The sequence below is a fragment of the Campylobacter sp. BCW_6873 genome, assembly GCF_001762365.1.
Classification (GTDB): domain Bacteria; phylum Campylobacterota; class Campylobacteria; order Campylobacterales; family Campylobacteraceae; genus Campylobacter_D; species Campylobacter_D jejuni.
Genome location: NZ_MJWS01000075.1, coordinates 57672 through 111381 on the forward strand (window position 1 = coordinate 57672; position 53710 = coordinate 111381).

At 30.2% G+C, this 53710-nt stretch carries 75 protein-coding genes, 1 tRNA gene and 3 pseudogenes (2 of these 79 only partly in view); 31 read left to right on the plus strand and 48 right to left on the minus strand.

The genetic code is table 11. The annotated features are described in order from the left end of the window. Positions 1 to 964, plus strand: partial view of an ATP-binding protein gene (locus tag AJ932_RS06020; RefSeq protein ID WP_070278935.1) — the final stretch only. 1067 nt of this gene lie to the left of the window's left edge; only the last 964 of its 2031 coding nucleotides appear in the window; its start codon lies off the left edge, out of view; its stop codon occupies positions 962 to 964. 65 nt (positions 965 to 1029) lie between these two features. Here the strand turns inward: AJ932_RS06020 and AJ932_RS06025 are convergent, their stop codons facing one another. From AJ932_RS06025 to AJ932_RS06040, 4 genes are read right to left on the minus strand one after another with little or no spacing between them, the layout of a single operon-like run. Then, a complete protein-coding gene (locus tag AJ932_RS06025; RefSeq protein WP_002870152.1) occupies positions 1030 to 1998 on the minus strand; it encodes a phage late control D family protein in 969 nt (322 codons plus the stop codon). Then, complete coding sequence (locus tag AJ932_RS06030; protein ID WP_002789964.1) at positions 1992 to 2183, minus strand: tail protein X; 192 nt, start codon at positions 2181 to 2183, stop codon at positions 1992 to 1994. The genes AJ932_RS06025 and AJ932_RS06030 overlap by 7 nt, the downstream gene beginning before the upstream one ends. Further along, complete coding sequence (locus AJ932_RS06035) at positions 2176 to 2550, minus strand: phage tail protein (RefSeq protein WP_002870151.1); 375 nt, start codon at positions 2548 to 2550, stop codon at positions 2176 to 2178. The genes AJ932_RS06030 and AJ932_RS06035 overlap by 8 nt, the downstream gene beginning before the upstream one ends. 1 nt (position 2551) lies before the next feature. Further along, positions 2552 to 4516, minus strand: a complete 1965-nt coding sequence (locus AJ932_RS06040; protein ID WP_070278932.1) for a phage tail tape measure protein — start codon at positions 4514 to 4516, stop codon at positions 2552 to 2554. 29 nt (positions 4517 to 4545) lie between these two features. Here AJ932_RS06040 and AJ932_RS06045 point away from each other — a divergent pair, with 29 nt between their 5' ends. Next, positions 4546 to 4776, plus strand: coding sequence for a hypothetical protein (locus AJ932_RS06045; protein ID WP_002870149.1), 231 nt, complete (start codon positions 4546 to 4548; stop codon positions 4774 to 4776). Between the two features lie 107 nt (positions 4777 to 4883). Here AJ932_RS06045 and AJ932_RS06050 read toward each other — a convergent pair whose 3' ends face one another. From AJ932_RS06050 to AJ932_RS06110, 13 genes are all read right to left on the minus strand, one after another. Next, complete coding sequence (locus AJ932_RS06050; protein ID WP_002789979.1) at positions 4884 to 5120, minus strand: phage tail assembly protein; 237 nt, start codon at positions 5118 to 5120, stop codon at positions 4884 to 4886. 10 nt (positions 5121 to 5130) lie between these two features. Further along, positions 5131 to 5646 (minus strand): phage major tail tube protein, encoded by a 516-nt coding sequence (locus AJ932_RS06055; RefSeq protein WP_002865794.1) that lies wholly within the window; start codon positions 5644 to 5646, stop codon positions 5131 to 5133. Between the two features lie 122 nt (positions 5647 to 5768). After that, positions 5769 to 6959: a phage tail sheath family protein gene (locus AJ932_RS06060; protein ID WP_070278930.1), complete on the minus strand. Its 1191-nt coding sequence runs from the start codon at positions 6957 to 6959 to the stop codon at positions 5769 to 5771. A 10-nt stretch (positions 6960 to 6969) separates the two neighbouring features. Then, complete coding sequence (locus tag AJ932_RS06065) at positions 6970 to 7983, minus strand: hypothetical protein (protein WP_070278928.1); 1014 nt, start codon at positions 7981 to 7983, stop codon at positions 6970 to 6972. A 99-nt stretch (positions 7984 to 8082) separates the two neighbouring features. Continuing rightward, a complete protein-coding gene (locus AJ932_RS06070; RefSeq protein ID WP_002922150.1) occupies positions 8083 to 8454 on the minus strand; it encodes a DUF1353 domain-containing protein in 372 nt (123 codons plus the stop codon). After that, positions 8451 to 8957: a DUF4376 domain-containing protein gene (locus AJ932_RS06075; RefSeq protein ID WP_070278926.1), complete on the minus strand. Its 507-nt coding sequence runs from the start codon at positions 8955 to 8957 to the stop codon at positions 8451 to 8453. Before AJ932_RS06075 ends, AJ932_RS06070 begins: the two co-directional genes overlap by 4 nt. Then, on the minus strand, positions 8954 to 10018 hold the full coding sequence (locus AJ932_RS06080) for a phage tail protein (RefSeq protein ID WP_070276114.1): 1065 nt from the start codon (positions 10016 to 10018) through the stop codon (positions 8954 to 8956). Before AJ932_RS06080 ends, AJ932_RS06075 begins: the two co-directional genes overlap by 4 nt. A gap of 131 nt (positions 10019 to 10149) precedes the next feature. Beyond that, a complete protein-coding gene (locus tag AJ932_RS06085; RefSeq protein ID WP_070276115.1) occupies positions 10150 to 10770 on the minus strand; it encodes a phage tail protein I in 621 nt (206 codons plus the stop codon). Between the two features lie 97 nt (positions 10771 to 10867). Continuing rightward, a complete protein-coding gene (locus AJ932_RS06090) occupies positions 10868 to 12034 on the minus strand; it encodes a baseplate J/gp47 family protein (RefSeq protein ID WP_070278924.1) in 1167 nt (388 codons plus the stop codon). After that, a complete protein-coding gene (locus tag AJ932_RS06095) occupies positions 12031 to 12321 on the minus strand; it encodes a GPW/gp25 family protein (RefSeq protein ID WP_070276117.1) in 291 nt (96 codons plus the stop codon). The genes AJ932_RS06090 and AJ932_RS06095 overlap by 4 nt, the downstream gene beginning before the upstream one ends. After that, positions 12318 to 12509 carry a hypothetical protein gene (locus AJ932_RS06100; RefSeq protein ID WP_070276118.1) on the minus strand — a complete coding sequence of 64 codons (192 nt, stop codon included), beginning with the start codon at positions 12507 to 12509 and terminating at the stop codon, positions 12318 to 12320. The genes AJ932_RS06095 and AJ932_RS06100 overlap by 4 nt, the downstream gene beginning before the upstream one ends. Positions 12510 to 12517: 8 nt before the next feature. Next, entirely contained in the window at positions 12518 to 13150 is a 633-nt protein-coding gene (locus AJ932_RS06105) for a phage baseplate assembly protein V (protein ID WP_070278922.1), read from the minus strand. Then, positions 13147 to 13611 (minus strand): DUF1804 family protein, encoded by a 465-nt coding sequence (locus AJ932_RS06110; RefSeq protein ID WP_002865847.1) that lies wholly within the window; start codon positions 13609 to 13611, stop codon positions 13147 to 13149. Before AJ932_RS06110 ends, AJ932_RS06105 begins: the two co-directional genes overlap by 4 nt. Before the next feature lie 130 nt (positions 13612 to 13741). Between AJ932_RS06110 and AJ932_RS06115 the strand changes: the two genes are divergently transcribed. From AJ932_RS06115 to AJ932_RS06170, 12 genes are all read left to right on the plus strand, one after another. Then, positions 13742 to 14773: a phage protease gene (locus tag AJ932_RS06115; protein ID WP_070278920.1), complete on the plus strand. Its 1032-nt coding sequence runs from the start codon at positions 13742 to 13744 to the stop codon at positions 14771 to 14773. Then, a complete protein-coding gene (locus tag AJ932_RS06120; protein WP_070276121.1) occupies positions 14773 to 15660 on the plus strand; it encodes a Mu-like prophage major head subunit gpT family protein in 888 nt (295 codons plus the stop codon). Before AJ932_RS06115 ends, AJ932_RS06120 begins: the two co-directional genes overlap by 1 nt. Continuing rightward, positions 15660 to 15929: a hypothetical protein gene (locus tag AJ932_RS06125; protein ID WP_019108985.1), complete on the plus strand. Its 270-nt coding sequence runs from the start codon at positions 15660 to 15662 to the stop codon at positions 15927 to 15929. The genes AJ932_RS06120 and AJ932_RS06125 overlap by 1 nt, the downstream gene beginning before the upstream one ends. Further along, entirely contained in the window at positions 15926 to 16279 is a 354-nt protein-coding gene (locus AJ932_RS06130) for a hypothetical protein (RefSeq protein WP_002790896.1), read from the plus strand. The genes AJ932_RS06125 and AJ932_RS06130 overlap by 4 nt, the downstream gene beginning before the upstream one ends. Continuing rightward, positions 16276 to 16641 carry a hypothetical protein gene (locus AJ932_RS06135; protein ID WP_002790266.1) on the plus strand — a complete coding sequence of 122 codons (366 nt, stop codon included), beginning with the start codon at positions 16276 to 16278 and terminating at the stop codon, positions 16639 to 16641. The genes AJ932_RS06130 and AJ932_RS06135 overlap by 4 nt, the downstream gene beginning before the upstream one ends. Then, positions 16631 to 17020 (plus strand): YcbK family protein, encoded by a 390-nt coding sequence (locus AJ932_RS06140; RefSeq protein ID WP_002870185.1) that lies wholly within the window; start codon positions 16631 to 16633, stop codon positions 17018 to 17020. Before AJ932_RS06135 ends, AJ932_RS06140 begins: the two co-directional genes overlap by 11 nt. 10 nt (positions 17021 to 17030) lie before the next feature. After that, positions 17031 to 17372, plus strand: a complete 342-nt coding sequence (locus tag AJ932_RS06145; RefSeq protein ID WP_002854893.1) for a hypothetical protein — start codon at positions 17031 to 17033, stop codon at positions 17370 to 17372. Further along, positions 17369 to 17617: a hypothetical protein gene (locus tag AJ932_RS06150; RefSeq protein WP_002784496.1), complete on the plus strand. Its 249-nt coding sequence runs from the start codon at positions 17369 to 17371 to the stop codon at positions 17615 to 17617. The genes AJ932_RS06145 and AJ932_RS06150 overlap by 4 nt, the downstream gene beginning before the upstream one ends. A gap of 111 nt (positions 17618 to 17728) precedes the next feature. Continuing rightward, positions 17729 to 18043: a phage holin family protein gene (locus AJ932_RS06155; protein ID WP_002790261.1), complete on the plus strand. Its 315-nt coding sequence runs from the start codon at positions 17729 to 17731 to the stop codon at positions 18041 to 18043. An 89-nt stretch (positions 18044 to 18132) separates the two neighbouring features. Then, complete coding sequence (gene terL, locus AJ932_RS06160; RefSeq protein ID WP_002865465.1) at positions 18133 to 19659, plus strand: phage terminase large subunit; 1527 nt, start codon at positions 18133 to 18135, stop codon at positions 19657 to 19659. After that, positions 19656 to 21038 carry a DUF935 family protein gene (locus tag AJ932_RS06165; RefSeq protein ID WP_002913010.1) on the plus strand — a complete coding sequence of 461 codons (1383 nt, stop codon included), beginning with the start codon at positions 19656 to 19658 and terminating at the stop codon, positions 21036 to 21038. Before terL ends, AJ932_RS06165 begins: the two co-directional genes overlap by 4 nt. Positions 21039 to 21154: 116 nt before the next feature. Continuing rightward, positions 21155 to 22285: a phage minor head protein gene (locus AJ932_RS06170; RefSeq protein ID WP_070278918.1), complete on the plus strand. Its 1131-nt coding sequence runs from the start codon at positions 21155 to 21157 to the stop codon at positions 22283 to 22285. Between the two features lie 132 nt (positions 22286 to 22417). Here AJ932_RS06170 and AJ932_RS06175 read toward each other — a convergent pair whose 3' ends face one another. From AJ932_RS06175 to AJ932_RS06250, 15 genes are all read right to left on the minus strand, one after another. After that, positions 22418 to 22939 (minus strand): PH domain-containing protein, encoded by a 522-nt coding sequence (locus AJ932_RS06175; protein WP_052780838.1) that lies wholly within the window; start codon positions 22937 to 22939, stop codon positions 22418 to 22420. A gap of 38 nt (positions 22940 to 22977) precedes the next feature. Further along, entirely contained in the window at positions 22978 to 23457 is a 480-nt protein-coding gene (locus tag AJ932_RS06180) for a phage virion morphogenesis protein (RefSeq protein ID WP_029588834.1), read from the minus strand. Then, positions 23444 to 23635, minus strand: a complete 192-nt coding sequence (locus AJ932_RS06185; protein ID WP_002790256.1) for a hypothetical protein — start codon at positions 23633 to 23635, stop codon at positions 23444 to 23446. Before AJ932_RS06185 ends, AJ932_RS06180 begins: the two co-directional genes overlap by 14 nt. 42 nt (positions 23636 to 23677) lie before the next feature. Then, positions 23678 to 24115 carry a hypothetical protein gene (locus AJ932_RS06190; RefSeq protein WP_070276125.1) on the minus strand — a complete coding sequence of 146 codons (438 nt, stop codon included), beginning with the start codon at positions 24113 to 24115 and terminating at the stop codon, positions 23678 to 23680. After that, positions 24112 to 24291 (minus strand): hypothetical protein, encoded by a 180-nt coding sequence (locus tag AJ932_RS06195; RefSeq protein ID WP_070278916.1) that lies wholly within the window; start codon positions 24289 to 24291, stop codon positions 24112 to 24114. Before AJ932_RS06195 ends, AJ932_RS06190 begins: the two co-directional genes overlap by 4 nt. 110 nt (positions 24292 to 24401) lie before the next feature. Continuing rightward, positions 24402 to 24854: a YopX family protein gene (locus AJ932_RS06200; protein ID WP_052780837.1), complete on the minus strand. Its 453-nt coding sequence runs from the start codon at positions 24852 to 24854 to the stop codon at positions 24402 to 24404. Continuing rightward, positions 24851 to 25123: a hypothetical protein gene (locus tag AJ932_RS06205; protein WP_070278914.1), complete on the minus strand. Its 273-nt coding sequence runs from the start codon at positions 25121 to 25123 to the stop codon at positions 24851 to 24853. Before AJ932_RS06205 ends, AJ932_RS06200 begins: the two co-directional genes overlap by 4 nt. A gap of 71 nt (positions 25124 to 25194) precedes the next feature. Then, entirely contained in the window at positions 25195 to 25680 is a 486-nt protein-coding gene (locus tag AJ932_RS06210; protein WP_002872701.1) for a host-nuclease inhibitor Gam family protein, read from the minus strand. Between the two features lie 195 nt (positions 25681 to 25875). Beyond that, positions 25876 to 26214 (minus strand): DUF4406 domain-containing protein, encoded by a 339-nt coding sequence (locus AJ932_RS06220; RefSeq protein WP_052777360.1) that lies wholly within the window; start codon positions 26212 to 26214, stop codon positions 25876 to 25878. Between the two features lie 73 nt (positions 26215 to 26287). Continuing rightward, complete coding sequence (locus tag AJ932_RS06225; RefSeq protein ID WP_002865075.1) at positions 26288 to 26719, minus strand: SA1788 family PVL leukocidin-associated protein; 432 nt, start codon at positions 26717 to 26719, stop codon at positions 26288 to 26290. A 95-nt stretch (positions 26720 to 26814) separates the two neighbouring features. Then, positions 26815 to 27000, minus strand: a complete 186-nt coding sequence (locus AJ932_RS06230; protein WP_002824157.1) for a hypothetical protein — start codon at positions 26998 to 27000, stop codon at positions 26815 to 26817. Next, entirely contained in the window at positions 26997 to 27188 is a 192-nt protein-coding gene (locus AJ932_RS06235) for a sigma factor-like helix-turn-helix DNA-binding protein (RefSeq protein WP_002791422.1), read from the minus strand. Before AJ932_RS06235 ends, AJ932_RS06230 begins: the two co-directional genes overlap by 4 nt. Beyond that, entirely contained in the window at positions 27185 to 28042 is an 858-nt protein-coding gene (locus AJ932_RS06240) for an AAA family ATPase (RefSeq protein ID WP_002790751.1), read from the minus strand. Before AJ932_RS06240 ends, AJ932_RS06235 begins: the two co-directional genes overlap by 4 nt. An 88-nt stretch (positions 28043 to 28130) precedes the next feature. After that, positions 28131 to 30248 (minus strand): Mu transposase C-terminal domain-containing protein, encoded by a 2118-nt coding sequence (locus AJ932_RS06245; protein WP_070278912.1) that lies wholly within the window; start codon positions 30246 to 30248, stop codon positions 28131 to 28133. Further along, positions 30249 to 30449: a hypothetical protein gene (locus AJ932_RS06250; protein WP_002790505.1), complete on the minus strand. Its 201-nt coding sequence runs from the start codon at positions 30447 to 30449 to the stop codon at positions 30249 to 30251. It abuts the gene before it with no gap. Positions 30450 to 30728: 279 nt separating this feature from the next. On the opposite strand from AJ932_RS06250, the gene AJ932_RS06255 reads away from it, so the two are divergent. The 16 genes and pseudogenes from AJ932_RS06255 to AJ932_RS06330 all read left to right on the plus strand — a co-directional run bounded on the left by AJ932_RS06255 (position 30729) and on the right by AJ932_RS06330 (position 45137). Further along, entirely contained in the window at positions 30729 to 31418 is a 690-nt protein-coding gene (locus AJ932_RS06255) for an XRE family transcriptional regulator (RefSeq protein WP_070278910.1), read from the plus strand. A 187-nt stretch (positions 31419 to 31605) separates the two neighbouring features. Continuing rightward, positions 31606 to 32019, plus strand: a pseudogene (locus AJ932_RS06260) (dihydrodipicolinate synthase family protein); the annotation flags it as partial. 9 nt (positions 32020 to 32028) lie between these two features. Beyond that, positions 32029 to 32997, plus strand: coding sequence for a 2-keto-3-deoxygluconate permease (locus AJ932_RS06265; RefSeq protein ID WP_044779817.1), 969 nt, complete (start codon positions 32029 to 32031; stop codon positions 32995 to 32997). Continuing rightward, entirely contained in the window at positions 32994 to 33257 is a 264-nt protein-coding gene (locus AJ932_RS06270) for a UxaA family hydrolase (protein WP_002861217.1), read from the plus strand. Before AJ932_RS06265 ends, AJ932_RS06270 begins: the two co-directional genes overlap by 4 nt. A 2-nt stretch (positions 33258 to 33259) precedes the next feature. Next, positions 33260 to 34426 carry a UxaA family hydrolase gene (locus AJ932_RS06275; RefSeq protein ID WP_002861218.1) on the plus strand — a complete coding sequence of 389 codons (1167 nt, stop codon included), beginning with the start codon at positions 33260 to 33262 and terminating at the stop codon, positions 34424 to 34426. A gap of 10 nt (positions 34427 to 34436) precedes the next feature. Further along, positions 34437 to 35723 carry an MFS transporter gene (locus AJ932_RS06280; protein ID WP_044794206.1) on the plus strand — a complete coding sequence of 429 codons (1287 nt, stop codon included), beginning with the start codon at positions 34437 to 34439 and terminating at the stop codon, positions 35721 to 35723. Then, positions 35724 to 36514: pseudogene (locus tag AJ932_RS06285) on the plus strand (SDR family oxidoreductase). 9 nt (positions 36515 to 36523) lie between these two features. Next, a pseudogene (gene fucP, locus AJ932_RS06290) lies at positions 36524 to 37781 on the plus strand (L-fucose:H+ symporter permease). Further along, complete coding sequence (locus AJ932_RS06295; protein WP_002861222.1) at positions 37765 to 38559, plus strand: amidohydrolase family protein; 795 nt, start codon at positions 37765 to 37767, stop codon at positions 38557 to 38559. The pseudogene fucP and the gene AJ932_RS06295 overlap by 17 nt, the downstream one beginning before the upstream one ends. Further along, the gene (locus tag AJ932_RS06300; RefSeq protein WP_002861223.1) at positions 38535 to 38852 is read left to right on the plus strand and encodes an L-rhamnose mutarotase; all 318 of its coding nucleotides are present in this window, start codon (positions 38535 to 38537) and stop codon (positions 38850 to 38852) included. Before AJ932_RS06295 ends, AJ932_RS06300 begins: the two co-directional genes overlap by 25 nt. A gap of 13 nt (positions 38853 to 38865) precedes the next feature. Continuing rightward, complete coding sequence (gene aldA / locus AJ932_RS06305) at positions 38866 to 40305, plus strand: aldehyde dehydrogenase (RefSeq protein ID WP_070278908.1); 1440 nt, start codon at positions 38866 to 38868, stop codon at positions 40303 to 40305. A gap of 327 nt (positions 40306 to 40632) precedes the next feature. Further along, a complete protein-coding gene (gene rpsL, locus AJ932_RS06310) occupies positions 40633 to 41019 on the plus strand; it encodes a 30S ribosomal protein S12 (protein WP_002782934.1) in 387 nt (128 codons plus the stop codon). 69 nt (positions 41020 to 41088) lie between these two features. Next, positions 41089 to 41559, plus strand: coding sequence for a 30S ribosomal protein S7 (gene rpsG / locus AJ932_RS06315; RefSeq protein ID WP_002779471.1), 471 nt, complete (start codon positions 41089 to 41091; stop codon positions 41557 to 41559). Positions 41560 to 41571: 12 nt separating this feature from the next. After that, the gene (fusA, locus tag AJ932_RS06320; RefSeq protein WP_070278906.1) at positions 41572 to 43647 is read left to right on the plus strand and encodes an elongation factor G; all 2076 of its coding nucleotides are present in this window, start codon (positions 41572 to 41574) and stop codon (positions 43645 to 43647) included. Between the two features lie 28 nt (positions 43648 to 43675). Continuing rightward, positions 43676 to 43752: transfer RNA gene (locus tag AJ932_RS06325), tRNA-Arg, on the plus strand. Between the two features lie 182 nt (positions 43753 to 43934). Further along, positions 43935 to 45137, plus strand: coding sequence for a tyrosine-type recombinase/integrase (locus tag AJ932_RS06330; RefSeq protein ID WP_070278904.1), 1203 nt, complete (start codon positions 43935 to 43937; stop codon positions 45135 to 45137). Here the strand turns inward: AJ932_RS06330 and AJ932_RS06335 are convergent. From AJ932_RS06335 to AJ932_RS06400, 14 genes are all read right to left on the minus strand, one after another. Beyond that, complete coding sequence (locus AJ932_RS06335) at positions 45134 to 45304, minus strand: helix-turn-helix transcriptional regulator (RefSeq protein ID WP_002864902.1); 171 nt, start codon at positions 45302 to 45304, stop codon at positions 45134 to 45136. The two genes, AJ932_RS06330 and AJ932_RS06335, sit on opposite strands and share 4 nt — an antisense overlap. Beyond that, complete coding sequence (locus AJ932_RS06340) at positions 45297 to 45839, minus strand: pentapeptide repeat-containing protein (protein ID WP_070278902.1); 543 nt, start codon at positions 45837 to 45839, stop codon at positions 45297 to 45299. Before AJ932_RS06340 ends, AJ932_RS06335 begins: the two co-directional genes overlap by 8 nt. A gap of 1 nt (position 45840) precedes the next feature. Then, positions 45841 to 46509, minus strand: coding sequence for an antA/AntB antirepressor family protein (locus tag AJ932_RS06345; RefSeq protein ID WP_070278899.1), 669 nt, complete (start codon positions 46507 to 46509; stop codon positions 45841 to 45843). 142 nt (positions 46510 to 46651) lie between these two features. Beyond that, positions 46652 to 47281 carry a hypothetical protein gene (locus AJ932_RS10795; protein ID WP_083261790.1) on the minus strand — a complete coding sequence of 210 codons (630 nt, stop codon included), beginning with the start codon at positions 47279 to 47281 and terminating at the stop codon, positions 46652 to 46654. A 10-nt stretch (positions 47282 to 47291) separates the two neighbouring features. Then, positions 47292 to 47585, minus strand: a complete 294-nt coding sequence (locus AJ932_RS06355) for a hypothetical protein (RefSeq protein WP_038401075.1) — start codon at positions 47583 to 47585, stop codon at positions 47292 to 47294. A gap of 79 nt (positions 47586 to 47664) precedes the next feature. Beyond that, the gene (locus AJ932_RS06360; RefSeq protein WP_002873573.1) at positions 47665 to 47877 is read right to left on the minus strand and encodes a hypothetical protein; all 213 of its coding nucleotides are present in this window, start codon (positions 47875 to 47877) and stop codon (positions 47665 to 47667) included. Between the two features lie 12 nt (positions 47878 to 47889). Then, the gene (locus AJ932_RS06365) at positions 47890 to 48174 is read right to left on the minus strand and encodes a hypothetical protein (protein WP_070278897.1); all 285 of its coding nucleotides are present in this window, start codon (positions 48172 to 48174) and stop codon (positions 47890 to 47892) included. Then, entirely contained in the window at positions 48155 to 48850 is a 696-nt protein-coding gene (locus AJ932_RS06370; RefSeq protein ID WP_011049696.1) for a hypothetical protein, read from the minus strand. Before AJ932_RS06370 ends, AJ932_RS06365 begins: the two co-directional genes overlap by 20 nt. Continuing rightward, entirely contained in the window at positions 48850 to 49587 is a 738-nt protein-coding gene (locus AJ932_RS06375; RefSeq protein ID WP_002873576.1) for a hypothetical protein, read from the minus strand. The genes AJ932_RS06370 and AJ932_RS06375 overlap by 1 nt, the downstream gene beginning before the upstream one ends. A 1-nt stretch (position 49588) precedes the next feature. Next, complete coding sequence (locus AJ932_RS06380; protein WP_070278895.1) at positions 49589 to 50443, minus strand: lambda-exonuclease family protein; 855 nt, start codon at positions 50441 to 50443, stop codon at positions 49589 to 49591. A gap of 1 nt (position 50444) precedes the next feature. Then, entirely contained in the window at positions 50445 to 50672 is a 228-nt protein-coding gene (locus AJ932_RS06385) for a helix-turn-helix domain-containing protein (RefSeq protein WP_002874355.1), read from the minus strand. Further along, positions 50663 to 50920, minus strand: coding sequence for a hypothetical protein (locus tag AJ932_RS06390; protein ID WP_002865124.1), 258 nt, complete (start codon positions 50918 to 50920; stop codon positions 50663 to 50665). Before AJ932_RS06390 ends, AJ932_RS06385 begins: the two co-directional genes overlap by 10 nt. After that, complete coding sequence (locus tag AJ932_RS06395) at positions 50911 to 51180, minus strand: hypothetical protein (protein WP_022552238.1); 270 nt, start codon at positions 51178 to 51180, stop codon at positions 50911 to 50913. Before AJ932_RS06395 ends, AJ932_RS06390 begins: the two co-directional genes overlap by 10 nt. A 355-nt stretch (positions 51181 to 51535) precedes the next feature. Then, a complete protein-coding gene (locus AJ932_RS06400) occupies positions 51536 to 51808 on the minus strand; it encodes a hypothetical protein (protein WP_052799618.1) in 273 nt (90 codons plus the stop codon). A 143-nt stretch (positions 51809 to 51951) separates the two neighbouring features. Between AJ932_RS06400 and AJ932_RS06405 the strand changes: the two genes are divergently transcribed. Next, positions 51952 to 52683 carry a hypothetical protein gene (locus AJ932_RS06405; protein WP_002861653.1) on the plus strand — a complete coding sequence of 244 codons (732 nt, stop codon included), beginning with the start codon at positions 51952 to 51954 and terminating at the stop codon, positions 52681 to 52683. A gap of 33 nt (positions 52684 to 52716) precedes the next feature. Here AJ932_RS06405 and AJ932_RS06410 read toward each other — a convergent pair whose 3' ends face one another. Together AJ932_RS06410 and AJ932_RS06415 are read right to left on the minus strand one after the other, a co-directional pair. Next, positions 52717 to 53544 carry a hypothetical protein gene (locus AJ932_RS06410; protein WP_173405595.1) on the minus strand — a complete coding sequence of 276 codons (828 nt, stop codon included), beginning with the start codon at positions 53542 to 53544 and terminating at the stop codon, positions 52717 to 52719. Next, a protein-coding gene (locus AJ932_RS06415) for a DNA/RNA non-specific endonuclease (protein ID WP_070278893.1) crosses the window boundary here: on the minus strand, positions 53534 to 53710 show its 3' end. It continues 474 nt past the right edge of the window; 177 of the gene's 651 nt are visible here — the last part of the coding sequence; the start codon falls outside the window, past its right edge; it ends in the stop codon at positions 53534 to 53536. The genes AJ932_RS06410 and AJ932_RS06415 overlap by 11 nt, the downstream gene beginning before the upstream one ends.

Sequence of the window (53710 nt, forward strand, 5' to 3'; positions counted from 1 at the left end):
TTTTGTAAATAAATGGCAAGAAATTAGAACCAAAGATTCAATTAGTTATATTCCAGAGGACATTAAAAACAATGAAAGTTATCAAAATTGGCTTAAATCTTTAGATGATAGAAAATTAAACATACATAAAAAATTTTTACACATTATGATCCAAGGAATTGATGAACAAGATAAAGAAGATGAAGAAATTTACCATAAAAATATCAAACAAATGATAAGTTCAATTGTTCATACTATCAATAACGTTGATATCCAAGAACTAGAAAATAGCTTAAATAGAAACAATAATTCATTTACAGAATTATTAAATACTCTAATGTCTAAAATTGCAAACTCTGATCACTTAAAGGTTTATGAAATAGCAAAAAATAGAATTTTGGCAATCAAAAAACTTCAAGAATTAATGAATGAGAATAATACTCCAGAGAAATTTTTTGAAGATCACTTGTATGAACATCCTTGGTTAATTAATCCTTATTGGAGTAAAAAATTAAATAATCAAGAATCGTTTAATATAGTACGTCAAAAGTACTATAGGGAAATTGATAAAGAAGGTGAAATACATAGAAATTTTATTGATATTTTAATCAGTATAGCCGAAGAACAATATCCCATTATAGTTGAATTGAAAAAAAATACTGCCACGGGATATGCAAAAGTTAAATATACAGATATTTACAATCAAATTGACAAATATAGAATAGCACTAATACAAAATTTGTCAGACAATATTAAGTCGATAAATAAAGAAGATATTAAAGCATATTTTATTATTTCAGAAGACGCTGGAATAAAGGGAAGTGGAAATTCTATTGAAATATCAGAAAAAGAAATCATTTCTCTTGAAGAAACATTCAATATCAAGATATTAAAATACAATCAAATTATTGACAATGCACTATGTATTTATGAAGAATTTATCAAGATAATAGAAAGTGAAAAAAATATCCCTTGTTTTAATTAATTCAATATAAATAGATTTGATTAGTTTGCTAGTTTTTAGAAAAAGGAAGGCTTTAGTCTTCCTTATTACCCTTCAAAATTAACACTTATAGTATATCCACTCAAAGAAAAGTCATGTTTTACATCTTTAATACTAAAAATAACCTTTTCATCAATGCCTTTTATTTCTAAATTCGCTCCTGCTTTGATATTTTTCCCTATCATGCTAAAACTTCCTTCAAAAGAGCCTTTATTTAAAGCATTAAGCTTAGCATTTGCCAAGTTTAGTGCCTCACTATCATTCTTTACTCCAGCAATCTTTAGCTCATAAACACAACCCTTATCATTGCCACTTAAAACGCTTTTAACAATGCCTTGTTCTATATCTTGGTAAGTTAGTTTAACGCCTGTATAATCATTGCGATTTTTAATGCTGATATTTAAATCACTAAGTTCGCTTATATCTAAAGTATATTTAATGCCACCCTCTTGTTTTCCACCACCCTTTACACCCTCTTGTGCTGCCTCTTTTTGCTCTATGATGATAAGAGTTTGTTCTTTTATGCAAGCTAAAAAGCCATATTTTGCACAAAGAGTATAAATAAACTCAATATCGCTTACATTGTTTTGAAGTTCATGTTTGATATAAGCTTTGTTTGCATTATTTGTTTTTGCTTTTAAATTATTTTCCCCAGCAATTTTTAAAGCAATATCTGCAAGATTGGTATTTTCCCAAGTCCTTGATTTTTTGTTTTTAATATTGCTAGCAAAATTAATCGCAGTAGCTTTAATATCTGTTGTTTTAGAGCTATAATTTTTACTAAAACTATTAATGCTAAAAGTACCACATTTAAAAAGTTTTTCATCAAATCCAAGCCAAAGTTCTAACTTATCGCCAAAAGGAGCTCTTGCATAAAGTCCATTTAAACTGATGCTTATCTCATCACTTTCATCCTTGGCCTTATCATCAAAGCTTAGATTAATAAGATTAAGACTTATCTTTTGTGTAATATCTTTATCATTTGCTTTTATCTTAAAGCTAGGATGATTTACCATAAAGTTTCTTCCTTGTTTTCTTGAATTTCAATATTAGGTAAAATCACTTTATCTCCTGTTTTTAAAAGAGGCTCTAATTTTGGATTGGCTAATAAAACTTGATCAAAATACAAAAGCGTTCCATAATGCCTATAAACCACACTATCAAGCCTTTCATTGTTTTTTGCAATGTAAATCTCACTCATCAAAATCCCTTTGTAAATTAAGTTCAAAATTTTGTGTTAAAAAGCCACTGCCTTCTAAAAAAGCACTTTGTTTTTCGCTGATACTTAAAATCGCAAATTTTCCAAAATAAACTCCACTGGCACTACACATTGCATAGCTTTTATTTTGAGAAGCCATTTGCTTTAAAGTATCTAAATAAGTGTTTTTATCTTTACTAAGCGGTAAAGTTTTGCCACTTATTTTAATACTTTCATTTGCTTTAGCAACGCTGATTAAAGCATTATGATTATTAATACGTTCAATGCTTCTAATGCCGTATTCATAATTTTTTTCAAGCTCATCTACATTTAAAGCTTCAAACTCAAACTCACCTAAACAAAATATCATTTTAACCCCAAATTGTTGTCTGCACTTTTTTATCTGCATTTTTATTTAATGCACTTAAAACACTATTTTCAACTTCTTTTGCGAAAGCTTTTAAATCAAACACTCCATTATTTGAACTTATATTAAAAGTTCCATTAATATTTACATTGATTTCATTTTTTTTAGAAATATCACTTCTTTTGGATAAAGCGGCAATTTCAGCTTGTCTTGCTTCATGCTTTGGAGCGCCTGATCTTACTATACCATGATGGGTTCTAGAATTATCATTTTGTAAATTTTGATATTTTTCTCCATCAACTTTTTTATCATTATCACTAAAACCAAAAAAAGAGGCCACGCTTTTAGCTATATCTTTAATCTTTGCAAATGCTTTGCTTAACCATTCAAACTTAGAAGCAAACCAATTAAATAAACCACCCCATAAAGAGCTAAAAAACTCGCCAAATCCGCTAAAAACGGAACTAATTTTATCTATAAATCCAATGAAAAAGGTTTTAACTTTATCCCAGTTCATGATAACAAGTGTTGCAATGGCGGCAATTGACATTAAAACAAGCCCTATAGGGTTGGTTAAAAAAGCGATTTTTAATATATTAAAAGCAGTTCTTATAGCATTAAGCGTAAAAGCAAATTGCGCTCCTGCAATTTTTGCAACCAAAAATCCTACTTTTAAAGCACTAAGGGCCACACTAGCTATAGTTAAAGAAACTACTAAGGTACCTATAACTTTACTTAAATTTGGAAAAGCATCAATAATCTCTCTAATAAAGTTAATCAAAGATGAGATACTATCCATGACAAAGCTTAAAGCAGGTGCTAAAGTTTCGCCTATGCTTGCACTAAGATTTGCCATACTGGCACTAAGTTTTGCAAAGCTTGTGTTAGTGGAGTCTCCTAACTTTTTAAATTCATTATTTAAAGCACCCATTTTTGTATTTTTTAAAGATTTTAAAGCTTGTTCATACTTATCTGTATTGTCGACTAAATTTTGCATCATGCCTGCAGCACCCGTCCCAAAAACTGAATTTAAAAAATCAGTCATCTCATCTTTTGGTAAGGTTTTTATCTGATTTAAAAGTACTTTAACCGCACCACTTGCATCTTGTTTAAAATAAGCGCTTAGTTGTTCTGTACTAAGCCCCAAGCTTAAAAACTTGGTTTTCATATCATCACTTGCATTATTTAAATTACTCATAACGCTAGTCATTGCTTTAAAAGTTCCAATCGCTTCGCCTTCATCTTTAGTCGCACTTGCAAAAGCAGCACTTAAAGCTGCCGCACCCTCTGCACTCATACCAATAAGCTTTGCATCGCCTCCTACTTCATTCATTATCTTAGCAACACTTGAAGCACTTACATTGCTTGCTTTAGCTACACCAATTATCTTATCTCCAAGATTTTGCATATCTTTGGTATTTAATTTATAAATATTAGAAAGCTTACTCATGAAATTAATACTTTCTTCATTATTTAATTTAAAGACTTTGCTATACTTAGCACCAAGTTCGCTAAATTTTAAAAGCTCACTTTCGCTTTTTATCCCAAGCCTTGCTCCTGCTTCACCCAATTTAGTAAGCTCATTAACATTCATTCCTATATTAGAACTTAGTTTTAAAAAGTTTTTTCGTAAAAGATTTAAACTTTCATTATTTGTATTTAAAAAGGCGTTTATATTATTCATATCATCTTCAAGATTAGCACTGATTTTTACAGGCACACCGATAGCTAAAGCACTTGCACCTTTAGCCATAAGCTCACCTTTTAAAGCACTAAACTCTTCACCTATTGCTTTAATCTTTGCCTTGGATTTTTCTAATGCATCAATACTTTTATTTAAGGCTTTTACACTTTTATTGCTTTGATCCAAATTAGCACTAAACTTTTTTAAAGCTTCAGTGTTTTTAGCAAATTCTTTAAAGCCTTTAAAGGCTAAAGATATACCAAAGCTAAGTCCTAAATCTTGCATATTTTTCCTTTTTATTGTAAAATCTATTTATGAAAAAAATAGACAATGCTTTTAATGCTAAAATCATCTTTTTAAAAAACTTTAAAATCGTTTTTAAAGCCTTTTTAACACTCGGTATTTTTGTCGCTTTTATGCTTTCTTTTTTAAGTGATGATTATTTAGCAGGTTTTGTTAATATCACTTCATTTTTTGTGCTTTTTTCTTTAATACTTTATATTGCAACCTTTATCTATTGTTTTTTTAAGCTTAAACACTCTTAGCGATTTTTAAACTGATATCTAAAAATTCAAGATAATCTTTTATGTTTAAACTCATAATTTCACTATAAGAAAAATGCAAATAATGAGCTATTAACGCAATAGCTTCATTATTCAGTGCTCCCACTGGGAGTTTGGTAATTGTTTAATTCATTGCTTAAAAGAGTAATGTCTTCAAGACTTAAATTATCAAGCTCTTCTAAACTCATATTAGTACATTCTCCTATCATATAAAAAGCTCTCGAACCTTCGCCTTTTTGCATATCCATAGAACGACGCAACATCCCAGCTGTTGGGGGATTAAATTTAACTTCATTTCCATTTGATAATTTGATTATTTTTGACATAATTTTCTCCTTATAGACTTAAATTTGCTTTTACTTTTGCCATTTTATCAATGCCATTAAATTCTAGAATAAGATTTTTTATATCAGCTAAAAATAGTCTTTTGCCATCCATTGTGATTTTTATAAAATGCACATTGATTTTTATTTCACTTGTAAATTCGCCACCTGCTACAATAGAAGGGGGAGTCATAGATGTAAATTCTCCATTTAACTCCACTACAAAAGGCACTTGTTTTCCTGATCCGCTTTGATGAATACTTGCTTTAAAAACAAGTGGGATTTTTGTTTTAGAAAAAGTATTTACTCCAAAAGCTTCAAAAGCTTGTTCTCCCATCTCACTAATTTTAAAAGAGCATTCCATTGCTTTAAATACACCCGTGCCATAATTTGCACTCAGCGCTCCTTTGCTTTCTAATACTTCTTGTTCTATAATAGGCAAAGTAATATCTCTTGCTACCCCAGCATAACCATACCCATCTATAAAACAATTTGCTTGTTCAATTACTTGAGGTACTTTATTAAACATGTTATTCTCCTTCTTTTAACTTCGCGGTGGAAGTAAATTCCACCTTGCAACAAGGGATTTCATCCCCTTGACCCCTCTCTTGTGCTTTACACTCTTTTTAAGAAAGCCCCAAAAGCCACCTTTTACTCTGCACTAATAGTTTTAATCAAATCACTCGCCCATTCATCAGAGTAGATGAACTCTAAAGTGATTTGTTTAACGATTGGATTATTCATCATTTTTATATTTAGATAAAACTTACCAGCACTCACATTGGCATCTGTGTTTCTTTCTTCATCCCAGCTTACCTCATAGCCAATTAAAACCTTAGCTCCTTTTAAATCTCTTAGCAATTCTTCAATGCTGATTTTTATAAAATATAATTCACTTGCTTTTTTATCAATAGCCTTAAAAGCTGCTTTTTGTCCTGCTAGGGCTATACGATCAAAAGTTCTTACACGGGCTAAATCTTGCCAAATCGTATCTTCATGGCTAGTTTCCCCACCCCAAGAGCGATAACCTTCACTTAAAATACAAGTTGAAATGTGAGCGTTTCTTAGTCTTTCTGCATCACAATCAAAGCCATTGATAAACTCTATAAAATACTCTGTGCCAGTAACCCCATTCATCACTCTATTTGAGTAAGAATCACTAAAGCCATATTCTTTATCTCCATCTGTATGAGCTATTAAACCTGCGATGATAGGAGATTGTGGAACATAAGCGTATTTTCCTTGTGTATTTAAGATTTGAACCTGTGGCCAAGTGGCAATTAATCTTTTAGAGCTAAAAGCCTCCATTGTATTAATAGCTTCGCCAACATTTGTAGCGTAAAGATCCACAATAGCTGTGATATTCATAGAACTTGCCACACTTTCAAGCTTAGCCTTTACTCCTGCTTCATGTGAGTAATAAGGAGCAATGATTAAATCAGGGCTAAAACCTGTTTTATGCTTTGCTTTTTTAAAAGCTTCTATGGCATTAACAATATTGATTAAAGTGTTTTCACTTTCCTCGCTTTCTTCAAAAAAGCTGATAATTATGACATTAGAAACATTTTGTAAATTGATACATTCTAAAGTATCTAAAAGTCTAAAATCTTGTAAGTTATTTTCTTTGATTAAATCGTTTACAAATTCTTTTGCTTTACTTACATTTGAAAAGGCAAAGATTGGAAAGCTATCCACGCTTTCATAACCAGCCTTTGTGTAAATCATTTCTTTACTTGCACCTTTTATAGCCCCAGCAATACCAATAGGCGTATCACTTTGCACTTTAATAGGACTTGCTGCACCATTACTGATATTAAAATTAACTCCATAATTTGCTGTCATTATTCACTCCTTATTTCTTTACATTTTTTGTATTTTTTGTTTTTTTAGGATTTAAATTAAGCTCTTTTTTCATAACAATTTGATCTTGTTTAGAAATTTCAAATAAAAAAGCATAATCTCCATAAGTATCAGAACTAGCTTCTAACTTTTCAACATTAAAATCTTCACTTTGAATTTCTTGCTCACCTATAAAAATGGATTTTTTTACTCTTACATTAGTAATTTCTGTTTGACCATAATATCTATTACCTCTAGCAAAAAGCTTATTAGGCATTGGTGTATTTTCAAGTTCTATGCTTACCTCTCTACTTCCTGAACTAGACCATAAGCAACACTCATCAGCGCCACCATTATATTTTTTAAACACATGGGCGATTTTGTGATAGGTTTCTTGATAAATACCACTTGTCTTAATCGTTCCTAAAATTTGGTTTTCTCCTGCAATAGGATTAGAATCTATAGTAAAATCGCTTCTATTAAGACCATTACCATCTTTGGTCATAGTAAATTTTGCGTTTTCATACTCATCTTGAACTTTATTTGGAGTAGCAAAACCATTTTCAAAACCAAGTCTTAAATCACTCATACAACCCCCATATTGTCCACCTGTTGTAGTATTATCAAATGTAATGATGATTTTTTCTTTAGGGATAATATCATTGCTACCATCTCCTAGTAAATCAACCCAGCTTGTAAAATCATTATCATTAGCAGTGCAAATAAATAATTGCTTTTTACTTTCTACAACCGCCCAAATTTCTCCTACTTTAGCTTGTGTATTGTAGTTAGGTGGGGTTTTTGATATTTTTATGTTTGTATTTTGGAAATTTTGATCTTGTAAAATTTCCTCAATGAGACTTTTAAGCTCCTCTTTATTAACAAGCTCTTCTTTAAAAAGCTTTAGTTTTTTATCTATAAGCTCATTAACTTTTTGAGCATTAAGCTTATCACTAACTATAGGTTCACTTGGCTCTTTTGAGCCTTGATTAATATCTGGAATAAAAGAAATTCCATAATCTTTCATTTTAACTCCTTTTTATGCTTTCACTTTGTGCGAATAAAATCCGCCCAAAGTCGCTTTTGCTAAAGCCCCCGTCCCACTGCGTGGGTAGCTCACCTTTTTTTATTTTCCTTTTATCAAGCATTTTATTGCATGATAAAGATTGCAAGAATGATAAAATACAAAGATTTTAAACTTAGAACATCCAAGCAAAGTCATAGCTTCTTTTAATGCTAAATCAGCTGTCCTATAATCAGTTCTTGAATTTGCTTTTTCGCATAAAAAATCATGAACCACACAAGCGCTAAAATACTCACTTTTAAAAGGTGGAAACAAAGACCAAAAAAGGCGTGGGATACTTGCTCCATCCGTTTTAAAGCCTTGTGGTACAATGCCTTTATAATTTGGCAAAGAAAAAGCATAATCACTAATTACTTCAAATCTGTCTTTATCATAGGGCTTTACACAAACCCTTTTTAATTCTGCTTTAGTCATTTTTCACTCTCCCAAACAATTAAATCAAGTTCTTCTTTGCTTTGTGCATTTCTAGCTTTTTCTTTTAAAGCACTTGCTTTAAAAATAGTCTCTTGCACAAAATAAGCCATGCTACTTGCAAAAAGTTTAAACTCATCTACGCTAAATCTTGTAGTTGTATTATCAAGCGCAATCCAATCAATATAAGGAATTAAATTAGGATTAACAAGAGCATTGGTTACTGCTCCATTAATTCTTAACTGATCTTCATTAGAACTTTGATAGATTTTACCTTTAAAAGAAAATCCACCATTTAGAATATTTTCTTTTTTTGTATTAATCTCGTTGATTTTTAACTCTTTTGCCTCGTTTAAAAGCTCTTCTTCGCTTTTAGGAGGACTTGTTAAAGCATTAAGCTCTTCTTCGCTAATAGGCGTTAAACCTGTTTTAATTTGCTCATCGCTCACTTCATCCTCATAAGCATAAATTTGATTATTATCGTTTTTGTCTATAAAATATTTCATATATGGCTCCTATTAAGATTTAAAAGACGTGCTTCTACCAACACATTTGTTGGGTTAGCTAAAGTAAAAATTGAGTAAATATCATTAGGTTTTAATATTAATGTAATTTGAGAATTTGGTCTAAGTGTAGTAATTTTTTTATTGTTTACAATCACATCTACATCTGCTTCCACCCTCAATAGTATAGTATGTATAGTAACAGGAATTGTAAGCCCTGTTGTATTTGTATAATTGACTCTGCTTCTCATATCATGAGCCTTAGTTAAAGGATCTCCATCAAGATAAACACCAAAACCTATCAATGATAATAATTCTATATTATTCAATAAAGCTAGACTAGGAATTTTTTCTTTTAAAGCATCCACTAATTGTTTTGCTACGCCTATGTTTTCTTTTTTATTGATTAAAGCTATTAATTCATCTCTTAATTGTGCATCTAAAGAAGCGGCAGTTCCTGTATTTTCCTTTTTATTGATGAGCTTTGTTAATTCTGTTTTTAAAGCTTTATCCAAATTAGCCGCTACACCCTTGTCTTCCTTGGTGTTAATCAAAGCTTTTAATTCTTCTTTCAAGGTTTCAATTTTGAGTTCAAGCTCAATTTTAATAGCATCCACATAATCACGACTTGCCATGATTACACTAGGATCTAGTTTTAAAATAACTTCCTCTGCATTAGAAAGCTCCATGACAATTTTTATCATAAGCTCTTTAGCACTGCCTTCTTTTAAGATAGGTTTATAAGTGCGTGGGACATTTCCAACTGCAAGCAAATCTCCTGCTTCATCATAAATGCCTACTGCATTAACTTCAAATCCCCCTACATCGCTTGGCACATGACACATTAAATTCACATAGTTTGGATTGCTTTCATCCACACTTTTGCTACTAATATTAGCTTCATATACAATCTCTTCTAAGCTTTGCATTTCTTCACTGGGCAAAATAACTTTTGAACTTAATTTAAAGCTTTTTAAATTGATACCATTTCCACTTGCTCTTGCGGCAATAAATTTAGCAATGCCAATTTTTGTTAGTATGGTATAGTATTCACTTTTTGCCATTAATACACTCCTTTTTGACTTCGCGGTTGAAATGAATTCGCCCTTGCGACAAGGGATTTTATCCCCTTGACCCCTCTAAAGGCTTCCCGACCCAAACACTGCGTGTTTGCCCCAAAAACATTTAAAATCATCTAATACACTCCTTTAAAATCAATATTAGTTCTTGTTATTTCACAAATAAAAACACCCATTGCATTTAAACTTGGTTTCTGATTGTTTTCAATTTGCGTGGTTTGAAAAGGTAAGATTTCTATAGTTTCTCCACTTATTTCTACACTAGCATTAAAACTATCATTTTTACTTTCAATCTCTATTTCAATTGCTTCTAAAACGCTTCTAACATTTTTAAAATCATAAATTAGTCTTTCTAAAGTATTAAGCGTTCTTTCATCAAAGCTAACATTAGTTGTGCTTACTTTAACTTTAAAAAAATAAGGCTTTCCACCATAATTAAACCACTCTTTAACCACTGCAGTAGGAAATACGGCTCTTAAAGCTTCTTTTATAGCCCAAGTTGTGCCGTTGTATCTATCTAAAAGCAAGGCTTTAGATATAAGCTTTCTTGCTTCTTTTTCATTTAAACCATCAATACTTACATCATAAGCATTGGCTAAAATTGGCAATAATCTTTCATCGCAATTTAGAGCTAGATTTGTGATACTAGCTAAATTTAAATCTTCAAATCTTGTTTTAGCACTTAAATCAATGGCTTTGCTTTGTTTTGGATGGTGGTTTAGTATTAGTGTATTCATAGCACCGCCTTTTTTATGCTATCACTTTGTGCAAACGAAGTTCGCCCAAAGTCGCTTTTACTGAAGGCTTCCCGACCCATTGCTACGCAATGCCCCTTCATAGTACTGCCTTTTCATAGCTAAGTAAAAAGCTAAGGGTTGCAAACTCATCATCAGCTATTATTATATTTTCTAAGGGCAAGTCTTTTAATTCTTGCTCTTCTTCATTTATGATTTTTTCTTTAATGCTTAAAATTTCGCTTTTATAAACTCCGTCTTGATGTAAGCATTTGTAAATAAATCCCAGTGCTAAATCCACACTTAAATCAAAGTCCTTTTGCAAAGCATTAATCTTTTCACTTATTTCATTAGCACGGCTTAATTCTAAAAGCAAAAGTTTGGCATCTACGATAAACTCTCTTTTTTTAGCTAACTCAACGCTGACTTCATCAGTTAAAGGTCTTCGCTCATCCGCACTTAAATACTCTTTAACCACATCAACGCTTAATTCATCTTCACTTTTAATGATAACTCTTACTTTTCCTGCTCCATTGTTTAAAGCTTTTATGGAGGCTACTTTTGCACTTGCGCTTAAAGCGTGATAGATATAGCCTTTTTCACTTCCTGCGGTTGAAAAACGATGTACACTCATTACAGCCCTTTCTCTTAAGGCTTCATCGCTTTCTTCACTGGCTCCACCACTAAAATATTCAAGTTGTTTAATCTTAGCTACAAAAGGCAGTGGGGTTTGTAAAAACTCGGTTTTACTTTCTTTGCTTTGAATAAATTCATTAAGTTCCAAAATACCTTGTGCTTTACTTTGCCCTTTTTTAATTACCACTTCTTCTTTTAAAGTGGCAAGGTCTGCTTTTTCATTTGAAAAAATTGCACCTTTTGGGATAATGACATCATAAGTAAGTAAAGTATTTAATTCAAACTCTACTTTAGCTGTGGGCTTAACCCCTTTAAGCCTTTGTATCAAATAGCCATTAGCTACTACATTATCTAAATCACTTCCCTTTGCATAATGAAGATAAGTTGCTTTTATACTCTCATTAATTCTTGCTCTAATTATCATTTCTCTATAAGCTAAAGCTTCTAAAATGGCTTTAAAAGGGTCAGATTCTAAAAGCTCTACATTATCTTTTAAAAAGCTTTTAAAAAGTTCTTCATAGGCTTTTAAAAGCTTTTCATAATCAAGCTCTTCTATGATTTGTGGATAAGGGATATCCTTTAAAAAGCTTTGTTTAAAATAGCTATCATTTGCACTTAAAAGCTCACTCATTTGCCTAGCTCCATTGTTAAATCCCCATAATTTTCAAAAAGCAAGGTAATGCTTAATTTATTGTCTTTACACTCATTAAGTCTCACACCTTTTAGCTTTACTCTTTTTTCCCACTTTGAAATTGCTTCTGCTGTATATCTAGTAAGCTTTATCTTAAAATCATCATCGATTTTTCTATCGATTAATGTAAAAAGCAAAGAACCATATTCAGGTCTCATTACTCTTGAGCCTAAAGGAGTGATTAAAATGTCTTTGATACTTTCTTCGATGCTTACCATGTAATTCATTTTAAACCTTTGTAAAATTCAAAAATGTTTTCTAGCATTTGAGAAAATCCCAAAAATGTAAAAGCTATAAAAAAGCCTATAAAAATGCTTTTAATAAAAAAGTTTAGGTTTAAAAAAGCATAAAATGCCCCCATACAAAAGAGCATAAAAAAGACTAATGAAAATAAAAGCAAAAATAATTCTTTCATAGTTTTTCCTATCTTGGCGAAGCTGTGGCACCACAAGTACAAGAATGGGTATGATTTGTTAAATCACCTTTGCTATCTCTTATATTTCCACTAACTTGTAAATTACCTATTAAGTTTAAATTTCCTTTTATGCTAAAAGTACCACTTGCCCCACCTTCGCCACTTGTAGAAATTGCTCCTGCAATTTGAGTATTACCATTTAAATTAATACTTGGAGCGTTAAGCGTTATGGTATTAGCGTTTGTAGTATGATTTTTAGTATTTAAGGTGTTGTTTTGGTTATGGGTGGTTTTATCTACACAAGTGATATTTATATCTTTAACCACATCAAGTTTTAAAGTGCTACTCTTAGAGTTGTATTCTAAATGTGTTCCATCTTCAAAATCTATATTAAAAGTATTTTCATCTGTGTTTTTTGCTCTATGTTTTTCTTGGTAAAGCCCACGCAAAATAACTCCACTATTTAAATCCCCACGCACAGGTATGACTAATACTTGCTCTCCTATTCTTAAAGGAGAAAAGCTCACTGCATAAGAATTAGCTAGATTTTGAAAAACACTTAAAAAATCCGTTACCATTTCTCCAATAGCAACCTTAGCTTTATTGTCTTTAATGTCGCAAATGATGCCAAGTTCGTTCATTTTAAAACCTTTGAAATAATTAAATCACTATTATCACTAAGCCATTCACAAACTGCTTCATTGGTGCTTGCTAACTCAATAATAGAATCAATAGTTTTTTTACAAGTTTGTAAATTTAAAGCCTTAACATCTACTTTTTGTGGAGCTTTAATAGTCCAATAAGTTTTAGCGTATTTATTTAAAGCTTCTAAAGTATCAATATCAAGCTCATTTTTACTAGCGCTTTCTAAAAACCTCTCAAACTCACCAATCAATGCGTTTAAAAACATAGCTTCTTTATTTTCTAAATCTTTTTCATCTCTTAAAGCGGCTAATTTTAAACTCTCCCAATCAATACCCTTGCTAAAATCATCTTTTTTCATACAGTATATACCCTGTCTGCTAAGACCTGTTAAAACACATATATCTTTGATACTTTTTCCTTGTATGAAAAGACTTTTAGCAAGTTCTTTTTTGCTCATATTTTTCCTTTAGAATTATTGCTTGAAATTATATTTTTTTATTTTTTTAAAATCAGTCTATATATACTTTAAATAGGTGGTTTAAAAGCATTTTTTATCTTATGATTATGCGAAAAAATAAAGGCTTTTGATGCGTGATTTATTATTAGAGCTTAATACAAAACTCACAAATGAAAAAGTAAAAATTTCTCCTATTGGAATAGCCAAAGGACTTGATGGGAGAGTATTTAAGATAGATGGGGAAAAATTAATCAATAATATACAAAAAAATGGACTTGATATAGCGTTAAATCTTAATCATCAAGGAGGAGAAGCTTATGGCTGGTTTGATAGAAATTCATTAGAGTTAAGAGAAGATGGCATTTATGCAAGTCTTGAGTTAACGCCCAAAGGGAAAGAACTTGTTGAAAATAAGGCTTTTAGATATTTAAGCCCTGAATATTATGTGGATGATGATAAAAATGTTATTCATTTAGACGCCATGGGACTTGTAAATCAGCCCAATCTTTTAAACAGGGCTTTAAATAAAGCTAGGTCATTAATCAATAGCACCAAAAATTCAAAGTTAAGCACTAGGACAGAAGCTAAAAAAGGCAAGGTCGAGCATGGTCTTCAGGTGGGTGCAGGGAGTGAAACTCCCACTCGCAAGGATGACTTTAGTTCATCCGCGAAATTAAAAAAAGAAAGGAATACAATGAACGAAGAAGAATTAGAAGAATTACAAAAATTAGCCGAGCAAGTAGAAGAACAAGCTGAAAATGTAGAAGAATCCGTACAAGAGACAGAAGATTGTGTAGGTGAAGGTGAAAATCCAGACAGCGAGTTAGAAACTTTAAGACAAGAAAATGAAGAGTTAAAAGCACAAATTGCAGAACTTAAAGCAAAACTTGAAACTGCTTTAAACAAAAATGAAGAAACAGAGATTGAGCTTAATAAAAAACGCCTTGATTCTCTTTTGCAAAATGGACTCATTTTACCAAATCGCTATCAAAAAGCTCTTAATATGAAAGGCAGGGTTTTAGAAGATTATCTTGATGTTTGCAAAAAAGAAGCAAATATTGTTTTAGGTAAAAAAGAACTTAATTTTACAAACAAAAGAAAAGAACTTAATGCTTATGAGGCAAAAGTTTTTAAACAACTTGGAATCAAAGGAGGCAAATAATGGCTTTTACAGAATTAAGCACTGCTTACATGCAAGCAGTGAATAAGGGATTTTCAACCATTTTTAATAATGCTCTTGAAGGTGGAAATAAAGATTATGAAAAATTTGCAATGGTAACCAATGCAAATTCTTTGGTTGTAGAATATCAATTTTTAGCATCTTTACCAAAAATGCGTGAATGGATAGGCGATCGTCAATTTAGCAAACTTAAGGGTCAAGGTTATACTATCACTAAAAAAGATTGGGAAAGTTCCATTGAAGTACCACGAGATGTAATAACTTACGATAATTTAGGAATAATAAGACCACAAATTGAAATGTTAGCTTACGAAGTACAAAATCATTATAGTGATCTTATTTTTACACTTTTAGAGCAAAATCAAACTTGCTTTGATGGAAAAGCATTTTTTGCAAATGATCACGATATTGGTGGTGTGAGTTTTTCAAATCTTGGAGATAAAAAATTAAGTGCTGCAAGTCTTATGGAGGCTAGAAAAAACATGCGTGCACTGACTAATGAAAGCGGACGCACTTTAAATATCAATCCTGCTCTTTTGGTTGTACCATTAAGCTTGGAAGCAAAAGCACTCGAGATTGTAAATAGCGATTTAATCAATGGTTCAAGCAATGTTTTTAAAGGCGTTGTAGAAGTATTTACAAGTCCAAATTTAAGCGATCAAGACGCTTGGTATTTAATTGACAATACCAAACCAATCAAACCTTTAATTTTGCAAATCAACAAAGGAGCTGAGTTTGTTGCTAAAGATAATCCTACTGATGAAGCTGCTTTTATGCGTAAGACTTTCCAATATGGAATCGATAGCGAAGACAATGCAGGTTATGGACTGTGGCAATTAGCTTATAAATCAAGCGGAAAGGCAGAATAATGGACAATATAGTTTCAGCTAATAAACTTAGAAATCAAAATGCAATTTTAAATCCAAAAGAAAATGACGATCAAAAAGCTTTGTTTTTAAAGGAAAAGCAAGAGTTTGAAAAAGAAAAAGCTTTGTTTTTAAAGGAAAAGCAAGAGTTTGAAAAAGAAAAAGCTTTGTTTTTAAAGGAAAAACAAAAGACTTTAGAAGAAAATGAAGAAACTATAATAAATGAGTCTTTAAAAAACAAAGAAACAAAAAAAGGAAAACAAGATAAATGATAGCCTTGCTTTCTCCTCCTAAAATGCTAGCTCTTACTTTAAAAGAGTTAGCACTGATGAAAAGAGCACAACAAAACTTAGCAAATATCGATGAAATTACAAGAGAAGTAGTAGCTAAAGCAGCAAAAGATGCAGATGATATTTGCAAAAATAAAGATATTGCTGATTTTATTTGGGAGGATTTTGCATACATTCGCATAAAAATTTATCTTAAAATCGTCTTAGATGATGAAGATAAAATCCTTCTAGATAATGCTTTAAAACGAATTGAAAATGCACCTTTGATTGATAAAGAAGGAAATTTAAGCTCTTTAAGACTTAAAATTATGCAAAGAAAGGACAGGTTTTGACTTTAGATAGTGTTAGCAAAGATTTATTAAAGCATTTTAATGCGATAGGCATAGCAAATTACGAAGATGTCAAACAAGGCGGACTTTATCTAATGCTTGAAAGCCTAACAAGTATTAATCATCATAAAGATAGTGTGAATTTTTCATTGATTTTTAGTTCTCATACTTTTAATAAAGATAAAGATTCTTTGATTAAAAAAATAGATGAATTAAGACTAAAACTTTTTGAATTTGATACAAGCAAAAAGCTTTTAAGCAGTATCGAAAGTGGTTTTATAAGCAGTTCTTTATTTGCTTATAGGCTTAAATTTAATATAGAAATTTTTTCAAAACCAGAAGGAGAAGAAGAAAATGAAAAATAACCCTTATTTTAAAGAAAGCGAATTTAAATGTAAATGCGGCAAATGTGAATTGCCTCAAAATGTGCCAAGTGATGAGCTTATAGACATTCTTTGTGAAATCAGAGAACATTACAATGCTCCTGTTATTATAAATAGTGGATATCGCTGCAAAGAGCATAATGCAGAGGTTGGTGGAGCCCCTAAAAGCCAACACGCTATAGGAAGTGCAGCAGACTTTGTGGTTAAAGGAGTTAAAACAGAAGAAGTTCATCAATATGTTTTAATCACCTATGGCGAAAGAGGTTTAGGGATTGCTATAAAACATAATTTTAATGATCCTTATGCTGGGTTTGTACATTTAGACACTAGAGGCAAAAAAGCAAGATGGACTTATCCATAAGGAAAAGATTGTGTTTAGTTTTATTTTATCAAGGTTTTTAAGTCCTTCAAAAATAGCTTTTTTTGTTCTAATTGCTCTTTGTGGTTTTTTATATTTAAAAAACAATGCTTTAGCTTTAGAAAATGAAAATCTAAAACTTAAAGCTTTGCATTTTAGCAATGAAATCAATGTTTTTAAAGATAAATTAGCCCAGCAAAATAAAGCTATTGATAAATTAAAACTTGATTTAAAGCCCAAAGAGACTTTAAAAGAAGTTTTAAAAGTGGATAAGGTTTTTATTAAAGATAAAAGCTGCCAGAGTGAACTTAAAGCTTATAAAGAATTATTTAATATTTTAGGAGCAAAAAAGTGAATGATAAAATGAGAATTTTCCTATTAATTATACCTTTTGTTTTTTTAAGCGCTTGTGCTTCTAAAGATATTTTGATTAAAACTGAAATCAAAGAAGTTAAAGTTCCTATTAAATGCCCTTTAAAACTTCCTTTAAAGCCTTTAGACAAAAAAGACTTAGAAAGTGCTAAAGAAATCTCTAAATATTACTTAGAAGTTGAAAATATAGCCAAGCTTTGCACAGGAGAGAAAGATGAAAGAAAATAATAAAATGATAAATCAAAAAAGCATTGCAAAAGATCTTCTTATAGCTCTTTTGTTTTCAACTTTTGCATTAGCTTTATTATATTTATTTGAAATTTTTACAAGGAACTAGCAATGAAATTAGAAGATATATTTGTATATATGGTTTTAATGATAGTAAGCTTTATAGCTGGACTTGTAGGAATTGTAACAAAAAATAAATTAAGCAAAGCTCTTAATTTAAAAGGTAAATTTACACTCTTTTTAAAAGGTATGCTAGGTTCTATGTTTGTAGCATATCTAGTTTTTGAAATTGTAAATTATCTTAATTTTGGCATAAAGCTTAGCGTTGCAGTGGGTGGTTTTGCAGCTTATATGGGGACAGATGCATTGCTTAAAATTGAGCAACTTGTAGAAAAGCTTATAAATAAAAAATTAGATAAATTGTAAGGCTTTATATTGACCCTTGTATTTTAAAAGGTTTTAAACGCAATTTAAAGCTTTTTAAAACTATATTTGAAAATAAAAAGAAAGCAAAAATGGATAAGTTAGAAATAAATGAAATTAAATCAAGGCTAAAGGCTTTAAAATTTAATCATAAAGAAGATAAAAATTTAAGAAGAGATAGGATTTTAAAACAAGGCTTTAAGGCTTTTGTTTTTGAATATTTTCCTCATCATATCAATTTTATCAAAAAAGAAAGCTCTAATTTTAGAAATTTTATCTATGATAATATTGATGAATTAGAAAAGAAAAATAATCATCTTTGTTTTAAAGCTTATCGTGGAAGTGCTAAAACAACGCTTTTAGTAAGACTTTTTACTCTTTACTCGCTTTTAAGTAATAAAAAGCAATATGCTTTAATTATATCTTCTACTTTAGACATTGCAAGTGAAAGTATAGCAAGTTTAAAAACAGAGCTTGAAGAAAATGCTAAATTAATTAATGATTTTGAAATAAAACTAGGCGATGAATGGACTAGTGAAGCCATAGTTTTTACAAGTTTTAAAATACATAAAAAAATTAAAGCTTTTGGTAGTGGTAAAAAGATAAGAGGAACGAATTATCTTGGCAAAAGACCTGATTTAATTATCTGTGATGATATAGAAAATGATGAAAATGTAGAAAGTAAAACGCAAAGGGATAAACTTTATAAATGGTTTAATAAAGCCATTTTAAAGCTAGTCGCAAGAACACAAGAAAATTATTTATACTTAGTCGTTGGAACTATTTTACATCAAGATAGTCTTTTAAATCGTTTAAATGATGATAAACGCTTTTTAATTTATGATTTTCCGCTTGTGCTAAGCTTTCCTGACAAACTTGATTTAATCGATAAAAACAATATTTTAAAAAGCGATTTAAAGGGTTTTAAATTAGATGATGAAAATTTAAACAAAATAGAAATTTTAAAAGAATATTTTGCTGATACTCAAAGTTTTTTTAGCGAATATCAAAACAAAGCATTAAGTACTGAAAATGCTATTTTTAGCGAGTATAAAATCATAGAAAAAGAACAAGATTTTGACCTTGTGGTTTTAGGGATTGACCCTGCACTTGGTAAGGCAAAAGGCGATTATTTTGCCATTGCTGAGCTTAAAAAGGTAGATAAAAATAAATTTCATTTAAAAGCAAGTGGCTATAAAATATCTCCTAGCAAGATGATAGATGTGATATTAAAGCTTTATATCAAATACTTAAGCTTAGGAAAAATAGTAAAAATAGCCATTGAAACAATAGCCTTTCAAGAGTTTTTCAAAGATAAGCTCAAAGAAGAGGCTTTAAAACTGGGAATTATTCTAAGTATTTGTGAGCTTAAAAATAAAGTCGCAAAAGAACTTCGCATCGATAGCTTAGCACCTTACATTAACGACGGCACGATTTTAATAGACAATAACTCAAATTTACTTATCGAAGAAATGCTAACCTATCCAAAAGCAGCACATGATGACTTGCTTGATGCAAGTGAGATGGCTTTTAGAATCGCTTGTAGTGCAGCAAATGCAGATTATAAAGCAATCAATAGAATACTTAGCAAAAGAAAGATTAAAAAAGGATTTTTATGAGAATATTAAACAAAACAGCAAGAAAAAGCGTAGCAAGCAGTGTTGATTTTGATAGCATAATCGCTGCTTTAAATAGTGAGAATTTTAGCGAACTTATAAGTATTTATGATTATTTTAAACGCTTTGATCCACAAATAGCAAGCGAAGTAATGAAAAGGCGTTTTAAAATGTGTTCTTTTCCTATGTTTATTACTTGTAAAGACGAGACTCAAAGAATATTTTTACAAAATTATATATCAAAAAGTGATTTTAGGAAATTCGTCTTTGAAATGAGTGCTGCAGTAGTTTATGGTTTTGCTGCTTTTTTACTTGAATGGAAGGTAAAAGATTTAAATGTTTTTCCAAAACTAAAATACATAAGTCCGAGATTTTTTTCGATGGATGATAAAGAAAGGCTATTTATTTATAACGAAAGTAAAAAACTTTTTGTGGATGAGTGTGATGATATATTTTTACACTTACATCCAAGCGATTCAGGTTCATTCATAGAACAATCCCTTTTTTATAATGTTGTAAGCATTGCAGTTTTAAAGCAACTTGCTATGAGTAAAAACATTTCTTATCTTGATAATTTAAGTGTGCCACCTATCATTGCAAAAACAACCAATGCAAACAGTGATAAAGAAATAGAAGAACTTTTAATGCAACTTAGCAATTTAAGAAGTGCAAGTGTGGGAATTTTTAACAAAGATGACATGGTCGAGCTTTTAAACTCAGGGCTTTCTACTTCTACTTTTACAGATTTTTTAAGGTATTGTGATGAAGCTATTTCAAAATTAATCAGCGGACAAGTTTTAGCAGGAAATGCAGTGCAAAATGGTACTCAAGCCTTAGGTAATGTACACGAAGAAGTGCGTCTTAATGTGGGTGAAATGGATACACTTTTTTTAAGCAAAAGCATACAAAAATTATTAGAGCAGATTTTAAAACTTAATTTTGCAAAGCCAGCTGAGTTTGAGTTTGTTTTTGATACAAACAAAGAAGTCGATGAGCAATACTTAGCAGGAGTTTATAGCACTATTTCTAGTATGGGTTATGAGATACCTGCTGAGTTTTTAGCAAAAACTTTTAGAATTGAAGGTTTAAAGAAAAAAGAAGTAAGCACTGAAAATTACGCATTTAACTCTTTAATGTTAGAAAAAAATAATCGTCTTAGCAAGGATAAAATAGAATTAAACTCAAGTGCAGAAGATGAGATAAGTGATGAAATTTATGAAAAAATCAAAGCCTTTTGGGAAGAATGTCAAAGCTATGAGGAATTAGAAGAAAGAATTTTTAAAGAATACCCAAATATCAGTTTTGAAAAATTAAAAGAAAGTCTGGATAAAAAAATCGCTCTTGCTTCCATGCAAGCTCTTTTGGATGCTGGCAATGAGTGAATAGGTGGGTCAAGGCAAAACGGGGCTTTTGCGTTAGCAAAAGGGTCGGGTAGCCTTTAGTTGCTTCTTAGGCGGAATTCACTTCCGCCGTTAAAGAAGGTCAAAAAAGGTAAAGAATGAGTAATATTTTTAACAAAAGCGTAGATGAAGCTTATAGCTATTTAGAAAATAAAGGCTTAAAAATAAGCTTTAAATATCACGAAATTAAAAAACAAGCACACGATCGTGCTTTTAGTGCAGCAGGCATTATGAAAACAGATGTATTAAATGATTTGCACGAAGAATTAAAAAAAGCTATGAAAGAAGGAAGAAATTTTAATGAGTTTAAAAACAATTTAAAAGAGCTTTTAACAAGTAAAGGTTGGTATGGTAAAAAAGAAATAACAAACCCAAAAACAGGAGAAAAACGCACTATAAACATCAATGCAAATCGCTTAAAAACAATTTATCATACCAATATGCAAAGTGCTTACGCAAAAGCAAGAGCAAAACAGCTTAGCACTTATTCTTACAAAACTTACTGGGTATATAAATGTGCACTTTTAGAAGATTCAAGAAGTGAGCATAAAAAAATGCACAATTGTGCTATACACAGAGATGATCCATTTTGGAAAACATCCTTTCCGCCTAATGATTATAATTGCAAATGTAAAGTCATAGCAGTAAGCGAAAAAGAGGCTAGAACTAAATATAAAATTTTAGAAAATCCAAAAAGCATTGCTTCTAAAAATTTTGCTTATGATAAAAGAGAAAATTCACAAATCCCAAAAGAAACGAGAATAAGCTTAGATGAGAGCTTAGAAAATTTACCAAAAATACAAAATTATGAAAATTTAAGCGATAAAGAATTAATAGATAAGGTTTATGAAGCTTTTAATGTAAAAAAAGGAGATTTGCTTGTTGATAAAATAGGAGATGTAATAAGCTTAGATGATGATTTTTTTTATGATAAAAAGAAGCAGACTACTAAAATCAAAAAACAAAATAGGCATTTTTACTTAGACTACTTTCCAAAGCTTATTAATGACCCTGATGAGATTAGATTAAGTATGGATGCTGACCCTAGATTTAAAGGCTTTACTAAAAAAACTTATATTAAGTATTTTTATGATAATGGAGTAAAAGCTCTTGTGATGGTGCTAAATCAAAAAGGCAATCAAATCAATAATAAAACTATGTTTTTAAGCGAGAACGACAAGTATTTTAAAGAAGTATTAAGTCAAGGTAAAATTGTTTATAAAAAATAATAAATTTGCAAAAAAGAAGGTGGCTAAACTCTTATAGCCAATGACCCACTGCCACATCGTGATGATACTATAAGAGCATAACAACTTATTTGCTAAAATGATTATATAAGATTTTAAGTAACTTTGCAAGTTTTACATTTTAGCTATAATTTTTTCTTTCATTGTTTTAAATTCTTCTTCAGTAATAATACCTTTATCTTTAAGATTTGATATTCTCTCTAATTCTACGGTTAAATCACTATTAGTGGTAGATATATGATTATTTGCATCAGTATTTTGAGTACACTCTCTAACAAATTCAGCCATTTCTTTGGTTTCGTTTTTTTCCATATTTTTAATTTTAGCCTTATTACCCGAAGCATAAATAACTATCTCGCCAAACATCAAACCTGTACTATATTCAATAGATGAAATTTTATCATAAAGAAAAGTTTCCACCTTTAAGCTAAATATTCCCTTGTCAATAAAAATCAATCTTTTATCAGTAGCTACTAGCAGTCCTGTAGCAAGATTATAAGTGCCTTGTGCTGCTTTTTTTACCTTCTCATTCTCCCATAAAATATCTGGTAAAGCTTTAATTTCTTTTCTTGAGAAAATATTTTTAGCATTTGAAAAATCAGAAATTTGACTTTGTATTTCTTCTAAACTAGGCATTTATACTCCTTTAATAAAATGTCATAGTCTATTGAAGTTTATTTTAAAGTCTGCTTAAACAAAGTCCAAAGCATATCCTTAGTTTCTTCTTCCATTGCTCTGGCTACTCTTTTGTTTATATTTAAATTTTCATCGATAGGTAAAAAAGGTCTTGCTATTACATTTTTAGAGCCAAATTGATGCACTCTGGCATACGCAAAGCCTTTATAGGTGGCATTAAGTGCTACAAAAGCTCTATCATTTTCCACTCCACTATGTAAAGAGCTTTGCATAGAGCCTGTTGCAAAAAGCTTTTTAGTATGCATGATCTTTTGTGCTTTTCTTGAATTTAATGTACTTTGCTTTAAAGGTGCCCATTTTTTAGCATTAGAGTCTTGTTCTTTTTCTAGATTTTCTTTGCTTTCTTTATAAAGTGTTTCAGCAATTATTTCTTTTAAAATAATCTGCTTTTGTTCGTTTTCTAGATTTTCACATTTTTTTAAAAAATTCTCAAGACCCTTTAATTCAAAGCGCTTCATCAAAAAGTCCTTTTTGAGTTTCTTTTATATAGTATTTTGCCCAATTATCTACTTTGATAAGTTCAATAGACATAAAAGTGTATCCGCACTTAAGACATCTTCTAAATCTTTCATTGGTGTCTGATTTTATAGTTTTTAACACTTTAGTTTTTTCATTTGCGCATCTAGGGCAGATCAAAATAAATCCTTTAAAAAAGCTTTTAAAGGATTATATCTATTTTTAATTATTTTTTTTAGTTTTAGCAATCTTTTCTAAAACTACAAGCATTATAGTGCAGTCTTTTTTGCTAAGAGTTTCAAGAGAGTATATATCTTTTTTTAAAGTTTTTTTACAAAGTTTGTAAAAACTAAAAATAGGCATTTTTGTTTGTTTTAATAAAGCTTTTAAATAAAAAAATTGTTTATTAGAACTAGCTTTTTTAAGCATTAATCTGCCCTTAAAATCAGGTACGAAGTTTATATCATCTTTAATTTTACCATCAAAAATATCAAGCAAGATTTTAAGCTCATCTATGCTTAAATCTTTTGAGCTTAAAACCTCAAATCTTAAAGCTAAAAAATCTTGCCAAGCATTATTTTCTTTATAATATAAATACTCTTTGTGCATGTGTATTTTAGCTAGAAGTTGTTTTCTAAGCATTGCTTGTTTAGGACTCATAGCAAACCTCTTATATAAAGTTCTCTTTTTAGAAAATTTCTGCTAAGCCCACTAACTCTAGCTAATTTAGCAACATTTAATTTGCCATTTTTGTGTTTATAAAAACCATTTTCGTCGCTTTTAACATCTTTTAAAAGCGTTTTAAAAACCCTTAAAGCACCATTTCTTTTACTCATCTTTTCTTTCCTTGCTAAAACTTAATCAAGCCCATTAAATCAATGGACTTTGTTAAATTTTTTGGCTTTTTTAACATATTTCATTTTTATGTTAAAATTTTTAATATTTTTTAACATTTCAAAAGTTCAGGATTCTCGTGGATATTGCCGATGACACTCATATTTTTATCTGAAACAAGCATTTTTAACAAATTGATATCAGCAGGATTTTTTTTCCTATAAAGGTTTTCATTACAGTCTTTATCATAGATGATTATTTTAAACATTTTATAAGTATTATCTCTTGTAATATAATAAATTTCTTCAAGCGATTCATTTTTGATAATATCATTTTCATAGATTTTATTTTCATTTTTATCAAAATAGCCAGTCCATAGCTCGATTTCTAAATCATTGCCATTTCCTATAAACATATCTGCAATATCCGCAGTATTTGCGTAAAATCTTGAAATTCGCCCAGCAATCACTCTTTCGTTATCTATTTTAATTAAAGTCGGCTCTTTCTTTAAAAACTCTTCTTTAGTTTTATCCCAAATCCTAAAATCAAAATCTTGTAGTTTCATTTGTTACCTCCATTTATACTTTTTATAGTTTTTTGCCATTCCTCATCGCTTTTAAACTCATTATTAAGTTCTTTTAAAAGTTTAAGTGCTTCATCATTAGACAAATTAGAAAGAATAACTCTTATCCTTTCTAATGGCTTGATATCCTTATGGATAATTCCAAAGAATTCCTCTTGCTCTTTTGCGCTTAAATCTTCAAAAAGTTCAGCCAAATCATGAGCGTAAAAATCTTCTAAATCACTCGCATCTATGCTTACATTGACATACATTTTTTATCCTTTTGTTTTAAATTAAGTTTTAAAAACTTAATCAAATCCGCCTTAGCGGACTTGTTAAATTCTTAATTTTGAATTTCTAAGCTTTCAATCTTTGGCTCTATTCTAAAATTATCCTTTACAACTCTTTTAAGTCCAAGCTTTACTAAAGTAGTATCATCAAGCTCTACAATGGCATCTTTATTAAGTTCTTCTTTGTAAATGATGCATTCATTAAGGTTGTAACTTTTAAAGGCTTTGATTAAGTTTTCTAGTTTTTCTTTCACACGTGGTAAAGATACACTTTTACTTAAGCGATAGCCAATCTTGCCAAAGGTAAATTCTTTAGATCTTTTTTCTGCAAATTCATGCTTGTTATTTTCACAAAAAGTGGTGATACATTGTTCTATGTATCCAAGCTCATCACTTAAAACCTTAATCTCTCCTGCACGAGCTTCTTTAATCTCATTGCAAGCTAAAGTTACTTCTCCATTAATCTTTTCTATTTTTACACTAAGCTCTGCCACTTTTTTAAGTGCAAGATTTACATCTTCAAAACTATTTATTTGCATTTAAATCTCCTTTTAAATTAAATTTGTTAATTTGATAATCCCAAAGAACTACGCCATATCTTAAAAGCACTGCGTGTTTAGCTCTTTTCTTAACTATCCTTAAACCTTTTTTTTCACGCAGTGTCGCGGAGCCTTCAGGTGGGTTAAGGGAGTGTAGCTCTTTATCGCAAAAGGTGGCTTTGCCACATTGCGAAGTCAAAGAGGCAACTCCAAAACTAGCTCTTTAATGCCAAGCTTTTTAGCTAATGCTAATTCTTCTTGCATTCCCTTAGAATACTTAGCATCTTTATGATTGCTCATATAAATATAATCACTTGCTTTTAAAAGCTCTAATCCCATTTGTAAAGCTTTGTCTCTGTGTTTGTTTTCATCCAAATAGCTAAATTGTAGTATGGGTGAAACAGGTGTAAAGCCTTCACATTCACGCATAATTTTTAAGCATTCTTGCTGGGCTACACTAATAGCTTGTGCTTTTCTTTGACTTTCTCTTACAGCTAAAGCTTTGTAAGGAGAAGCGATATAAACTATTGCCATGAATTTTCCTTTCTAATAAATTTAAGTTTTAAAAAACTTAATCAAATCCACCTTAGTAGATTTGTTAAATTTTCTAATACGCCTTAATTACTCCATTTTTATCTTGGTATAAATTATTTTGCAAGGCTAGATGATCAAGTTTTGAATATTTAAAATGCAAGTTAGCTTTTTTGCTCATATTTCCTAAATGTAAAACATTTCTACCAAATTTACTATGACTGTTTAGGCTAACTGCTTGTTTGTTTCTTCTGATATCATCGATAATAATATATTTAAAACGCTTGTCTCCTTTTGGAGTTTCTAAAATTTCTTTTAAGCTCCAACCTTTTTCTTTTCTTTTCACATAAAGCTTGTGGGTAATCCCATATTTATTACAAATTTCTATTTGTTCTTTTATGTTTAAACCAAGCTTATCTTTAAGTTTAAAATTTTTAGTATTTAATGGTGTATCTAAAGGCATTTTTCTTTTTTTTCTATCTTTAAAACAATAATAACTTAACTGCATTTTTCCCTTTCTAAATAAATTTAAGTTTTAAAAAACTTAATCAAAACCAGCGAAGCGACGCCGTTAAGGCGAGGTTTCTATAAAGTGCTTTTAATTTAAGCACTTTTGTTAAGCTTTTTACCCAAATGAAAACGAATGATTTTTTTTGCAATATAATCAGGATAAATTCCTTTTAAAACATCTACAAACACTCCACTTTCTTTATAAATAATGCTTACACCCTTTATCTCAAAAAGCGAAGCACTATAATCAGCTTTCTCACCTTTAATCATTGGTATCATTTTTTCTCTCCTTGTATTAAGTTTTCTTTCTTTACTTTTTCTTTTTTGATTAAGTCAATCGTTTCAAAGATAGCCATCCACTTGTCTTTATTTTTAGGACTCTTTAATTTTCTAAGAGCTTCAGTATAGATTTGATGAACGCGTGTCACGCTAAGATTAAGTTCTTTAGCTATCTCTTCAAAACTCATAATATAACCATCTCACTTGCACTAGTTAATAACTCATCATTGATTTCGCACTCTTCAAGTTCTGCAAGTCTTAAGGCCTTTTTTAAAAGCTTTGCAGAGCTTCTAAAATTACCATTGCTAAATTTAAAATAGCCCTTGCCAAAAAACTCATCACTTTCTTCCTTGCTAAGTCCTCTCATCATCCATTTACCACAAATCCTTGAGTAAAGTTGTTTAAGCTCTTTGTTTTTACCCATTAGGTTTTTGTATAAAATCTCAGTTCCTACTAAAATAAGAGGCACTCTAGCAAAATCCGCAATGCGTCTTAAATCCTCCAAAGCCTTTAGTGGTAGATATTCGGCTTCATCTACGATTAAAATCTTTTCATTGGTCTTTAAAAATCTTGCAATTGCTTTTAGTTTTGAAGCATTGTTACTATTTGCTTCGATTTTAAGAGCATTTAAAAGCTCATCAAGCATTACACCCACACTTGTATGACAAGTTGCCTCTATTAAAATACTTTGTGGTCTGGTTTTAATAAACTCGTTTATAATAGTGGTTTTTCCTGTTCCTGCTTCTCCAAAAATAAGTGCGATTTCTTTTTCATTTACCGCTTCGCTCATTACAAAAGTAGCCATAGAAAAATCACGGCTTCTAAAAAGTTGTTCTTTTTTAGGTTTTTCATTTTGCTTATCTTTGTGATTAGCGATAAAATCTCTTATCTTTTTACTCCATAAAGCCACATCACCTTTATAGCTTGCACTTTTAATCTGTGAGATTAAAGAAGCACTCGCACCAATCGCTCTTGCCAATGCACTTGGCTTCATACCGCTTTGCTCTAAAAAGCATTCTAATTCTTTGCTTAGTTCTTGCATATAAATCCTTTTGTTTTTAAGCTTTTTTAAAAGCTTTTAAAAACTTTCAAAGCGTGTTTAAATAGACTTTAAAAGCTTTTAAAGACTTTTAATATCCTGCCTTTTTGGCAGCATTTTCCCATTTTGGAATTTTGCATTTGGTATCTTTTATAACTTTTGTACTCAAATGTTCAAAATCACCATTGCTAACAAGGGCTTTTGAAAATTCAAGTTCTTTTTTAGCGTTGTTACTAGCTTTTGTTTTTGGAGCTTTGACTTTTTCTAGTTTTTCCTTGCCAAGAGCTAAATACTTTTCCATATTCTTTTCTAAAATCATTCTTTGCTCATCGATTTTGTCTTTATTTGCTTTTATGGCTCTATTTACAAGTTTTCTAGCAACTTTAGCTTCTTCAATGCTTACCCCAAGTTCTAAATCTAAGTTGTTTGCTACACAAATAAGTTCTTTTTGTTTATCAAAGCAAAAGATTTCATTTTGGTTATTAAGATTTTCACACACAAACACTTCTTCATGGGTGTATAATTTTGGATTATAAAAAAGAGTTCCATTAAGACTAAGTCCTTTATTTAGCACCTTTCTAAGCTTTAACTCACCGCCTAAATACATACTAAGGCTAAGCTCATCTATAGCAATAGCATCGCTAATCTTTGCTTCAAAGCTTTCTTTTGGAGTGGCACCTAGTCGGTCAAGCCATTTGTTATTCATAAAATACGCACTATAATCATCAATGCACTCTCTCATATACTCAAGTGTTTTAAGTCTTCTTTGATTTGTCTTATAGCCTTTTTTAAGTCTTCTTTCTTTTTTAGAATAAAAAAACTCAATAGCCTGTCTTTCTTTGATGTTAGCTCCTATATATCCGACAAGATTGGCTGTGAGTGAGTTTTGTAAATCTTTGAATTTATTTTCTACATAAGGCTTACTCCAGCCACTGTAAGCTGGCATTGCCTTATAATCAATGTTTAATCTCTCTAAAAGAGCTTTGACATTTTTACTTAAAAATGCCTTGCCATTATCTGAATGTATGCATTTTGGAACGCCATAAGTGCTGATGTATTTTGCAATGGCTCTTGCTATGCTTAAACTATCTTCACTAAAGCCTAGATAAAAGCTAGCCACACCACTATAAGTATCGATTAATGATATTATAGTGTAGCGTTTATGCCAAGAACACTCATCGCCTTTTAGCCCATAAGTTTCATTGATAAAATCTACTTTACAAATAGCATCAAGTGGACTTGCATCAATTTCTACGATTTCATTGATAGTAGAAACTTTCCAATTACTCACACCAAGTGCTGGTAGATGTCTGCTTATAGCTCCATCTTCGCCATGCAAGATGATATTTTTTATGAGTTTGTTTTCTTTTAAGTATTTTTTCATACTTCTTAAAACACACTCATAGCTTATAAATTCATCTTTTTTGCCTAGAAAATCTTTTAAATCTAACTTGCCATTCTTTGCTAATTCATAATTTAATACCCTGTGGATATTAGAAGCATTAAGCCTTCCTTTTTGAGCAAGCAAAGTATTTATAAAAAGCTCTTTTATACCAAGAGTGCTAATGGCATCATCTTTTTTATTTTCTCTTTTATCTATTAAAGCATCAAGCCCGTTTGCTAAGTATTCTTTTTGCCAAGAAAAGAGCTTGTTTTGTGTGAGTTTAAACTCATAGATTTTTTTAGCGTTAATATAGCTTATGAAATCATTTGTGCTTATCTTGCCTTTAGCATGTAGCCATTCTTTAACCACAGCGGCTTTTTGTAAAGCTAAGTTTTGCTTTTTAGAACTGGCTTTTGCAAAGAGGCTTAAGCTATCTTTGTTTATTTGTATTTGATTTTCGCTAAGTTTGGTTTTGTTAGTGTTTTGCACTTGCAAGGCTTTAGAATTTTTAAGCAAAACATCATCATTTAATGCTTTGCTTAAAACTTCTTGTGTTGTTTTAGGAGTTATAGTAGTAGTATTGCTTATATCTTCTATGTTAAAACCTTGCTCTACTAGCTGTGTTTCTTCCTTATTTAAAGGTTTAGACCAGATTTGAAGGGTTTTACCACCGTGTCCTTTGCCTTGGGTGTATTTAAAGTGTATTATATGACTACCTGAAATACAAATTTTTTTAGTCTGCTTATTTGCACGAATACAAGATTTTTTAAGTGCTTCGTAATTTATATCATATTGCTTTGCAAATTCTTTACTGCTTATCCACATTTAAGCCACCTTAAATCCATCTTTTTCTAACATTTCTTTTAATTCTTTGGCTCTGCCTCTTATACCTTTTGTTTTGCCATAGCTCATATTTAAAAGCAGTCTATAATCGCTTTCATTTAACTTTTTAAATTTAGCCCAAGTACGAAGCTTAAAGCCTTTTTTGCTCATTTGCTCAGTTAAACTTGTAAAGCTTTTACGCATTTTTACTCCTTTATGGTATAATCACTTAAACCACTCCAAAAAAAGGAGTGGTAAAGATGATTTTATAACTCAAGTTTGAAAGTGATTTTTAGCTTCCAAACTTGAGTTTTACGACCACCTTTTTACACTTTAAAACTTTCATTTTAAAGCTCCAAAAGTGATATTATCCCCACCCACCCAAGCCACTTTTAAAAAAAATCTTTTTGTGATACAATTCTTTTAAAAGTAATAGAATTATAGTGTAATTTATTAAACTTGTCAAGACAAAAGGTGTATTTTATGAATATTTCTCAAAAAATTAAAAATGCTAGAGAAGCTAAAAACTTAACACAATTAGAATTAGCTAAATCAAGCGGTGTTTCACTGGATTCAATAAAAAGATATGAAACAAAAGAATCTAATATAACAATACATAATTTAATAAAAATTGCAAAAGTTTTAGATATTGATTTGAATTATTTTGCGAATGTCCCTAAGTTGTCCCTTAGTCTGTCTTCTAAAATGTCCCTAAGTCAAGATAAATGTGTCCCTAAGTTGGAAAATCAACAAGAAACCTTAAACGATGATATGATAAACATTCCTTTTTTTGAAAATGTAAGAGCAAGTGCTGGAAGTGGCACTTATAACGATGAAGAAAGCACTCAAGCTTTGGGACTTTCTAAAAGTTTTTTGCGTGAATGTTTTGGCTTATACTCTTTTATAAATCTCTCTGTGATTTTAGGACAAGGCGATTCTATGGCACCAACACTTCCTGAAAATTGCTATCTTTTAATCCAGCAAGGAGAAGTGGCAGAAGGCGAAATTTGTGTAACACGCATTGAAGATGAGCTTTATGTAAAACGCCTTCAAAAACGCCCCAAGCTAAAACTCCTTAGCGATAACAAAGCGTATGAGCCCATTAATTTAGAAGGTGAAAACTTTGAAATACTCGGACGCGTTGTAGGATATTTTAAAAAGACTACTCTTTAATTTTTAAAGGTGTTTAAAAGATTTTGTAAAGTATTTGTAAAAAGAATGTAAAAATGTGTAAAGCACAATGTAAAAAAATGTAAAGATAAAAGCTCACTTTGATTTCTAAAAAAATCTCATCAAAATACTATAAAATAATACTTTGATTAAAATTTCTCTCACTTTACTTTTTTACATATCTTTATAGGATGCTTTGCTTTTAAATCATATTTTAGATGTAGTACCTAGTGATTTTGATGTTTTTGTAGGAAGAGAAGAATTTTATGCAGGTGCATTATTAGCGGGTGCAAAAGGTTCTATGACTAGCATAGGTGGAGTTTTTCCAGAACTTATGAGTGAAATTTACAAATCAATCAATGAAAAAAATATAGACAGAGCTTTGCTAATACAAAAAAGTTTACTAAAGGCTATAAGATTTGGTATGAGTATGGCTTTTCCTATGGGTTTTGCTTTGCTTTTAAAGGCTAGAGGATTTGAATTTGCAAATGCTAGTATTCATCCTTTATCACCTACTACAAAAGAAGAATTAAACACTCGTTTTGATGAAGCTAAGGAACTTATTAAAACTATAGAAAAAGAAACAGGTATAAAACTTAATTAAGGCATTGCTATGAAAATAAAGAATTTCCTTGAGAAGACACCAGGTGGGATGATGTTAATACCTATGCTAATAGGAGCCATAATTCATACTTTTTGGCCTAACATTTTAGCTTATTTTGGACCTTTTACTAATGCATTAGGGACAGGGGCTACTGTGATTATAGCAGTTTGGTTTGTTGGTATTGGTGCGAGTGTTAAACTAAAAGCTACTACAACAGTACTAAAAAAATCAGGGATTTTATTGGCAACTAAAATATTTGCTGCATTTTTGGCATGTATTATTGTACAAAAATTAATTCCACAAGGTATGGTGAGTAATGGTTTGTTTGCAGGTTTTAGTGCTTTAGCGGTTGTAGCTGCTATGGATATGACAAATGCAGGGTTATACACAGCTTTGACAAAACAATATGGAACTACAGAAGAAGCAGGAGCAAGTTTATTGTTAATGATAGAAAGTGGACCATTATTTACTATGATAATTTTAGGAACCACAGGACTTGCAAGTTTTCCGTTGCAAAATTTTATAGGCTTGATTTTACCATTTTTACTAGGTTTTATTTTAGGGAATTTAGATGAGGAATTTAGAGTATTTTTGACAAAACTCAATGAACCTATGATTATATTTTTAGGTTTTTCTCTTGGAAGTACTATCAGTCTTCATTCTATTTATGAAGCAGGAATTGCAGGACTTATTTTGGCTTTTTCTGTGATTGTTTTTACAGGATTTTTTCTGATTTTAGCAGACATATTTTTAGCTAAAGGTAATGGAACAGCTGGAATTGCTGCATCTAGTACAGCAGGAGCTGCAGCTGCTACGCCTATGCTTATAGCACAGCTTTATCCAGAGCTTAGAGAGCAAGCAGATTATGCAACGGTTTTGGTAAGTACTTGTGTGGTTATTACAGCTTTTGTGGTACCAATTTTAACTTCATACTATGCTAAATGGGCTAAAACACATATCAACAAAGGAAAACTATGAAAGGATATATTATAGTCAATGAAAAAGACAATGTTGCCACAGCTTTGCGCGACTTTAAAAAAGGTGAAAATGTGGCAAATATAGAGCTTTTAAATGATATTGCAAGCGGACATAAATTTGCACTAAAAGATATAAAAAAAGATGAAATTATCATCAAATACGCAGAAGCTATAGCTAGTGCAAGTTGTGATATTAGTGCAGGGGAATGGGTACATATCCACAACACTGCAGGTATTAGAGGTCGTGGGGATAAGGAATAAATATGAAAAAGATAATGGGTTATAGAAGAGAAGATGGTAAATTTGGCTTAAGAAATAAAGTCATTATTATACCAAGTGTGCATTGTGCTAATAAAGTGTGTGAAAATATAGCTAGAAAATGCAATGGAGCGGTTTATATCAACCATCAGCATGGTTGTTCTCAGCTTGAATTTGACGCTTTGCAAACTAGAGATGTTTTGATAGGCCATGGAACTAATGCTAATGTTTTTGGTGTTTTAATTGTAGGGCTTGGTTGTGAGGTGATACAAGCCAAAGTGGTAGCAGAAAAAATCAAAGAAGCAACGCCTTATAAAAAGGTTGAATATTTAGTGATACAAGAATGTGGTGGTAGTAAAAATACCATTGAAAATGGTATCAAAATAGTCAATGAAATGCTTGAAAGTGCTGCAAAATTACAAAAAAGTGAAGGAGATTTCAGTGATTTGATTTTAGGCACAGAATGCGGTGGAAGTGATAGCTATAGCGGACTTAGTGCTAATCCTGCGTTAGGAAGTTTGAGTGATTTTGTAATCGATGAGGGTGGTGCGGTAATTTTAGCAGAAACTACAGAGCTTATAGGTTGTGAAGCTATACTAGCTAAGAGAGCAAAAAATGATGAAATAGCTAAAAAGGTATATGATAAGATTTTGGGTTATGAGAATTTGGTTAAATCTTTTCATGCTGATATTCGAGGGGCAAATCCTAGTCCAGGAAATATTGTAGGCGGACTTAGTACTATAGAAGAAAAATCTTTAGGTTGTGTTTATAAAGCAGGAACTAGAACTTTAATGGATGTAATTGATTATGCTAAACCGGTAGTTTCTAAAGGACTTACTTTTATGAATACACCAGGCAATGATATAGAACAACTTAGTGCCATGGTTGCAGGCGGGGCAAATATTTGTGTTTTTACTACAGGTCGTGGTACTCCAACGGGTTCTGCTATCGTGCCTACTATAAAGATGAGTTCTAATACTTTTTGCTATGAAAATATGAATGATGCTATTGATATTAACGCAGGAAGCATTATAGATGGGGTAAAAACAAAAGAAGAAGTGCGTGATGAGCTTGTAGAATTAATCGTGCGAATTTCAAATGGAGAATTAGTAAAAGCAGAGATAAACGAACAAAATGATTTTTCAGTTTGGAGACTTGCTACAACTTGTTAAGGAGTAAAGGATGGAGCATATAAATTCAATAGAGTTAAAGTTAATATGTAAAAAAATATCTTGGCGTATTTTGCCTTTGATTGTTTTAATGTTTTGTCTTTCCATGCTTGATAGAACAAATATTAGTTTTGTTAAATCTCATATAGAAATTGATGCAGGCATCGGCGAGGCTGCTTATGCTTTGGGTGCTGGGATATTTTTTGTTGGTTATGCTTTATTTGAAGTGCCTTCAAATTTGCTTTTGCATAAATTAGGAGCTAAGATTTGGTTAAGTCGCATAATGATCACTTGGGGACTTGTAACTATGGCTATGATTTTTATACAAGGAGAAACAAGTTTTTATGTATTAAGATTTTTATTGGGTTTAACTGAAGCAGGTTTTAGTCCAGGCATTATTTTATACCTTAGTTATTTTTTCCCAGCTATATATCGATCAAAAGCTTATGGAATTTATCAAATGGGAGTTCCAATTGCTTTTGTTTTTGGTTCTTTAATTAGCGGTTTTATACTTGATTATGCACCAAATATGTATTTTAAAAATTGGCAGTGGATGTTTTTAATCGAGGGCGGAATTACTGTTTTGGTGGGTGTTTTTTGTTTGTTTTATCTTGACTCTCACCCAAAATATGCTAAATGGTTGGATGTAAAAGAAAAAGCTGTTTTGTTAAAAAATATAGAAATTTGTAATTCAAAGGCAAAAGATTATTCTATTAAGGATATTTTTAAAAGTATTTTAGTATGGAAATTTGTATTTATTTATTTTTGCATACAATTAAGTGTTTATGGTGTTCTTTTTTATTTACCAAGTAAAATAGCTCAAATATTGCAAATAAATGTGGGTTTTGAAGTCGGACTTTTAAATGCCATACCTTGGATTTTTGTTTTTATTGCTTTGCCAATATTTACCTCATTAGCTGATAAAAAACGCTCTTGGAATTTATATGCGATTTTATTTTTATTATTAGCAAGTTTAAGCATGATAGCTTCGACTTTTGTTGCAAATTTAGCACCATTTTTATTTTTTATTAGCTTAGCTGCTATAGGTTTTATCGTAATTCAGCCTATATTTTGGAATTTGCCAACTCAAGTTTTAAAGGGAAAAGGTGGTGCAGCTGCTATTGCACTTATAGGGTCTTTAGGAAATTTAGGTGGTTTTGTCGCACCGACTTTAAAAACATATATAGAAAATCATTTTGGGGTCGAGTTTGGACTTATAGTACTAGCATTAATAGCAATTTTAGGCGTATTGGTATTAGTGCATTTAAAAATGACTTTAAATTTAGATAAAGGAGAATAAATGGATTTGAAAATTAAAAATAAGATTTGTATTATTACAGGTGGCGCTAAGGGTATTGGTTATGGCATTGCTAAATTATGGGCTATGGAGGGTGGAATTCCTGTAGTTTTTTTTCAAGATCTATGCCTAAAGAGCACGATGAGGAATTAAAAAATTTATGCAAAAGCTATGAATTTTACGAGATCGATCTAAAAAATTATGAGCAAATTGAAGAGCTTATAAAAAAGGTCGCTACAAAACATGGTGGAATTTATGCACTTGTAAATAATGCAGGTGCAAATGATAATTTGCATATTGAAAACACAAGTACTAAAGATTTGATTAAATCTTACGAAAACAATCTTTTTCATTATTATGCTATGGCAAAAGAGTGTTTGCCTTATATTAAAAAAGAGCAAGGCAGCATTTTAAATATAGTGAGTAAAACAGGCATCACAGGACAAGGAAGAACTTCAGCTTATGCTTCGGCCAAAGCGGCTCAAATTGGTTTTACTAGGGAATGGGCTTGTGCTTTTGCTAAAGATAGCGTTAGAGTAAATGCCATAGCTCCTGCTGAAGTTATGACTCCTCTTTATGAAAAATGGCTGCAAAATTTTCCTAATCCTAAAGAACAATATGAAAAAATCGCAAAAGCTATACCTTTAGGTCATCGTTTTACTACCATAGAGGAAATTGCAAATACAGCGGTTTTTACACTTAGCCCTCTTGCTTCACATACTACAGGGCAAATTTTAATGCCAGATGGAGGTTATGTACATTTAGATAGAGCATTAAATTGGGATGAAAATTAAGGAGTAAAAATGACTGATTCTAAAAATATAAAAGTAGCCATTGTTTTGGTAACTTCTCTTTTCTTTTTATGGGGAGTAAGCTATGGACTTATTGATGTGATGAATAAAAATTTTCAAAATCATCTTCATATTAGCCAGCATGAAAGTGGCTTTTTACAGTTTGCTTATTTTGGTGCTTATTTTATCATAGCCTTACCCGCAGGTTATATAGCCAATAGATTTTCTTATAAAATGGGAATCATTTTTGGCTTAGCTCTTTATGCCATAGGAGCTTTGCTTATTATACCCGCTACAAATTTGGCTTCTTTTCATTTGTTTTTGTTTGCGTTTTTTATTTTAGCTTGTGGTATTGGTTCTTTAGAAACTAGCGCAAATCCTTACATGACAAAGCTTGGTGATGAAAAAAATGCGAGCTTTAGAATCAATGCTGCGCAAAGTTTTAATGGTTTGGGGCAATTTGTAGGACCTATTATAGGTGGAGCTTTATTTTTATCTATTACAAAACAAGAAGAAGGTGCAAGTGCGGAGCAAATTGAAGCTGCACTAGTAGCTAATATGGGAAATGTCCAGCTTGTTTATATAGGAATTGCTGTCATTGTTATTTTGATTTTAATTGCTTTTGTTGCAAATAAGCTTCCAGAAGGAAGTGCGGTAAGTGATGATTATAAGCAAAAAGATGATTCTAAGCCTATATATGTTTTTAAACACAGACATTTTAACTTAGGGCTTTTAGCGCAGTTTTTGTATATAGCCAATCAAGTTGTAGCAGGGGCTTTTTTTTATCAATTATGTTGTGGAACATAATGAAGGTTTAAAAGATGCGCAAGGTGCTTATTATTTTTCTATAGCTTTGGTTGCATTTATGCTGGGACGCATTGTTTCTACTCCTTTGATGAAGATAATCAAAGGTGAAAAAATTTTAGGATTTTATTCTCTAATCAATGTGCTTATATGTTTTAGTTTGTATTTTGCTAGCGGGTTTTTTAGCATAGTACTTTTAATAGCTTTATTTTTCTTTATGTCTATTTCTTTTCCTACTATTTTTGCGGTAGCAACAAAAAATTTACCTTTAAATCAAGTAAAACTAGGCGGATCTTTGCTTGTGATGAGTATAGTAGGTGGAGCAATTATGCCTATAATTATAGGCTTTATTAATGATCATTATGGTACAGGCACTGGATATTTAGCAATGGCACCTTTGTTTTTATATGTGTCTTGGTATGGCTTTATAGGCTCAAAAGTGAGAAAAAATGCAAAAGATTTTTGATGCTCATCTGCACCTTTGGGATTTGGAAAAAATACCTATTTCATGGATAAAAGACGATGAAAAGTTAGAGCAAAATTATGATTTTTTTAGGATGAAACAAGAATATAAAGAATTTGAATTTATAGGTGCTATGTATGTTGAAACTAATAGCGATGATTTAGAAAAAGAAGCTTTATTTGCTTTAGAGCAAAAAAAGCTTCATAATCTTTTGCTTTGTCTAGCGGATTTAAAACATAAAGAAGAACTTAATTCTTTTAGAGAGGTAATGCATGTAAGTAAAAAAGGAGCTAAAAGGTTATTCGAAGTAGATTTTGAAGAAAAAATAGAAATTTTAAAAACTTTTAATATATCTTTTGAAGCTTGTATGAAAAATGAAGAACTCAGTTTTTTAGAAAAATTTTTAAATAAAAATCCAAATTTAAAAGTGGTTTTAAATCATCTAGGAAGTCCAAAAATGGATCGTTTAAATGAGTATAAAAAAGATTTAATTCTTTTGAAAAAATTTCCAAATTTATATATTAAGCTTTCGGTTGCAGATGATTTTTCGGAACAAACCCCAAAAGAATTTATTTATGATCTTTTCACTTTTTTAAAAGAAAATTTTAGTGAAGATAAATTCATATTTGGTAGTAATTATCCTGTGGCAAAAATAGCTCCAGCTAAGTGGGCTAAGCTTATTATAGAAAGTAAAATTTTTGATGATCTAGATAAAATATTTTATAAAAATGCTTTATTAATTTATAAGGAGGACAGGTGCAAAGATATGGTCAAATCATAAAGATAAAAAAGGAAAAAATAGAAGAATATAAAAATCTTCATGCAAAGCCTTATGAAGGGGTCTGTGAGATGATTAAAGAATGTAATATACAAAATTATTCCATTTATTTGTTTGGAGAATATTTATTTGCATATTTTGAATATGTAGGTGCTGATTTTGAAGCAGATATGGCTAAGATGATAAGAGATGAAAACACGCAAAAATGGTGGAAAGTAACAGATCCTTGTCAAATATCTTTAGGTTATGCAGGACAAAAGTGGCTAAATATGGAAGAAGTGTTTCACTTAGACTAAAAAAGGAGAAAAAATGACAATTTATTTAAATTATATTGATGGGGAATTTATCCCACATAATGGGGATTTTATCGAAGTTTTAAATCCAGCTACTAAAGAAGTCATTTCAAAAGTAGCAAGTGCTTCTTTAGAAGATGCTAAAAGAGCGATTGAAGCAGCCAAAAAAGCACAAAAATCTTGGGAGGCTAAGCCAGCAATTGAGAGGGCAAATCATTTAAGAGAAATAGCTAGTTTAATACGCAAAAATGCTAACTTCTTAACAGAAATTTTAATGCAAGAGCAAGGAAAAACTAGAGCTTTAGCCAGTGTGGAGGTTAATTTTACAGCAGATTATATGGATTATACGGCCGAATGGGCTAGAAGATATGAGGGTGAAATCATACAAAGCGATAGAGCTAATGAGCATATATATTTATATAAAAGTGCTATTGGGGTAATTGGTGGAATTTTACCTTGGAATTTTCCATTTTTCTTAATCGCAAGAAAGATGGCGCCTGCTTTGCTAACAGGAAATACTATAGTGATAAAGCCAAGTAGTGAAACTCCAAACAATGCTTTTGAATTTGCAAAACTTGTTTCGCAAAGTTCTTTGCCAAAAGGTGTGTTTAATTTGGTTGCAGGTAAAGGTAGTGTAGTAGGACATGAATTATCAAGCAATGAAAATATAGGCATGGTAAGTCTTACAGGAAGTGTTGAAGCAGGGGCTAGAGTAATGGAAGCTGCAGCTAAAAATATCATAAAAGTTTCTTTAGAACTTGGCGGAAAAGCTCTTGCTATAGTGTGTAAAGATGCGGATATTGATTTGGCGGTAGAAGCGATTAAGGCAAGTCGAATTTGCAATAATGGACAGGTTTGTAATTGTGCCGAAAGAGCTTATGTGCATACAAGCATTTATGATGAATTTGTAGATAAATTTGTAAAAGCCATGAGTAAGGTAAGTGTTGGAAATACCTTAAAAGGTGATTTTGATATGGGACCATTGGTCAATCAAGCAGGGGTTGATAATGCTTTAGCAATGCTTCAAAGAGCTAGTGCTAAAGGATCAGTTGTGGAATGCGGTGGAAAAATCACTGATACAAGTGGGTATTATTTTCCTGCAAGTGTTCTTACTAATGTTAAGCATGAGGATGAAATTATGCAAAAAGAAATTTTTGCTCCCATTTTGCCTATTGCTAAATTTGATACACTTGATGAAGCTATTGATATGGCAAATGATTGTGAATATGGTCTTACAAGTTCTATTTATACACAAAATTTAGATATAGCAATGAGAGCTAGCAGAGAAATTAAATTTGGTGAAACTTATATTAATCGTGAAAATTTTGAGGCTATGCAAGGTTTTCATGCAGGCTTTAGAAAAAGTGGCATAGGCGGAGCTGACGGAAAACATGGTCTTGAAGAATATTTAGCTACCCATGTGGTATATTTGCAGTATAATACTAATAAACAATGATTTTTATCCTATCTAAATTTTTAGATAGGAGTTATTATAATCTTGGAATCAAGTATGATGCTTTATAACTATGGATTAAACACTTTTTTAGTAATTTCTTAAAATCAATTTTGGAATTTTTCATTTTGTCTAAAATGAGTAAGATTATTTTTATAAGTAAAACAATAATTAAAAATTAGTTTATGTTTTATAAATATTAATGTAAATTATGTAGGTTTATTTTATAAAAATTTTTAAAAGCATTTAAATTATTTCTAGTTTATATTTTTGTAAGTAAATTTTAGATATCATCCAAAGTTTATTACATTTTTAAAGAAAGGAATTATTGTGCCTACCATAAATCAATTGGTTAGAAAAGAGCGCAAAAAAGTTTTAGAAAAATCTAAATCTCCAGCGCTTAAAAATTGTCCACAAAGAAGGGGAGTTTGCACTAGGGTTTATACTACAACACCTAAAAAACCAAACTCAGCGTTAAGAAAAGTTGCCAAAGTAAGACTTACTAGTGGCTTTGAAGTGATCAGTTATATCGGCGGTGAAGGTCATAACTTGCAAGAACACAGCATTGTTTTAGTGCGTGGCGGTAGGGTAAAAGACTTACCAGGGGTTAAATATCACATCGTTCGTGGTGCTCTTGATACAGCAGGTGTTGCAAAAAGAACAGTTTCTCGTTCTAAATATGGTGCTAAACGCCCTAAAGCAGGCGCTGCAAAATAATCATTCATACAGACAAATCCGTTAGATTTGATTTTGTTTGAGTAAAATTTAAAATTTGAAGGAAAAATAATGAGAAGAAGAAAAGCTCCGGTAAGAGAAGTCTTGCCTGATCCGATTTATGGTAATAAAGTAATCACAAAATTTATTAATTCTTTAATGTATGATGGTAAAAAAAGCACAGCTACAACAATTATGTATGGTGCTTTGGAAGCTATTGATAAAAAAGGTGGCGAGAAAAAAGGTATTGATATTTTTAATGATGCGATTGAAAATATCAAGCCTTTATTAGAAGTGAAATCTCGTCGTGTAGGTGGTGCAACCTATCAAGTTCCAGTAGAAGTTCGCCCTGCTAGACAGCAAGCTTTGGCGATTCGTTGGATTATTTCTTTTGCAAGAAAAAGAAGTGAAAGAACTATGATTGATAAACTTGCAGCCGAGCTTTTAGATGCTGCTAATAGCAAAGGTGCTTCATTTAAGAAGAAAGAAGATACTTATAAAATGGCTGAAGCAAATAAAGCATTTGCTCACTATCGTTGGTAAGAAGGAGTGTGTATGTCAAGAAGTACTCCCTTAAAGAAAGTTAGAAATATCGGTATTGCTGCTCACATCGATGCGGGTAAAACGACTACATCTGAAAGAATTCTTTTCTTTACAGGTATGAGTCATAAAATCGGTGAAGTTCATGATGGTGCTGCAACTATGGACTGGATGGAACAAGAGAAAGAGCGTGGGATTACTATCACTTCTGCGGCTACAACTTGTTTTTGGAAAGACCATCAAATCAACCTTATTGACACTCCAGGCCACGTTGATTTTACAATTGAAGTTGAAAGATCTATGCGTGTTCTTGATGGTGCTGTTGCGGTATTTTGTTCAGTGGGTGGGGTGCAACCTCAAAGTGAAACAGTTTGGAGACAAGCAAATAAATACGGTGTTCCAAGAATAGTATTTGTAAACAAAATGGATAGAATCGGTGCAAATTTTTACAATGTAGAAGATCAAATTCGCAACCGTTTAAAAGCTAATCCAGTTCCACTTCAAATTCCAATTGGTGCTGAGGATAATTTTAAAGGCGTAATCGATCTTGTAACTATGAAAGCTTTAGTTTGGGAAGATGATACTAAGCCAACTGATTATGTAGAAAAAGAAATTCCAGCTGAACTTAAAGAAAAGGCAGAAGAATATCGTACAAAAATGATAGAAACAGTTTCTGAAACTTCAGATGAGTTGATGGAAAAATATTTAGGCGGAGAAGAATTAAGCCTTGAAGAGATTAAAACAGGGATTAAAGCAGGATGTTTAAGTCTTTCTATCGTTCCTATGCTTTGCGGTACAGCGTTTAAAAATAAAGGGGTTCAACCTTTACTTGATGCTGTTGTGGCTTATTTACCAGCTCCTGATGAAGTGGCAAATATCAAGGGTGAATATGAAGATGGCACAGAAGTTTCTGTAAAATCAACCGATGATGGCGAGTTTGCAGGGCTTGCATTTAAAATCATGACAGATCCATTTGTAGGACAACTTACTTTCGTGCGTGTTTATCGCGGTTGTTTAGAAAGCGGTTCTTATGCTTATAACTCAACTAAAGATAAAAAAGAAAGAATTGGTCGTTTGTTAAAAATGCACTCTAACAAAAGAGAAGAGATTAAAGTGCTTTACGCAGGCGAAATTGGTGCTGTTGTAGGACTTAAAGATACTTTAACAGGGGATACTCTTGCAAGTGAAAAAGATAAGGTAATCCTTGAAAGAATGGATTTTCCAGATCCAGTTATTTCTGTTGCAGTTGAGCCAAAAACTAAAGCTGATCAAGAGAAAATGTCTATTGCTTTAAATAAATTAGCACAAGAAGATCCAAGTTTTAGAGTTTCTACAGATGAAGAAAGTGGCCAAACTATCATTTCGGGTATGGGTGAGTTACACCTTGAAATTATCGTTGATAGAATGCTACGTGAATTTAAAGTTGAAGCTGAAGTAGGTCAACCACAAGTTGCTTATCGCGAAACTATTAGAAAAACCGTTGAACAAGAATACAAATATGCTAAACAATCAGGTGGTCGTGGTCAGTATGGACATGTATTCTTACGCCTTGAACCGCTTGAGCCAGGTAGTGGATATGAATTTGTTAATGATATCAAAGGTGGGGTAATTCCAAAAGAATACATTCCTGCGGTTGATAAAGGTGTTCAAGAAGCATTACAAAATGGTGTTTTAGCAGGTTATCCTGTAGAAGATGTTAAAGTAACTGTTTATGATGGAAGTTATCACGAAGTGGATTCATCTGAAATGGCATTTAAACTTGCTGCTTCTATGGGCTTTAAAGAAGGTGCTAGAAAAGCAGGTGCTGTAATCTTAGAGCCTATGATGAAAGTTGAAGTAGAAACTCCTGAAGATTACATGGGTGATGTTATTGGAGATCTTAACAAACGCCGTGGTCAAGTAAATAGCATGGATGAGCGTGGTGGAAATAAAATCATCACAGCATTTTGTCCTTTGGCTGAAATGTTTGGTTATTCTACTGATCTTAGAAGTCAAACTCAAGGTCGTGCGACTTATTCTATGGAATTTGATCATTATGATGAAGTTCCTAAAAATGTTGCGGATGAAATCATCAAAAAAAGAAACGGTTAAATTTTTAGCGGGATTTTTCCCGCTTTCTGTCCTCGTAGCTCAGCAGGATAGAGCGCAAAATTCCTAATTTTGAGGCCGTGAGTTCGAATCTCGCCGTGGACACCAAGTAGTAATTCATTAAGTAATATTAAGATACAAAATACACTATTTTAACAACTTTTCTACATTAAAATTTTTCATTATGATTGAAATTTTTTCTATTTTTTCTTATAATTCTGTAGCCATTTATGTAGCCAAAGTAAAAAAGCTAATTCTGGCTACAAAAATACTAAAAAAAGGTTTTTTTAATGCTAACTCAAAAAGATATAGACAATTTAGAAATAAAAGATAAAAGGTATATGATTAGCGTAGGAGAACCAAAAGAATTATATGTCCGAGTTAATCCAACGGGTAAAAAAGTTTTTTATTTAAGAGCTTCAAAATTTAAAAATTTTATAACAATAGGGGAATGCCAAAAAGGTGTTTTAAATGTTACAAATGCAAGAGAAAAAGCAAAAGATCTTTTAAAATCAATGTATGATGGAAAATTTATCGGCAAAAATGATAAGGTTATGACACTTGAAAAAGCAAATTTTCTTTATGTTGATATAAAATCTAAAAAATTAAATTCAGCTACAATTAAAAAAGAACAGTCAATTTTTAAAAAATATATTATTCCAACTTTGGGACAAAAAGATATAAATGAATTGAAAAAAGATGATTTTTTACCTATTTATGATTTAATGCAGAAAAAAGGAATATACGAAACAATAAATAAAAATATATCTTTGCTATGTAGGATATTTGAGATTAGTAGACAAAGAGGTGACTTAAAAACAGATATAATACTTCAATTGAAAGATTTAAAGAAATTTTACAATGAAGCAAATCACAATAAAGTTAAACATTTTAAAGCTATAGTAGAAGAACAAGAAATAAGAAATATGTTAGAATGTATGAAAGAATATAAAAATCATCCACGGACAAATACAACTATAATTAATGCAATTTATTTTACGCTTTTGACAGCACAAAGAAGTAAAAATATTCGATTTGCTAAATGGAGTGATATTGACTTTGAAAACAATCTTTGGATTATAAAAGCAGATGAAATGAAAGTAAGATCTAATGGTGATAATATTATCCCTTTAAATAAATATGCTTTAAAGATACTAGATATACAAAGAATTTTAAATGGAGATAAAAAGTATATTTTCGCTAATAATAATGGAACTATTAGTGAGAATTTTGCTGTAAGATTTTTTAAATTTTATAATTTAGAGCACACTATACATGGATATCGTTCTACTTTTAGAAGTGTTTATACTAATAAAAGCAATGAGTTAATTCAGCAAGGTATTAGTAAAGATATAGCAGAAATGATATTACATCATATAAGCGGCAATGAAATAGAAAGGGCTTACAACAGAGCCAAGGCAATTGATTTAAGAGCAAAACTTATGCAATGGTATGGAAATTACTTAAACTCTCTTTGTGAGTTTTGCTTTTAATGTCTCTTAGCTTTAAGCCATTTTTCTATTTCTTTTATTTCATATCTTATGGATTTTCCTATGCGAATGTAAGGTATTTTACCATCTTGTCTTAACTTAAATAATGATGTTATACTAACTCCTAAATATTCGCTCAATTCTTTTTCTCTAAAATATTTTTTAACCATTTTCAACTCCTAATCTTTTATCTATAATTTCAAAAATAGTATCCTTGTAATAACTCCAAAGCCATTTCTGTTCTTCATCTTCTAAATCATCAACGCTTAAATTACGCCATTCTTTTATTGTTTTAGTATCACAACCTAAATTCATCATAGTTTTTGTAAAAGTCATAACATAGGTATCAACGACAACACTAAAGATATTTTTCATATCTCCTATACAATCCCTAAGATCTACATTTTCAAATATACAATTTTCAAATTCTGTTCTTAAAAAATTACAAAAATGGAAACTTGCTCCACTAAAATCGCAATCTATAAAAGATGTATTTTTACTTGAAATATCATTTAAATTAGCATTTTTAAAACTAGCTCCATTTATAAATGCATTATTAAAATCTAATCCACTTAAATTTATATTTTCCAAGTTTGCATTATTTAAAGAAATCCCTTCTAAAATACAATACTCAACTAATTCTTTTTCACTTTTCCTATCATTTTCGATAATGATAGTTTCATCAAGTCTTTTTAAAATTCCCATCTCATCTCCTTAATATTTTTCTCCATTTTTCTTCGTATTCTTCATAATTTTGCCAATAATTAAGCTCTTTTTCAAGCTTATTTAAAACAGCTTCAAAAACAGTATCTTTTCCTATTTTTTCGGCAAATAAACTCATTTCCCATTCTTTTATGCAAACCATATCATAATCCTTGGCTAAGATTTTTCTAAGTTCTAGTAATTCTTCCTTGCTAAGTTTTCTTTTAAAGCTTAGCTCCTTTTTATGTTCTAAGTCGTATTGTAAGGCTTTGATTTTGTTTTCATAATGTTCCTTTTGTTGTTTAAGCTGTGATTTATAACCTAAGCTTTGATGAAAAGCTAGTTTTTGCATTTTCTCTTGTTCAAGGTTTTTTAAGCGTTTTTCACATTCTATAAAATAACGCCTCGCTTGTCTTCCTTTTTCGTTATTCTCAACCATGCAAAGCTCTTTTGCCATATCTAAGGTTACATAATATTCTTTGCGTGGGCGACCTTTTGTATAAACAAGTTCTATAATGTAGTCTTGATTTTCGATAAAACTATAATGACTGATACGATTTTTAATCCAATTAGCAAATTCCTGTTCAGAATTTATAATTTTATAAATTTCTCTAGCATTTACGGAATTTATTTCTGCACCTATTTTTTTGTTGTAGATTAATGGACATTGCATAAATTATACTCCTGTATTGTTTAATCTACAAAAGTATAATAAATTAATATTTATATATTGCTTAAATATTTTAAAGTATTTATATAAAATATTATAATATTAAAATAAAATACTTTTTGATAAATTTATCAAAAAGTCTATTTTAAATTTTCTCTATCCTTTCTATCAATAAATGATAAATATATGTTGTAAGTGGAACACCTACTTCATCTGCTTTTTTTTGCAATTCATTTTTTAATTTGTCACTAACCTTTAATTGTATAAGATTGCTACCTCTGCTTTCTTTTTCTACTGAAGAAAAATGTAAATCAAATATATATTTATAGCTATCTTTAAACCATTCTATCCACATACCTACAGATTTTCGATTAAAAAACAAATTATCATTATCTTCTAATTGCCATTCTTTATATATACTATATATTTTTTCATAAGGGTTTGTTTCCTGTATATGGATTTTTAAGCCATAGTCCAATAAAAATTCGTCAATTTCTTTTTTGAATTCTTTTTCTGACACAATCAATGTTGGTCTTAGATACTTTATAATCTTAGAAGATAATTCATTTACTATATTATCCGATGGTTCTTTTTTTGTTCTTCCCAAAAAACTATCTTTTATACTATATAAAAAGTTAAGGGCTTGCAGCATTTGTTCTTGATTAAGTCCAAATTTATCATTTACTATATCTATACTTTCTGCTATAACACCTTCATCACCTGCTGAAGTTTCATCTTTAAATATTTCTTTTCTATATTTTTCTAAGTTTTCCATTAATTCTCCTTTATCTCATACAAAATTCGATTAAATCATCAATATCATTAAAATCATTTTTAGAAAAGTATAAATAAGCTTTAGGACTGATTAAAACTCCTGAAAAATCACCATTGTTTTCTTTATCGTATTTTAAAACTTTGCATTCTTTTAGAAAATGAATACAAGAGCTAAAGTCTATTTTATATTCTTTACAATCTTTGTTAAAATCATCTGAAAAAAGTATGCTTTGATTTGGAAAATCATTTAAAAGTGTTTTTATAATACGTTTTGAAATAAGCTTAAAAGCTTTTAAGTTTTCCATTATTTCTCCTTTATTTTATTTTATCAAAATTTTACTTAAGCAAATAGACTTCTTTCTATATGTTTAAACATAATTTCATTTATAATTTATGAAATTGCGTAAAGCATATATTATCTGTATTCATCTGCTCTGTTATAGTTTTTGAAGCATATTTGTGGATACTAATAATATCTACTTTTTGCCAAAAAGGTCTTATATCTGTAATAATTCTATTTCCACTAATAGTTTTATCATTAACTATGCATTTAAAAGAAACAAACCAATAGGTGTTAATCTTTAAAAAATCAAACATTTTTACTCCCTTTCAATAAAAAATCCCCCTAATCATTTTTTCGCTCCTTAAAAATTTCTCAACATCTTCAAAAGCTTTAACAATAAGCTTTTTTTCATGAAAGAAATTTCTTTCACTTGGCTTACTTTTGTAAATTTTGTAAGCCTTTCTGAGTTCTTTTTTACTTATATGATTTTTATAATTTATTTTCTCGATTTTTATTTCATTTTGTTTTGCAAATTCGCAAAAACAAGTTCTTCTTTCACTAAATGGTATGATTTTTACAATTTCAAGATAATTAGAACGGCAAACTTTCATCGTCATCTCCTATTTCGATATATTTTTCATTGTTATTGTTTTTTACTTCATTTCCATAAGGATTATAGCTTTGATTTTCTTTTGGAATAAATGATTTATTATTGTCGTTATTTAAAGATTTATGCCTTGCTTTAAAAGATTTTATAGATAAAGGCTCTTTATTATTTTGAAACTCATCCATGTTTTGCATTTTTTCATTAAAAATTCTATCAAGAAAGATTTTGTTAGCAAGCTCTCCATTTTTACTTAAATATTCTTCTGTTCCAAAACCTAAAACTAAAAGTTTATTAACTAAAGAATTTAGATAAATAACTTCAGTCTGCACTCCAAAAACATTCTCATTTCCCTTTTCGCTAAAATCAAGTTCATCAATTCCAAAGAATTTCATAATAGCGTTTAATTGTCTAAATCCTAAATAATTTTCTTTTTCTCCATTTTTATTGATATAGCTAAAATCGTTATTTTTAGCTACAAAAAGATTAAAAATAGCTAGTTTTTGCTCTTTTCTGGTTAAAAATTCAAAACAAATAAAAGTATTATTGCTTCCATCGCTTGCCAATTTATCATATAAAAAGGCTTTGCGGAAAACTCCGCTATAAAGCCCACCTTCACTTAAATACTCTACGCTTGGCGAATAATTTGCCACTTCAAAACTTGCCTTAAATGCTGGTAACATTATAATCCTCCTTTTAATTGTGTTAAAAATTCATCTTTATTACTTAGAACTTCTTGTATTTTTTCACTTGTAAATAAAGAATGTTTTTTTATAAAATTGTTTTGCTCTTGGGTGTTTAAACCATTATCACTCATAAATTTTCTAAGTTCAGCACCTAAAGCTTTTATCTCTTTTGCTTTATTTTCTAAAGCTATTTTTTCATCACTACCCCAAACTTTTAAATCTTCATTTGGATTTAAAAATCGCTTTTCCTTTATTGTTTCTAATTCACTTTCATCAAGCATTCCAAGTCCGCAAATACTTAAGGTTACACGCCTTTTTGCTTTTGTGATAGCTTTCATTATTGCGTTTGCTAAATTATCGCCACCTAAATTTTTAATATTTAAAGCACCTGTATCGCAATCAGTTCTTCCATCTGGTGTTGCTGCGTAGGCTGTAACCATATAAATATCGCCAACTTGTGCCACCTCTGTTTTTGTAATACTTACTTTTCTTATTTGTCTTAGCTGATCTGTTGCTGATTTATTTGCATATAAAGTAAGTTTGCCATTTAATACTATGTATTCAAAAGGCTTTGTAAGCATGTTTAAGCTTAAACTTTCACAAAGATTTTTAACATAACTCGCTCGTTCTACATCACTAAGTTTTGATAAATCACCTTTTACCAAAGCCAACTCATAAGGATTAAAATTTATTTCTAATTTATTTTCTTCTTTTAATACAACTTCATTACTCATTTTATGCTCCTTTTTTGATTTTTAAACACATTGAAATACTTTCTTTATAAAACTCTTTAGGCACAGTAATATTTTTTTGCTCTAAAAAGCCCTTATAATCAATTGTAGTTCTACTTTGCGGATAAATTGTAATATCCAAACATCTTGCTTTTTCTCCATTTGCTAAGGCTATGAGTTCTTTTTTAAGACTTTCTAGCTTTTCTTTAATAGGTTTAATCGTGTTTTCAAGCCTTATAATTTCAATCGTTAGATTTTTTGCTTTAGTATCTTCAAGCTCTTTATATTCACTTTTTTGATCTATGATATAATCTAATATAAATTGCTTTATATTTTTAACCAACCATTCTTGATAAGCTTCATCTTTTGAAACTTCGCACTCTACAATCTCTTCTTCTTTATTCATGGCTACAAAAATGCATTTTTCTTTACCACTGATATAGAGTTGAAATTGCACTTGAGCGTAGTATTTATCACTTGGCTTTTTATTTCTTTTGATAAAATCATACTCATCTTGCGAATATTTAAACTCATAAACAACCCCATTTTCATCAATACCATCTAAGCTCGCTATAAACATTTCATTTTCTAGACTTTGCAAAACTACAGGAGTGATACTCACAGAATGTAAAAACTCAACTCTAGCTCTAATCAAAGCTTCATAGTTATTGCCTTTTTTCATAGCTTCATTTTGATAAACTTCTTTAAGTCCCAAGATGATATCTTTTGCTTCTTCTTTGGAATTAAAAGCACATTTGATACCTACGCAAGATGCTACCATCGATGCACCTATTTTTCCTTTTCTAAAATTTAACCATTCATGGCTACCTTGTTCTAAGTTAATTATTCTGCAATTCATTTTATCCTGCCTTTTTTATTTTTGGAGTGCTTTTTAAAATATAAAAAGTATTTCTCGTTTCTTTGTTTCTAACTGTTTCTATTTCATAACCTTTATTTCGAAGATTATAAATATAAGCTCCAAGCCTTGTAGTAATTCTTTTATCAATGCAATAGAAATTATCTATAATTCCATTTTTTAATAATAGTTCTAAAACTATTTTTTCTTGTTGTTTTGATGTTATTTGCATTCTTTATCCTTTAATCTTTTTACTTCTTTAATAGCTTTATCATCATTTTTAAAAACGCCTATAAGCCCTAAAGCATCAAGTATTTTTATACGAAAATTACTAAGTTTTACATTGATTTTAATTTCTTCTTCTAGCTTCAATGAAATTTCATTTATAGCAGTATCTTTTAATGCTATTACACCTTTTAACCTTTGAATTTCTTTTTCTAAATATCTTATTTTTTCATTTTTTTTACTATTTAGGAACATAGTTTCGACCTTTCTTTTATATAAAGAAGCTCATAAATTTTATTTTGCAAAGAGCTAATTTCTTTTATATTTTTCATATTTGCTTCTATTTGATCTTTTAACTCTTTTAAAAGTTCTATTTTTTCATTTTCAAGATTAGAAATTTCAGTTTTTAAAAATCTATTTTCATCTTTTAAAGACTTATTTAGCTTCATTTCTTTTCTATATTCATCTTTGCTAAGTTTAATGATGACTTGTTCTTTTGTGTGATAAGCTTTCATTTTTTTCCTTTTAGATTAATGCTTAAAAGGGACAACTGAATTCTTTAGAATAGAAAATAAAACAAAAAGGTAAATTCTCAAGTAGTTAATTTGTAAAAGTTGCCCCATTTAAGCATTAAAGGAGTTTAAGAAAAGCCGAGCAAATCTTGCAAGCTTTCTTAAACTCTTGATTTTCTGTCGTTTTTAAAGTGCAAGAAAACCTTAAAAATAGCACTATAAACAATAATAACGAGCCAAGTTTATGGATAACTTGCTAACCCTTCCGCTATACAGAACTATCAACGCGATAGTAAAGCTTAATTTTCAAGCGGTCAAAAGCTTAAGAAAGCTCTTTTTTAAAGAACTTGTTAAACTTTCAAAAAAGCTTTTTGCATTGTTTTTCGAATTTTCTAACTCTCTCTAAAAGCTCATAAGCATTTCTCATAAATTCATCTCCATAAGCCTGTAAAGATATAGATATTTCTTCATCATCTTCTAAGCTTATTTCCAAAGAGTTTTTAAAATCTTGCAAGTTTGCAAATATATTTTCTAAATTCTCTTTGCTTTCAAACTCATTTGTAATTAATTCTTTCGTTTGGCTAGAAATTCTTTTTTCTTCTCTATCAAAATAAAAATCTGTAAAACTCATTTTTTCTCCTTTTTGTTTTGTTGATAAAAGTATATAATAAAGAAACTTAATTAAAATTTAATTTAGTATATTAATTAGAAACTTTTTTAAAAAATATTTGTGATATAATTTTTAAGAATAAATAAAAATAAGGATTTTAAATAATGTTAAAAAGATTAATGGCTGTTTTATTTTTTTTAAGTTTAGTGGTTTTTATTTCTATTCTAATGATAAAAGATGATAAATATAGTAAAATTCAATATGAAAGAGAAAAATTTATATATGAAGATTTTGAAAAATATACCCAAGAACTTAAAAGTAATTATTATATATTAACAAATAAAATACCACAGATTATAGGAGATTTAATAGAAGGTGAAACCAAACATCTTCTATTAGCTGGTAATAATATTGTTGAATTAAAGTCAAAAAATGACTACATGGAAAATTTTGAGAGAACATGGGATAGACTTAATCTTTGGTGGAGATATGATAAAGTTGAAGCTTTTTTTGAAGCATGTTTTGCAACATTTATTTATTTGATTGCTTTGACTGTTTTGCAATTTATTTTAATTAAAACCACAAATCCATTCCATTTAATTTTTGAATTTAAAAAAATGTTTATTGTATCAATTTTAGTTTACTCTATATTAATTGGCTATGGATTAGTAACTTATGTAAATGCAGAATATGTAACACTTAAACCCGTTAGCGATAATTTAGAATTAGGTTATGTGCCTAGTAATTTTATAGAAGTAAGTGATTTAGAGATTTTTATTAAATATGTATTATTCTTTTCACCATTTGTTTTAAGCTTATTTTTTAGCATTTGGCTATATAAGTATAAAAAACCAAAAAAATCCTTAAAAACATTTTTAGAAAATTGGAAGGATTAATGCGATGGATATAAAAGGTTTATGAGGTATTGATTAAAAATTATATAAATCTATTTTGCCTGATATTTTATTTTTAATAGCTATATTTTTTAATATCAAATTATTATTAATTTCAAAGTCTATAATTTCTGTATCGCTAATATTAATATGGTATGTTTTATAAATATGTTCTATTTGTTTTCTTATATTCATTTTACATAAATATACATATGTAGGATCCCCATTAGACATATATCCAAAATTTGAAAAAACAAGTTCACCTGATTTTAAGGAAGGTATAAAATTAATATTATATTTTCTTAATTTTTTAATGTCTTTTTCTGATATATCTTTCACAGTAAAAGATTGTGTATATTGAAGAACATCGGGCCAATTTTTCTGTATAATATCAAATAGTTCTTGATTACACCATTGTTTATGGGGTAATACATCTATAAAATATATTGAATCATTATTGTAATACGGTAAAAAACAATACAATAAGCCCCCAGTTCTATCATACTCTTGTTTATTTTTAAGATATTCTCCTAGATGAAAATGATGAATTCCAAAAGAAGAAAACATTTTATCATTGTTATCAAATCTTTTACTAAGAAAAGGATTAACATCTTCTCCTTTTTTTAGTTTATATTCTATTTTATTAATTGTTTTCCGTATTTTTTTATTTAGAGTTCGTTCTTTAATCTCTTTTGATATAAATACTTTTCTAGGTTTAGGTGGTATAGAAAAATATATTTCTTTGAGATATTCCGCAAAATAATCTTTTGAATTATAGTTTGATAATTCTTTTTTTAATTTTGCTTCAGCACATTTATTTAATTGTATCATAATTTTTTCATAAGAAAAATCATTATTTATCACAATCAACCTTATAGCTTTTTATACTCTCAACTTCTACTTCATGATTTGGCACTTGATAACATTCTTTAAAATTATCGCCTTTTAAAATCTTAGTGTAAGAGCTTGGAATAGCAATTTGATTTCTTATTCTTTGAGGGTTGCTATCATAATTAACCAAATTTAAAAC

Excerpts from the sequence above, each read along its gene's own strand:
- AJ932_RS06065 (WP_070278928.1), bottom strand. The coding sequence starts at position 7,983 with ATGAAAGATTATGGAATTTCTTTTATTCCAGATATTAATCAAGGCTCA.
- AJ932_RS06205 (WP_070278914.1), bottom strand. The coding sequence starts at position 25,123 with ATGTATGTCAATGTAAGCATAGATGCGAGTGATTTAGAAGATTTTTAC.
- AJ932_RS06385 (WP_002874355.1), bottom strand. The coding sequence starts at position 50,672 with ATGCAAATAACATCAAAACAACAAGAAAAAATAGTTTTAGAACTATTA.
- AJ932_RS06075 (WP_070278926.1), bottom strand. The coding sequence starts at position 8,957 with ATGAAATATTTTATAGACAAAAACGATAATAATCAAATTTATGCTTAT.
- terL (WP_002865465.1), top strand. The coding sequence starts at position 18,133 with ATGGATAAGTTAGAAATAAATGAAATTAAATCAAGGCTAAAGGCTTTA.
- AJ932_RS06375 (WP_002873576.1), bottom strand. The coding sequence starts at position 49,587 with ATGAGTAATGAAGTTGTATTAAAAGAAGAAAATAAATTAGAAATAAAT.
- AJ932_RS06230 (WP_002824157.1), bottom strand. The coding sequence starts at position 27,000 with ATGATACCAATGATTAAAGGTGAGAAAGCTGATTATAGTGCTTCGCTT.
- AJ932_RS06370 (WP_011049696.1), bottom strand. The coding sequence starts at position 48,850 with ATGTTACCAGCATTTAAGGCAAGTTTTGAAGTGGCAAATTATTCGCCA.
- AJ932_RS06200 (WP_052780837.1), bottom strand. The coding sequence starts at position 24,854 with ATGAAACTACAAGATTTTGATTTTAGGATTTGGGATAAAACTAAAGAA.
- AJ932_RS06335 (WP_002864902.1), bottom strand. The coding sequence starts at position 45,304 with ATGGTTAAAAAATATTTTAGAGAAAAAGAATTGAGCGAATATTTAGGA.
- AJ932_RS06040 (WP_070278932.1), bottom strand. The coding sequence starts at position 4,516 with ATGCAAGATTTAGGACTTAGCTTTGGTATATCTTTAGCCTTTAAAGGC.
- AJ932_RS06400 (WP_052799618.1), bottom strand. The coding sequence starts at position 51,808 with ATGAGTTTTACAGATTTTTATTTTGATAGAGAAGAAAAAAGAATTTCT.
- AJ932_RS06235 (WP_002791422.1), bottom strand. The coding sequence starts at position 27,188 with ATGAGTTTTGAAGAGATAGCTAAAGAACTTAATCTTAGCGTGACACGC.
- AJ932_RS06025 (WP_002870152.1), bottom strand. The coding sequence starts at position 1,998 with ATGGTAAATCATCCTAGCTTTAAGATAAAAGCAAATGATAAAGATATT.
- AJ932_RS06175 (WP_052780838.1), bottom strand. The coding sequence starts at position 22,939 with ATGCCTAGTTTAGAAGAAATACAAAGTCAAATTTCTGATTTTTCAAAT.
- AJ932_RS06340 (WP_070278902.1), bottom strand. The coding sequence starts at position 45,839 with ATGGGAATTTTAAAAAGACTTGATGAAACTATCATTATCGAAAATGAT.
- AJ932_RS06080 (WP_070276114.1), bottom strand. The coding sequence starts at position 10,018 with ATGGCAAAAAGTGAATACTATACCATACTAACAAAAATTGGCATTGCT.
- AJ932_RS06165 (WP_002913010.1), top strand. The coding sequence starts at position 19,656 with ATGAGAATATTAAACAAAACAGCAAGAAAAAGCGTAGCAAGCAGTGTT.
- AJ932_RS06245 (WP_070278912.1), bottom strand. The coding sequence starts at position 30,248 with ATGTGGATAAGCAGTAAAGAATTTGCAAAGCAATATGATATAAATTAC.
- AJ932_RS06220 (WP_052777360.1), bottom strand. The coding sequence starts at position 26,214 with ATGGCAATAGTTTATATCGCTTCTCCTTACAAAGCTTTAGCTGTAAGA.
- AJ932_RS06405 (WP_002861653.1), top strand. The coding sequence starts at position 51,952 with ATGTTAAAAAGATTAATGGCTGTTTTATTTTTTTTAAGTTTAGTGGTT.
- aldA (WP_070278908.1), top strand. The coding sequence starts at position 38,866 with ATGACAATTTATTTAAATTATATTGATGGGGAATTTATCCCACATAAT.
- AJ932_RS06130 (WP_002790896.1), top strand. The coding sequence starts at position 15,926 with ATGATAGCCTTGCTTTCTCCTCCTAAAATGCTAGCTCTTACTTTAAAA.
- AJ932_RS06045 (WP_002870149.1), top strand. The coding sequence starts at position 4,546 with ATGAAAAAAATAGACAATGCTTTTAATGCTAAAATCATCTTTTTAAAA.
- AJ932_RS06180 (WP_029588834.1), bottom strand. The coding sequence starts at position 23,457 with ATGAAGCGCTTTGAATTAAAGGGTCTTGAGAATTTTTTAAAAAAATGT.
- AJ932_RS06100 (WP_070276118.1), bottom strand. The coding sequence starts at position 12,509 with ATGAAAGAATTATTTTTGCTTTTATTTTCATTAGTCTTTTTTATGCTC.
- AJ932_RS06390 (WP_002865124.1), bottom strand. The coding sequence starts at position 50,920 with ATGTTCCTAAATAGTAAAAAAAATGAAAAAATAAGATATTTAGAAAAA.
- AJ932_RS06035 (WP_002870151.1), bottom strand. The coding sequence starts at position 2,550 with ATGATATTTTGTTTAGGTGAGTTTGAGTTTGAAGCTTTAAATGTAGAT.
- AJ932_RS06060 (WP_070278930.1), bottom strand. The coding sequence starts at position 6,959 with ATGACAGCAAATTATGGAGTTAATTTTAATATCAGTAATGGTGCAGCA.
- AJ932_RS06115 (WP_070278920.1), top strand. The coding sequence starts at position 13,742 with ATGCGTGATTTATTATTAGAGCTTAATACAAAACTCACAAATGAAAAA.
- AJ932_RS06225 (WP_002865075.1), bottom strand. The coding sequence starts at position 26,719 with ATGCAGTTAAGTTATTATTGTTTTAAAGATAGAAAAAAAAGAAAAATG.
- AJ932_RS06155 (WP_002790261.1), top strand. The coding sequence starts at position 17,729 with ATGAAATTAGAAGATATATTTGTATATATGGTTTTAATGATAGTAAGC.
- AJ932_RS06195 (WP_070278916.1), bottom strand. The coding sequence starts at position 24,291 with ATGAGTAAAAGAAATGGTGCTTTAAGGGTTTTTAAAACGCTTTTAAAA.
- AJ932_RS06125 (WP_019108985.1), top strand. The coding sequence starts at position 15,660 with ATGGACAATATAGTTTCAGCTAATAAACTTAGAAATCAAAATGCAATT.
- AJ932_RS06295 (WP_002861222.1), top strand. The coding sequence starts at position 37,765 with ATGCAAAAGATTTTTGATGCTCATCTGCACCTTTGGGATTTGGAAAAA.
- AJ932_RS06240 (WP_002790751.1), bottom strand. The coding sequence starts at position 28,042 with ATGCAAGAACTAAGCAAAGAATTAGAATGCTTTTTAGAGCAAAGCGGT.
- AJ932_RS06330 (WP_070278904.1), top strand. The coding sequence starts at position 43,935 with ATGCTAACTCAAAAAGATATAGACAATTTAGAAATAAAAGATAAAAGG.
- fusA (WP_070278906.1), top strand. The coding sequence starts at position 41,572 with ATGTCAAGAAGTACTCCCTTAAAGAAAGTTAGAAATATCGGTATTGCT.
- AJ932_RS06275 (WP_002861218.1), top strand. The coding sequence starts at position 33,260 with ATGAAAAAGATAATGGGTTATAGAAGAGAAGATGGTAAATTTGGCTTA.
- AJ932_RS06085 (WP_070276115.1), bottom strand. The coding sequence starts at position 10,770 with ATGAATACACTAATACTAAACCACCATCCAAAACAAAGCAAAGCCATT.
- AJ932_RS06050 (WP_002789979.1), bottom strand. The coding sequence starts at position 5,120 with ATGTCAAAAATAATCAAATTATCAAATGGAAATGAAGTTAAATTTAAT.
- AJ932_RS10795 (WP_083261790.1), bottom strand. The coding sequence starts at position 47,281 with ATGGAAAACTTAGAAAAATATAGAAAAGAAATATTTAAAGATGAAACT.
- AJ932_RS06380 (WP_070278895.1), bottom strand. The coding sequence starts at position 50,443 with ATGAATTGCAGAATAATTAACTTAGAACAAGGTAGCCATGAATGGTTA.
- AJ932_RS06105 (WP_070278922.1), bottom strand. The coding sequence starts at position 13,150 with ATGAACGAACTTGGCATCATTTGCGACATTAAAGACAATAAAGCTAAG.
- rpsG (WP_002779471.1), top strand. The coding sequence starts at position 41,089 with ATGAGAAGAAGAAAAGCTCCGGTAAGAGAAGTCTTGCCTGATCCGATT.
- AJ932_RS06395 (WP_022552238.1), bottom strand. The coding sequence starts at position 51,180 with ATGAAAGCTTATCACACAAAAGAACAAGTCATCATTAAACTTAGCAAA.
- AJ932_RS06210 (WP_002872701.1), bottom strand. The coding sequence starts at position 25,680 with ATGCAAATAAATAGTTTTGAAGATGTAAATCTTGCACTTAAAAAAGTG.
- AJ932_RS06355 (WP_038401075.1), bottom strand. The coding sequence starts at position 47,585 with ATGGAAAACTTAAAAGCTTTTAAGCTTATTTCAAAACGTATTATAAAA.
- AJ932_RS06270 (WP_002861217.1), top strand. The coding sequence starts at position 32,994 with ATGAAAGGATATATTATAGTCAATGAAAAAGACAATGTTGCCACAGCT.
- AJ932_RS06140 (WP_002870185.1), top strand. The coding sequence starts at position 16,631 with ATGAAAAATAACCCTTATTTTAAAGAAAGCGAATTTAAATGTAAATGC.
- AJ932_RS06120 (WP_070276121.1), top strand. The coding sequence starts at position 14,773 with ATGGCTTTTACAGAATTAAGCACTGCTTACATGCAAGCAGTGAATAAG.
- AJ932_RS06365 (WP_070278897.1), bottom strand. The coding sequence starts at position 48,174 with ATGAAAGTTTGCCGTTCTAATTATCTTGAAATTGTAAAAATCATACCA.
- AJ932_RS06095 (WP_070276117.1), bottom strand. The coding sequence starts at position 12,321 with ATGAATTACATGGTAAGCATCGAAGAAAGTATCAAAGACATTTTAATC.
- AJ932_RS06070 (WP_002922150.1), bottom strand. The coding sequence starts at position 8,454 with ATGACTAAAGCAGAATTAAAAAGGGTTTGTGTAAAGCCCTATGATAAA.
- AJ932_RS06110 (WP_002865847.1), bottom strand. The coding sequence starts at position 13,611 with ATGAGCAAAAAAGAACTTGCTAAAAGTCTTTTCATACAAGGAAAAAGT.
- AJ932_RS06170 (WP_070278918.1), top strand. The coding sequence starts at position 21,155 with ATGAGTAATATTTTTAACAAAAGCGTAGATGAAGCTTATAGCTATTTA.
- AJ932_RS06055 (WP_002865794.1), bottom strand. The coding sequence starts at position 5,646 with ATGTTTAATAAAGTACCTCAAGTAATTGAACAAGCAAATTGTTTTATA.
- AJ932_RS06250 (WP_002790505.1), bottom strand. The coding sequence starts at position 30,449 with ATGCGTAAAAGCTTTACAAGTTTAACTGAGCAAATGAGCAAAAAAGGC.
- AJ932_RS06030 (WP_002789964.1), bottom strand. The coding sequence starts at position 2,183 with ATGAGTGAGATTTACATTGCAAAAAACAATGAAAGGCTTGATAGTGTG.
- AJ932_RS06190 (WP_070276125.1), bottom strand. The coding sequence starts at position 24,115 with ATGAGTCCTAAACAAGCAATGCTTAGAAAACAACTTCTAGCTAAAATA.
- AJ932_RS06345 (WP_070278899.1), bottom strand. The coding sequence starts at position 46,509 with ATGCAATGTCCATTAATCTACAACAAAAAAATAGGTGCAGAAATAAAT.
- AJ932_RS06360 (WP_002873573.1), bottom strand. The coding sequence starts at position 47,877 with ATGTTTGATTTTTTAAAGATTAACACCTATTGGTTTGTTTCTTTTAAA.
- AJ932_RS06265 (WP_044779817.1), top strand. The coding sequence starts at position 32,029 with ATGAAAATAAAGAATTTCCTTGAGAAGACACCAGGTGGGATGATGTTA.
- AJ932_RS06090 (WP_070278924.1), bottom strand. The coding sequence starts at position 12,034 with ATGAGTGAGCTTTTAAGTGCAAATGATAGCTATTTTAAACAAAGCTTT.
- AJ932_RS06280 (WP_044794206.1), top strand. The coding sequence starts at position 34,437 with ATGGAGCATATAAATTCAATAGAGTTAAAGTTAATATGTAAAAAAATA.
- AJ932_RS06255 (WP_070278910.1), top strand. The coding sequence starts at position 30,729 with ATGAATATTTCTCAAAAAATTAAAAATGCTAGAGAAGCTAAAAACTTA.